50 protein-coding genes and 1 pseudogene are annotated in these 54374 nt (G+C 73.5%); 26 read left to right on the top strand and 25 right to left on the bottom strand.

The window, feature by feature from the left end; all coding sequences use genetic code 11:
• The first annotated feature begins 68 nt into the window (after positions 1 to 68).
• Genes FNH09_RS11055 through FNH09_RS11040 form a run of 4 tightly spaced genes read left to right on the top strand, consistent with a single transcriptional unit; the run spans position 69 to position 3485 of the window.
• Positions 69 to 1202, top strand: coding sequence for a Gfo/Idh/MocA family protein (locus FNH09_RS11055; RefSeq protein ID WP_162468407.1), 1134 nt, complete (start codon positions 69 to 71; stop codon positions 1200 to 1202).
• The gene (locus tag FNH09_RS11050; protein ID WP_152886605.1) at positions 1199 to 2128 is read left to right on the top strand and encodes a DUF6807 domain-containing protein; all 930 of its coding nucleotides are present in this window, start codon (positions 1199 to 1201) and stop codon (positions 2126 to 2128) included. The genes FNH09_RS11055 and FNH09_RS11050 overlap by 4 nt, the downstream gene beginning before the upstream one ends.
• On the top strand, positions 2122 to 2853 hold the full coding sequence (locus FNH09_RS11045) for a cupin domain-containing protein (RefSeq protein WP_162468405.1): 732 nt from the start codon (positions 2122 to 2124) through the stop codon (positions 2851 to 2853). The genes FNH09_RS11050 and FNH09_RS11045 overlap by 7 nt, the downstream gene beginning before the upstream one ends.
• Positions 2850 to 3485, top strand: coding sequence for a GNAT family N-acetyltransferase (locus FNH09_RS11040; RefSeq protein ID WP_162468404.1), 636 nt, complete (start codon positions 2850 to 2852; stop codon positions 3483 to 3485). The genes FNH09_RS11045 and FNH09_RS11040 overlap by 4 nt, the downstream gene beginning before the upstream one ends.
• A gap of 28 nt (positions 3486 to 3513) precedes the next feature.
• Here the strand turns inward: FNH09_RS11040 and FNH09_RS11035 are convergent, their stop codons facing one another.
• Positions 3514 to 4287: a TVP38/TMEM64 family protein gene (locus tag FNH09_RS11035; protein WP_152886602.1), complete on the bottom strand. Its 774-nt coding sequence runs from the start codon at positions 4285 to 4287 to the stop codon at positions 3514 to 3516.
• Between the two features lie 352 nt (positions 4288 to 4639).
• Between FNH09_RS11035 and tuf the strand changes: the two genes are divergently transcribed.
• The 3 genes from tuf (at position 4640) to FNH09_RS11020 (ending at position 7960) form a co-directional block, all read left to right on the top strand.
• Positions 4640 to 5809 (top strand): elongation factor Tu, encoded by a 1170-nt coding sequence (gene tuf, locus FNH09_RS11030; RefSeq protein ID WP_152886600.1) that lies wholly within the window; start codon positions 4640 to 4642, stop codon positions 5807 to 5809.
• 121 nt (positions 5810 to 5930) lie between these two features.
• On the top strand, positions 5931 to 6776 hold the full coding sequence (locus FNH09_RS11025) for a fused MFS/spermidine synthase (protein ID WP_162468403.1): 846 nt from the start codon (positions 5931 to 5933) through the stop codon (positions 6774 to 6776).
• Between the two features lie 236 nt (positions 6777 to 7012).
• Positions 7013 to 7960 carry an MIP/aquaporin family protein gene (locus tag FNH09_RS11020; protein WP_152886598.1) on the top strand — a complete coding sequence of 316 codons (948 nt, stop codon included), beginning with the start codon at positions 7013 to 7015 and terminating at the stop codon, positions 7958 to 7960.
• A 116-nt stretch (positions 7961 to 8076) separates the two neighbouring features.
• Here FNH09_RS11020 and FNH09_RS11015 read toward each other — a convergent pair whose 3' ends face one another.
• Complete coding sequence (locus FNH09_RS11015) at positions 8077 to 9111, bottom strand: DUF8017 domain-containing protein (protein ID WP_152886595.1); 1035 nt, start codon at positions 9109 to 9111, stop codon at positions 8077 to 8079.
• A gap of 134 nt (positions 9112 to 9245) precedes the next feature.
• Here FNH09_RS11015 and FNH09_RS11010 point away from each other — a divergent pair, with 134 nt between their 5' ends.
• Complete coding sequence (locus tag FNH09_RS11010) at positions 9246 to 9683, top strand: DUF4442 domain-containing protein (RefSeq protein WP_152886629.1); 438 nt, start codon at positions 9246 to 9248, stop codon at positions 9681 to 9683.
• Between the two features lie 93 nt (positions 9684 to 9776).
• A complete protein-coding gene (locus FNH09_RS11005; RefSeq protein ID WP_162468402.1) occupies positions 9777 to 10427 on the top strand; it encodes a VTT domain-containing protein in 651 nt (216 codons plus the stop codon).
• Positions 10428 to 10486: 59 nt separating this feature from the next.
• Here the strand turns inward: FNH09_RS11005 and FNH09_RS11000 are convergent, their stop codons facing one another.
• Positions 10487 to 11017, bottom strand: coding sequence for a gamma carbonic anhydrase family protein (locus FNH09_RS11000; RefSeq protein ID WP_152886593.1), 531 nt, complete (start codon positions 11015 to 11017; stop codon positions 10487 to 10489).
• A 75-nt stretch (positions 11018 to 11092) separates the two neighbouring features.
• On the opposite strand from FNH09_RS11000, the gene FNH09_RS10995 reads away from it, so the two are divergent.
• The gene (locus FNH09_RS10995) at positions 11093 to 11884 is read left to right on the top strand and encodes an acyltransferase (protein WP_152886591.1); all 792 of its coding nucleotides are present in this window, start codon (positions 11093 to 11095) and stop codon (positions 11882 to 11884) included.
• Between the two features lie 51 nt (positions 11885 to 11935).
• Here the strand turns inward: FNH09_RS10995 and FNH09_RS10990 are convergent, their stop codons facing one another.
• Positions 11936 to 12793, bottom strand: a complete 858-nt coding sequence (locus FNH09_RS10990; RefSeq protein WP_162468401.1) for an EamA family transporter — start codon at positions 12791 to 12793, stop codon at positions 11936 to 11938.
• A gap of 145 nt (positions 12794 to 12938) precedes the next feature.
• On the opposite strand from FNH09_RS10990, the gene FNH09_RS10985 reads away from it, so the two are divergent.
• Both FNH09_RS10985 and FNH09_RS10980 read left to right on the top strand, forming a co-directional pair.
• Entirely contained in the window at positions 12939 to 13511 is a 573-nt protein-coding gene (locus FNH09_RS10985) for a cupin domain-containing protein (RefSeq protein WP_162468400.1), read from the top strand.
• 43 nt (positions 13512 to 13554) lie between these two features.
• The gene (locus FNH09_RS10980; RefSeq protein ID WP_152886589.1) at positions 13555 to 14112 is read left to right on the top strand and encodes a YbaK/EbsC family protein; all 558 of its coding nucleotides are present in this window, start codon (positions 13555 to 13557) and stop codon (positions 14110 to 14112) included.
• Positions 14113 to 14114: 2 nt separating this feature from the next.
• Here FNH09_RS10980 and FNH09_RS10975 read toward each other — a convergent pair whose 3' ends face one another.
• Positions 14115 to 15287: a cation diffusion facilitator family transporter gene (locus FNH09_RS10975; protein WP_338017533.1), complete on the bottom strand. Its 1173-nt coding sequence runs from the start codon at positions 15285 to 15287 to the stop codon at positions 14115 to 14117.
• A 76-nt stretch (positions 15288 to 15363) separates the two neighbouring features.
• Here FNH09_RS10975 and FNH09_RS10970 point away from each other — a divergent pair, with 76 nt between their 5' ends.
• Positions 15364 to 15729 carry an ArsR/SmtB family transcription factor gene (locus FNH09_RS10970; protein ID WP_162468399.1) on the top strand — a complete coding sequence of 122 codons (366 nt, stop codon included), beginning with the start codon at positions 15364 to 15366 and terminating at the stop codon, positions 15727 to 15729.
• Between the two features lie 40 nt (positions 15730 to 15769).
• Here the strand turns inward: FNH09_RS10970 and FNH09_RS10965 are convergent, their stop codons facing one another.
• On the bottom strand, positions 15770 to 16177 hold the full coding sequence (locus FNH09_RS10965; RefSeq protein WP_162468398.1) for a CoA-binding protein: 408 nt from the start codon (positions 16175 to 16177) through the stop codon (positions 15770 to 15772).
• Between the two features lie 162 nt (positions 16178 to 16339).
• Between FNH09_RS10965 and FNH09_RS10960 the strand changes: the two genes are divergently transcribed.
• Positions 16340 to 17068 (top strand): hypothetical protein, encoded by a 729-nt coding sequence (locus FNH09_RS10960; RefSeq protein WP_338017532.1) that lies wholly within the window; start codon positions 16340 to 16342, stop codon positions 17066 to 17068.
• Entirely contained in the window at positions 17065 to 17610 is a 546-nt protein-coding gene (locus FNH09_RS10955; RefSeq protein WP_152886587.1) for a SixA phosphatase family protein, read from the top strand. Before FNH09_RS10960 ends, FNH09_RS10955 begins: the two co-directional genes overlap by 4 nt.
• A 21-nt stretch (positions 17611 to 17631) precedes the next feature.
• On the opposite strand, the gene FNH09_RS10950 is transcribed toward FNH09_RS10955, so the two are convergent.
• On the bottom strand, positions 17632 to 19638 hold the full coding sequence (locus FNH09_RS10950; protein ID WP_202919643.1) for an APC family permease: 2007 nt from the start codon (positions 19636 to 19638) through the stop codon (positions 17632 to 17634).
• Positions 19639 to 19763: 125 nt separating this feature from the next.
• On the opposite strand from FNH09_RS10950, the gene FNH09_RS10945 reads away from it, so the two are divergent.
• The 3 genes from FNH09_RS10945 (at position 19764) to FNH09_RS10935 (ending at position 24826) form a co-directional block, all read left to right on the top strand.
• A complete protein-coding gene (locus tag FNH09_RS10945) occupies positions 19764 to 20390 on the top strand; it encodes a YigZ family protein (RefSeq protein WP_152886584.1) in 627 nt (208 codons plus the stop codon).
• A gap of 273 nt (positions 20391 to 20663) precedes the next feature.
• Entirely contained in the window at positions 20664 to 21827 is a 1164-nt protein-coding gene (locus FNH09_RS10940) for an exonuclease SbcCD subunit D (protein ID WP_152886582.1), read from the top strand.
• The gene (locus FNH09_RS10935; protein ID WP_162468397.1) at positions 21824 to 24826 is read left to right on the top strand and encodes an AAA family ATPase; all 3003 of its coding nucleotides are present in this window, start codon (positions 21824 to 21826) and stop codon (positions 24824 to 24826) included. Before FNH09_RS10940 ends, FNH09_RS10935 begins: the two co-directional genes overlap by 4 nt.
• Positions 24827 to 24852: 26 nt before the next feature.
• Here FNH09_RS10935 and FNH09_RS10930 read toward each other — a convergent pair whose 3' ends face one another.
• Positions 24853 to 25299, bottom strand: coding sequence for an Lrp/AsnC family transcriptional regulator (locus FNH09_RS10930; RefSeq protein WP_152886580.1), 447 nt, complete (start codon positions 25297 to 25299; stop codon positions 24853 to 24855).
• A 144-nt stretch (positions 25300 to 25443) separates the two neighbouring features.
• Between FNH09_RS10930 and FNH09_RS10925 the strand changes: the two genes are divergently transcribed.
• Positions 25444 to 25929 carry a rhodanese-like domain-containing protein gene (locus FNH09_RS10925; protein WP_152886578.1) on the top strand — a complete coding sequence of 162 codons (486 nt, stop codon included), beginning with the start codon at positions 25444 to 25446 and terminating at the stop codon, positions 25927 to 25929.
• A gap of 237 nt (positions 25930 to 26166) precedes the next feature.
• On the top strand, positions 26167 to 27012 hold the full coding sequence (locus FNH09_RS10920) for an SDR family oxidoreductase (RefSeq protein WP_162468396.1): 846 nt from the start codon (positions 26167 to 26169) through the stop codon (positions 27010 to 27012).
• A 10-nt stretch (positions 27013 to 27022) separates the two neighbouring features.
• Here FNH09_RS10920 and FNH09_RS10915 read toward each other — a convergent pair whose 3' ends face one another.
• Together FNH09_RS10915 and FNH09_RS10910 are read right to left on the bottom strand one after the other, a co-directional pair.
• Entirely contained in the window at positions 27023 to 28714 is a 1692-nt protein-coding gene (locus FNH09_RS10915; protein ID WP_152886576.1) for a DUF885 domain-containing protein, read from the bottom strand.
• Between the two features lie 108 nt (positions 28715 to 28822).
• Positions 28823 to 29311, bottom strand: coding sequence for an Lrp/AsnC family transcriptional regulator (locus FNH09_RS10910; protein ID WP_152886574.1), 489 nt, complete (start codon positions 29309 to 29311; stop codon positions 28823 to 28825).
• 60 nt (positions 29312 to 29371) lie between these two features.
• Between FNH09_RS10910 and FNH09_RS10905 the strand changes: the two genes are divergently transcribed.
• Complete coding sequence (locus FNH09_RS10905; RefSeq protein WP_152886572.1) at positions 29372 to 30586, top strand: trans-sulfuration enzyme family protein; 1215 nt, start codon at positions 29372 to 29374, stop codon at positions 30584 to 30586.
• A 153-nt stretch (positions 30587 to 30739) separates the two neighbouring features.
• On the opposite strand, the gene FNH09_RS10900 is transcribed toward FNH09_RS10905, so the two are convergent.
• The 5 genes from FNH09_RS10900 to pdxR all read right to left on the bottom strand — a co-directional run bounded on the left by FNH09_RS10900 (position 30740) and on the right by pdxR (position 39826).
• Positions 30740 to 32173 (bottom strand): GNAT family N-acetyltransferase, encoded by a 1434-nt coding sequence (locus FNH09_RS10900; RefSeq protein ID WP_152886571.1) that lies wholly within the window; start codon positions 32171 to 32173, stop codon positions 30740 to 30742.
• Between the two features lie 188 nt (positions 32174 to 32361).
• Complete coding sequence (locus FNH09_RS10895) at positions 32362 to 35025, bottom strand: DUF7824 domain-containing protein (RefSeq protein ID WP_152886570.1); 2664 nt, start codon at positions 35023 to 35025, stop codon at positions 32362 to 32364.
• Positions 35022 to 36434 carry an SWIM zinc finger family protein gene (locus FNH09_RS10890; RefSeq protein ID WP_152886569.1) on the bottom strand — a complete coding sequence of 471 codons (1413 nt, stop codon included), beginning with the start codon at positions 36432 to 36434 and terminating at the stop codon, positions 35022 to 35024. Before FNH09_RS10890 ends, FNH09_RS10895 begins: the two co-directional genes overlap by 4 nt.
• A 214-nt stretch (positions 36435 to 36648) precedes the next feature.
• On the bottom strand, positions 36649 to 38235 hold the full coding sequence (locus FNH09_RS10885) for an alkaline phosphatase D family protein (RefSeq protein ID WP_152886568.1): 1587 nt from the start codon (positions 38233 to 38235) through the stop codon (positions 36649 to 36651).
• A gap of 142 nt (positions 38236 to 38377) precedes the next feature.
• On the bottom strand, positions 38378 to 39826 hold the full coding sequence (gene pdxR, locus FNH09_RS10880) for a MocR-like pyridoxine biosynthesis transcription factor PdxR (protein ID WP_152886567.1): 1449 nt from the start codon (positions 39824 to 39826) through the stop codon (positions 38378 to 38380).
• 47 nt (positions 39827 to 39873) lie between these two features.
• Between pdxR and FNH09_RS10875 the strand changes: the two are divergent.
• A pseudogene (locus tag FNH09_RS10875) lies at positions 39874 to 40662 on the top strand (EamA family transporter); the annotation flags it as partial.
• 123 nt (positions 40663 to 40785) lie between these two features.
• Here FNH09_RS10875 and FNH09_RS10870 read toward each other — a convergent pair.
• Entirely contained in the window at positions 40786 to 41616 is an 831-nt protein-coding gene (locus tag FNH09_RS10870; RefSeq protein ID WP_152886566.1) for an alpha/beta fold hydrolase, read from the bottom strand.
• A 415-nt stretch (positions 41617 to 42031) separates the two neighbouring features.
• Between FNH09_RS10870 and FNH09_RS10865 the strand changes: the two genes are divergently transcribed.
• On the top strand, positions 42032 to 42793 hold the full coding sequence (locus tag FNH09_RS10865; RefSeq protein ID WP_162468395.1) for a UTRA domain-containing protein: 762 nt from the start codon (positions 42032 to 42034) through the stop codon (positions 42791 to 42793).
• Between the two features lie 51 nt (positions 42794 to 42844).
• Here the strand turns inward: FNH09_RS10865 and FNH09_RS10860 are convergent, their stop codons facing one another.
• The 3 genes from FNH09_RS10860 to FNH09_RS10850 all read right to left on the bottom strand — a co-directional run bounded on the left by FNH09_RS10860 (position 42845) and on the right by FNH09_RS10850 (position 45949).
• Complete coding sequence (locus FNH09_RS10860) at positions 42845 to 44002, bottom strand: ROK family transcriptional regulator (protein ID WP_152886565.1); 1158 nt, start codon at positions 44000 to 44002, stop codon at positions 42845 to 42847.
• A 100-nt stretch (positions 44003 to 44102) separates the two neighbouring features.
• Positions 44103 to 44765: a response regulator gene (locus tag FNH09_RS10855; protein ID WP_152886563.1), complete on the bottom strand. Its 663-nt coding sequence runs from the start codon at positions 44763 to 44765 to the stop codon at positions 44103 to 44105.
• 14 nt (positions 44766 to 44779) lie between these two features.
• Positions 44780 to 45949 (bottom strand): sensor histidine kinase, encoded by a 1170-nt coding sequence (locus tag FNH09_RS10850; RefSeq protein WP_152886561.1) that lies wholly within the window; start codon positions 45947 to 45949, stop codon positions 44780 to 44782.
• 108 nt (positions 45950 to 46057) lie between these two features.
• On the opposite strand from FNH09_RS10850, the gene FNH09_RS10845 reads away from it, so the two are divergent.
• The 3 genes from FNH09_RS10845 to FNH09_RS10835 are packed head-to-tail and all read left to right on the top strand — an operon-like array spanning position 46058 to position 48204.
• Positions 46058 to 46978, top strand: a complete 921-nt coding sequence (locus tag FNH09_RS10845; RefSeq protein ID WP_152886559.1) for an ATP-binding cassette domain-containing protein — start codon at positions 46058 to 46060, stop codon at positions 46976 to 46978.
• A 2-nt stretch (positions 46979 to 46980) separates the two neighbouring features.
• Positions 46981 to 47703: an ABC transporter permease subunit gene (locus FNH09_RS10840; protein WP_152886557.1), complete on the top strand. Its 723-nt coding sequence runs from the start codon at positions 46981 to 46983 to the stop codon at positions 47701 to 47703.
• Between the two features lie 57 nt (positions 47704 to 47760).
• The gene (locus FNH09_RS10835; protein ID WP_152886555.1) at positions 47761 to 48204 is read left to right on the top strand and encodes a hypothetical protein; all 444 of its coding nucleotides are present in this window, start codon (positions 47761 to 47763) and stop codon (positions 48202 to 48204) included.
• An 82-nt stretch (positions 48205 to 48286) separates the two neighbouring features.
• Here the strand turns inward: FNH09_RS10835 and mug are convergent, their stop codons facing one another.
• The 6 genes from mug to FNH09_RS10805 all read right to left on the bottom strand — a co-directional run bounded on the left by mug (position 48287) and on the right by FNH09_RS10805 (position 54288).
• Entirely contained in the window at positions 48287 to 48832 is a 546-nt protein-coding gene (gene mug / locus FNH09_RS10830) for a G/U mismatch-specific DNA glycosylase (RefSeq protein WP_152886553.1), read from the bottom strand.
• On the bottom strand, positions 48829 to 50271 hold the full coding sequence (gene purB / locus FNH09_RS10825; protein WP_162468394.1) for an adenylosuccinate lyase: 1443 nt from the start codon (positions 50269 to 50271) through the stop codon (positions 48829 to 48831). The genes mug and purB overlap by 4 nt, the downstream gene beginning before the upstream one ends.
• 88 nt (positions 50272 to 50359) lie before the next feature.
• A complete protein-coding gene (locus tag FNH09_RS10820) occupies positions 50360 to 51148 on the bottom strand; it encodes an SGNH/GDSL hydrolase family protein (RefSeq protein ID WP_152886547.1) in 789 nt (262 codons plus the stop codon).
• Positions 51149 to 51253: 105 nt separating this feature from the next.
• Positions 51254 to 52267, bottom strand: a complete 1014-nt coding sequence (locus FNH09_RS10815; RefSeq protein ID WP_152886546.1) for a hemolysin family protein — start codon at positions 52265 to 52267, stop codon at positions 51254 to 51256.
• A gap of 67 nt (positions 52268 to 52334) precedes the next feature.
• The gene (locus FNH09_RS10810; protein ID WP_152886545.1) at positions 52335 to 53699 is read right to left on the bottom strand and encodes a hemolysin family protein; all 1365 of its coding nucleotides are present in this window, start codon (positions 53697 to 53699) and stop codon (positions 52335 to 52337) included.
• 163 nt (positions 53700 to 53862) lie between these two features.
• Complete coding sequence (locus FNH09_RS10805; RefSeq protein WP_152886544.1) at positions 53863 to 54288, bottom strand: GNAT family N-acetyltransferase; 426 nt, start codon at positions 54286 to 54288, stop codon at positions 53863 to 53865.
• Between the last annotated feature and the right edge of the window lie 86 nt (positions 54289 to 54374).

The following is a 54374-nucleotide window of genomic DNA, read 5'->3' as shown; positions in this document are numbered from 1 at the left end:
TGCCCACACCCGCCGCCCGTCCCGGGGCGTCGGCCCGTGACCGGTCCGCGCCGCTTGCCGGCCGCCGGGTGCGCGCCGCCGTCGTCGGCACCGGCGCGATCGCGCGCGGAAGCCATCTGCCCGCGCTCGCCCGGCTCGCCGAGGAGGGCCGGACGGAGGTCGTCGCCGCCGTCGACATCGACCCCGCCGCCGTGCACGAGTTCTGCGCCTCGGGCGGGATCCCGCACGCCTACACCGACCTGGACCGGATGCTCCGCGAGCAGCGGCCCGACCTGGTCACCGTCTGCACCCCGCCCACCCTGCACCGTGAGCAGACGGTGGCCGCGCTGCGCGCCGGGGCGTGGGTGTGGTGCGAGAAGCCGCCGGTGCCGACGCTCGCCGACTTCGACGCGGTCGAGGCCGCGGCGGGCGACGGTAGCGGTCCGTACGCCTCCATCGTCTTCCAGCACCGCTTCGGCTCCGGCTCCCGCCATGTCCGTCGGCTGCTCGCCGAGCGGGCCATGGGGCGGCCGCTCGTGGCGCACTGCCAGACCACCTGGTACCGCGACGCCGCCTACTACGCCGTGCCCTGGCGGGGCCGCTGGGACACCGAGGGCGGCGGCCCGGCGATGGGGCACGGGATCCACCAGATGGACCTGCTGCTCGATCTGCTCGGACCGTGGAGCGAAGTGCGGGCCATGGCCGGTCGGCTGGTGCACGACGTGGAGACGGAGGACGTCTCGACGGCCCTGGTCCGCTTCGAGAACGGGGCCCTGGCGACCGTCGTCAACAGCGTCCTCAGCCCCGACGAGGTCAGCCGCATCCGGATCGACTGCGAGCACGCCACCGTCGAACTCACCCACCTCTACGGGCACGGCAACGCGGACTGGCGCGTGACCCCGGCCGCGCACGTGCCGGACGACGAGGCCGCCGCCTGGCGTGACTTCGGCCCGGACGTGCCCAGTTCGCACCTGGAGCAGCTACGGGAACTGGTGGCGAGCATGCAGGCCGGGCAGCGGCCGCGCAGCAGCGGCGAGGAGGCGCGTACGAGCCTGGAGTTGATCAGCGCGCTGTACAAGTCGGCGTTCACCGACGTCACGGTACGGCGGGGCGAGATCGGGCCGGGCGACCCGTTCTACACGGCCCTGCACGGGGGTGTGCCCGGCTGGGCGCCCGCGGCCGCCGTCCCCGGGGTCCCCACGGGCGAGGAGGTGTCCGCATGACGGACGGACTGCGCGTCGTGCACACGCACGGTGAGCGCATCACGGTGACCGAGCCCACCACCGGCGTCGAACTGCTCGCCTACGTCTACCGGCCGGAAGCGGCCTGGGAGGCGCCCAAGCCGTACATCCACCCGCTGCGCACCCTGGCCGGCGACATCGTCACCGGCTACCGGCCGAACGACCACCGCTGGCACAAGGGCCTGTCGCTCACGGCCTCCCATCTGTCCGGGGCGAACCTGTGGGGCGGCAACACCTACGTGCACGGCCGGGGGTATCTCGAACTGCCCGACCGGGTCGGCTCGATGGCGCACGTCGCCTTCGACGAGGTCGCCGCGGACGGCGACCGCGCCGTCATCGCCGAACGGCTCACCTGGCACCCGTACGGCGGGGAGCTGTGGGCCGAGGAGCGGCGCCGTGTGGAGATCCACGACGTGGACCCGGCGGCCGGTTCCTGGGCGCTGACCTGGACGACCGCCGTCACCAACCGGCGTGAGGAGCCGCTGCTGTTCGGCAGCCCGACCACCGCGGGGCGCGAGATGGCCGGCTACACGGGTCTGTTCTGGCGCGGCCCGCGCGCCTTCCGTGACGGACTGGTCCTCGGACCCGACGGCGAGGGACCGGAGTTGATGGGCAGTCAGTCTCCCTGGCTCGCGCTGTGCGGCGAGCACGACGGCGCGGACGGCCACGCGACCCTGGTCTTCGCGCACGCTCCCGAGAACGACCACGCCGGAGCCCGGGGCACCCACCCCGCCCACTGGTTCGTGCGCAACGACCCCTTCGCCGCCGTCGCCCCGTCCTGGGCCTTCCACGACGAGCTCGCGCTCGCCCCCGGTGCCACGCTCGCCCGCCGCTACCGGGTCGTGGTGGGCGACGGGGCCTGGGCGCGGGAGGAGATCGCCAAATACCTGGAGGCGCACCCGTGGTGAGCCCGGCGGAGTTCGCCGGACCGCCGGGCGGGGTCGGTCTGTCGCGGCTGTCGGTGTACGACTGGCCGGCGGCCGACGGCGTGTGCGGCGGAACCCCCCATATGCACCTGGCCTGCTCGGAGGCGTACGTGGTCACCGGCGGCCGGGGCGCGGTGCAGACGCTCACCGTGTCCGGGTACGCGGTCACACCGCTCACGCCGGGCACCGTCGCCTGGTTCACGCCCGGCACGATCCACCGGCTGGTCAACGAGGACGACCTGCGCATCACCGTCCTGATGCAGAACGGCGGGCTGCCGGAGGCGGGCGACGCGGTGCTCACCCTGCCGCCGCCGTACCTGGCCGACCCGGGGACGTACGCCGCCGCCACGACGATCCCGGCCGACGCGCCCGAGGCCGAGCGGGAGCGGATCGCCCGTGCCCGCCGGGACCTCGCCCTGACGGGCTACCGGGCACTGCGGGACGCCGAAGGCCCCGAGGCGCTGGCCGCCTTCCACCGGGCCGCCTGCGCGCTGGTGCGCCCGCGGATCGCCGAGTGGCGCGAGCGCTGGCGGCGCGGCGCCGAGGCCGCCGCGAAGGCGACGGGGGAGCAGCTCGACCGGCTGGAACGGGGCGATCCCTCCCATCTCGGCGGGGCCGTCGTACGATCCGAACAGCCCTTGGAGAGTGGGAGGTTCGGAATGTGCGGACGGCTCGACGTGTACGGGTTCCGGGAGGCCCACGGGTGAACGGACCGACTGCGGGACGCGCCGGACCGCCTGCCCGCGAGGCCGCCGGACCGCCTGCGGGCCGGGCCGTCGCACCGCCCGGCGCGACGGTCCGGGACCGGACCGAGGACGACCTGGCGGACTGCGTACGGATCCTGGCCGAGGTCCACGTCGGCGACGGCTATCCCGTGAACTGGCCCGAACGGCCCGGGACATGGCTGACCCCGGCGTCCGCCCTCGGGGCCTGGGTGGCCGAGGTCGACGGCCGTCCGGCCGGCCATGTCGGTCTGTGCCGAGCCGCGGAGGGCGACCTCGCCCCCGTGGTGTGGAGCGAACGCACCGGTCGGTCCGTGGAGTCGGCCGCGGTCGTCGGCCGGCTCTTCGTCGCGCCCGGAGCACGGGCACGCGGCATCGGCGGCCTGCTCGTCGGCCGGGCCGTACGGGAGGCCCGGCGGCACGGGCTGCACCCGGTGCTCGACGTCGTGGCCTCCGACACCGCCGCGGCCGCCCTGTACGAGCGGCTGGGCTGGGAGCGGCTGGCCACGGTCGAGCAGCTGTGGGGGCCGGACCGGCGGGTGAGCGTGCACTGCTACGCGGCGCCCGCCACACCCTCCGGACGATCTGCGGGGCGGGCGGGCGCGCCGACGCCGTGATCCCGGACGCGATGTGACGGACGGGCCGTCAACTCGACCGCAGGTGGTGGCGCTTGCGCCAGGCCACCACCGCGCCCGCCAGCGCCGGTACGGTGATGGCGGCCATCGCGACGAGGAACGCGGGGGACGTCGGCGCCGAGGCGCGGGCCCCCGCGACGACGTACGCGGCGGTGTTCGGGATCGAGCCGAGCGCCGTCGCGAGCAGGAACGGCAGCCAGCCCATGCGGGACACGGACGCGCAGTAGTTCGCCGCCCAGAACGGCACTCCCGGGAACAACCGGGCCGCCATCATCGAGCGGAAGCCGTGCCGGCTGAGCTGGCCGTCCGCCGCCTTCAGCCAGCGGCCCCGCAGCAGCGGACGCAGCGCGTCCTGTCCGAGCGCCCGGCCCAGCCCGAAGGCGATCCCGGCGCCGAGCACGGTGCCCGCCAGTGTCGAGGCGGTGCCCAGCTGCGAGCCGAACAGCGCGCCCGCCGCCAGGTTCAGCAGCGGCCGGGGCACGAACGCCACCGTGCACAGCCCGTACGCCAGTGCGAACACCAGGGCCGCGGTGGCGCCCCCGGCGTGCGGTGGCCAGCCGTGGGCCAGCAGCTTCTGTGGCTCGAAGAGCAGCACGCTCGACGCGGCCGCGGCGAGCAGCACGACGAGCAGGGCGAACCGGGCCCAGGGAGAGAGCAGTGCTCTCGTGCAGCGCGTGGTGAAGCCGACGGGCGTGGGCAGGGGCAGGGCGAGGGCGAGCTCCGTGGCGGCGGCCCGGGGAGTGGCCGTGGCGGTGCCCCCAGAGCGGGTGGTGGCATCGAGCATTCGGTGACAGTAACCGACGGACGCGTGTGATCGCCGTACGGCCCTGGAGAAGACGCCGCCGCGCGCGAGGCGCCGGCCGGAAAACCATTCGACGCGCGGGGACGCGTCGGCGAGGATCGGCGTCATGTTCCGGTACGCCTTCCACCTCGCAGCATCCGCGGTCGCGGATGCGCCGAAGGCTGCCGTTCCCGTGTTCGTCGCAGCAGTAGACGGCGCCCGAAGCTGACCCTCTCCGGACATTCCGGCGGACCCCGCAGGGGGAGGGTCGGCCAGTCCCTCGGGGTCCCCGTCCCGCCGCGCCCACCGCGCCGGGACCTTCGCTCGGTTCACTGAGAGGCTTCCAGGTACCGCCATGCCCAAGACGGCATACGTGCGCACCAAACCGCATCTGAACATCGGCACGATGGGTCACGTCGACCACGGCAAGACCACCCTGACCGCCGCCATCACCAAGGTCCTCGCCGACCGCGGGACCGGCACCTTCGTCCCCTTCGACCGCATCGACCGGGCGCCGGAGGAGGCCGCCCGCGGCATCACCATCAACATCGCGCACGTCGAGTACGAGACCGACACCCGGCACTACGCGCACGTGGACATGCCGGGTCACGCCGACTACGTCAAGAACATGGTCACCGGGGCCGCGCAGCTCGACGGGGCGATCCTCGTCGTCTCCGCGCTCGACGGGATCATGCCGCAGACCGCCGAGCACGTGCTGCTCGCCCGTCAGGTGGGCGTCGACCATGTGGTCGTCGCGCTGACCATGGCCGACCGGGCCGACGAGGAGCTCGCCGACCTGGTCGAGCTGGAGGTTCGCGAACTGCTCACCGCGCAGGGCTACGGCGGCGACGCCGTTCCCGTCGTGCGGGTCTCCGGGCTCGGGGCGCTGGAGGGCGACCCGCGCTGGACCGCGTCGATCGAGGCGCTGCTCGACGCGGTGGACACGTATGTGCCCCTGCCGGAGCGGTACGTGGACGCGCCGTTCCTGCTGCCGGTGGAGAACGTGCTCACCATCACCGGCCGCGGGACGGTGGTCACCGGAGCCGTCGAGCGCGGCACGATCCACGTCGGTGACCGGGTCGAGGTGCTCGGCGCCGGTGTCGAGAGCGTCGTCACCGGCGTGGAGACCTTCGGCAAGCCCATGGCGGAGGCGCAGGCCGGCGACAACGTCGCGCTGCTGCTGCGCGGGGTGCCACGCGACGCCGTCCGGCGCGGGCACGTCGTCGCGGCGCCCGGCAGCGTCGTGCCCCGGCGCCGCTTCACGGCGCGGGTGTACGTGCTGTCGGGGCGTGAGGGCGGCCGCACCACCCCGGTGTCGACCGGCTACCGGCCGCAGTTCTACATCCGTACCGCGGACGTGGTCGGCGACGTCGACCTCGGCGAGGTCGCGGTCGCCCGCCCCGGTGACACGGTCACGATGACCGTCGAGCTGGGACGCGAGGTGCCGCTGGAGCCGGGGCTCGGCTTCGCCATCCGCGAGGGCGGCCGGACGGTCGGCGCGGGCAGCGTGACCGCCGTCGAGTGACGGCACGCCGCCCGGGCACGGGGACGCTCCCGGTCCCCGTGCCCGGGTCCGGGGTGCCTCCGTACAGGCAGGCGCCCCGGTGCGGGCCGGTCGGGACCGGTCGCGCGGGCACAATGGGACGGTGAACGAGCCCATACCCGTAAGCCGAGCCGTCGATCACGGGTTCGCCAAGCTGATGCCCGACGTCGACCGGGAACGGGCCTGGCTGCTGACCGTCGACGGGGCACCGCAGTCGTACGTCGACCTGGACGAGCCGACGCACCTGGAGTTCGAGTACGCGCGCAGGCTCGGGCACGTCCTGGACACCGTCACCCGGGCCGGGCGTCCGCTGGACGCGCTGCACCTCGGCGGAGGCGCGTTCACCCTGCCCCGCTACCTGGCCGCGACCAGGCCCGGATCCCGGCAGGATGTCGTCGAGGCCGACCGGGGCCTGTTGGACCTGGTCGCCGAGCATCTCCCGCTTCCGGACGACGCGGGCGTCACCCTGCACGCCGCCGACGCCCGCCGCTGGCTGGAGGCCGCCCCCGACGACTCGGCCGACGTCCTGGTCGCCGACGTCTTCGGCGGCTCCCGCGTCCCCGCGCACCTCACGTCCCTCGGCTACGCCCGCGAGGCCGGGCGGGTCCTGCGCGACGGCGGTGTCTACCTCGCCAACCTCGCCGACGCCGCCCCGTTCGCCTTCCTGCGCTCCCAACTCGCCACCTTCGCGGAGGTGTTCCCGGAACTCGTACTGATCGCCGAACCGGGCGTGCTGCGCGGCCGTCGCTTCGGGAACGCGGTGCTCGTCGCCGCGCGGCACCCGCTCGACACCGCCGCCCTGGCCCGCCGGACCGCCGCCGACGCCTTCCCGGCGCGCGTCGAGCACGGGGCGGCGCTGCGCGACTTCACGGGCGACGCGCGCCCGGTACGGGACGAGGACGCCGTACCGTCGCCCGTACCCCCCGACGGCGCTTTCGGTATCGGCTGAACAACGGGCGGAAGAACGAGATGCACAGAACGGCGCGATGCGCAAAAGGAGGTGCGTGAAACAGGGTTGGCGCTCTCCGGATTTCCCGTCGCATTCGGCGGTCCGACCGGGGTGCGGAAATGCCGCCGTCGCGCCCGGAAGTCCCCGCGACGGTAGTATGACCGGCATCGGAGGGAGGGGATCCAGCGCGCTGCGGCGCCTCGGGTGACGGTCTTGACGACGGTCTTGGAGGAACCATGGCTGCGGAGGTCTCGCCGCTCATCAAGCCCTCCCGGCTCAGACGTCGGGAAGGCCTGTGGGGCGAATGCCTGGCCGAGTTCCTGGGGACCCTGGTCCTCATCGCCTTCGGCTGCGGGGTGGTGGCCATGACGGTCGCGGCGCTGCCGGGATCGGGCCGTACGTCGGGGCCGACGACCTTCTTCTGGGGAGCCGGGGACTGGCTGCTGATCACCTGGGGCTGGGCGTTCGCGGTCGTCTTCGGGGTGTACGTGGCAGGCGGGGTGAGCGGGGCACACCTCAATCCGGCGGTGACGCTGGCGTTCGCGGTACGGCGCAGGTTCGCCTGGGTCAAGGTCGCGCCGTACATGCTGTCGCAACTGCTCGGCGCCTTCACCGGGGCCGCGCTCGTGTACGGGGTGTACCACGACGCGATCAACACCTTCGACGCCGCGATGAAGGGCCCGAAGACCAACGGGCACACGCTCGCGTCGTTCTCCATCTTCGGGACATTCCCGGCGCCGTATTTCCACGGCGGAATCTGGGGACCGCTGATCGACCAGATCGTGGGCACGGCGTTCCTGGTGATGCTGATCGTCGCCGTCGTCGATCTGCGCAATACCGCCGTGAAAGCGAATCTGGGTCCGCTGATCATCGGATTCGTCGTCGCGGCGATCGGCATGTCCTACGGTGCGAACGCCGGATATGCCATCAACCCGGCCCGTGACTTCGGCCCCCGCCTGTTCACCTGGGCCGCCGGGTGGGGGGATCTCGCGATGCCGGGGACATCGGCGGGGTCGTTCAGCAATTACTTCTGGATTCCGATCGTCGGCCCGCTGGTGGGCGGTGTGATCGGAGTGCTGGTGTACGACCTGTTCATCGGCGACGTCCTGCATATGCGCGCCCAGGAGGGCGCCGAACTGGAAATCGGTGTCACGCGCCCTCAGAAGGGCACGGACGAGGAGTAGCTTTCACGCGGCCCCGGACCCGGTCCGGCGGGTGAACCCCGGGCGCGGGCAGGCGCCGTGAGGTCACCCGTCGGCCGTACGCGTGGAACGCCGGGGCCGCCGCCGGGCCTTGCCGGTCAGCTGCGGGTCGGTTCCCCGTGCAGCCGGACCGTGCTGAGGATCTTCATGATGGTCGCCTTCGGGACCTCCTTGTCGACGCCCGTGGCCCCGTACAGGTTCCAGGAGACGAAGTCGTCGGCGGAGTTCTTGAACCCGAACGTGATCGCCTTGCCGTCGCTGGCGCACTTGCCCTTCTGGGGCGTGTGGGCGGACTGTGCCCAGGCGTAACTGCCCTTGACGCCCGAGGCGGTCGTGTAGGGCGTGGCCTTCTTGTCGAACGTGATCGACTTCTTGTCCGGCTGGGTGTAGCCGCCGTACACCCACCACGCCGGGGTGTTGACCGCCACCTCGTCGGTGCTCTTGGCTCCGCCGCCGCCCTTGGTGCCCACCACGGCCAGCGGGGTGTCCTCGGTCCGGCCGTCCTTGTCGTCGTCGGACGTGCACCACTTCGACTGGTACTCGGCCGTTCCGGACATGATGATGATCGGCTTGCCGTCGTCCGAGTTGTCCTCCTCGAAACCGATGCTCAGACCGGGGGACTGGACCTCCCAGTCGGCCGGCACGTCGAAGGCGATGCCCCACTTGGGGTTCACGACGACCTTCCAGCCCGCGACCGTCGGCTTCTCGGTCTCGTTGCCGCGCGGATTGTCGTCCGCGCCGGACGCCGTGGCACTCGGGTCGCTCGGCTTCGTGGACGCGGAAGCGCTGGGCTTCTTGTCCTTGCCGTAGACCTCGACCTCGTCCTTGTCCTTGCCCAGGACCAGGTACCCGGTGACGCCGGCCGCCACGACGACGGCCGTCGCCGCCAGGATCGCGACCAGCTTGGTCCGGTTGCCGCCACCGCCGCCGCCAGGCTGCGGCTGGGGCGCGCCGGCGGGTATGGGCGCGCCCCACTGAGGCTGCTGCTCATACGGGTTGGGCTGCTGATAGCCGGGCTGCTGATACGGATTCGGCGCCTGGTACCCCGGCTGCTGGTACGGGTTGTTCTGCCCCTGCGGGTTCTGTCCCTGCGGGTTCTGCTCGCCCCCGGGCGGCTGCTGTCCTGGCCACATGGCGAGCAACCCTAGTGCCGCCCGGGACACGAATCGGTCACCGCCCTTTGTCAGGCACGTACCGATGGAGGCGCCACGGATCTGGCCAGCGAAGACTACTCGTGGGTAACATCTGGTTCATGAGCGCAGACCAGATGTCGATCGGCGAGATGCTCGCCGCCACGGTGCCCATGGTTCGGACCCTGAACCTGGAGTACCTGGAGACCACCCCGGAGCGGGCCGTCCTCGCCCTCCCGGACCAGAGCGAGTACCGCAACCACGTCGGCGGGCCGCACGCCGGAGCGATGTTCACCCTCGGTGAGTCGGCCAGCGGCGCGATCGTCCTGGCGGCCTTCGGCGACCAGCTCGACCGTGCCGTGCCGCTGCCGGTCAACGCGGAGATCGCCTTCAAGAAGATCGCGCTCGGCCCGGTGCGGGCCACGGCCACGCTCGGCCGCCCGATCGCGGAGGTCGTCGCCGAGCTCGACGAGGGCAAGCGTCCCGAGTTCCCCGTCTCCGTCGCCATCCAGCGCGAGGACGGTGCCGTGACCACGGAGATGACGGTCCTGTGGACCCTGCGCCCCAACAGCTGAACACCGGCTTGTCCGGGTGACCCGGTAGGCTTCCCGGCGTGCGCGCCTTCGGCGCGCGCCGGGAGACACGGGACACAACGGGAGGAAGCCGCGGTGCACGTCCAGGAATGGCTCGACACGGTGCCCGCCGGTGCCGTCTACGCCGTGGTGGCCCTGGTCATCGGAGTGGAGAGCCTGGGCATCCCGCTGCCGGGGGAGATCGTCCTGGTGTCGGCCGCCCTGCTGTCCTCGCAGCACGGGGGAGTCAACCCCGTCGTGCTCGGCGCCTGCGCGGTCGCCGGTGCGGTGATCGGCGACTCCATCGGCTACGCCATCGGCCGCAAGGGCGGACGCCCCCTGCTGGCCTGGCTCGGCAACAAGTTCCCCCGGCACTTCGGCGAGGCGCACATCGCCACCGCCGAGCGGTCCTTCGAGAAGTGGGGCATGTGGGCCGTGTTCTTCGGCCGCTTCGTCGCCCTGCTGCGCATCTTCGCCGGCCCGCTCGCGGGCGTGCTGCGGATGCCGTACTGGAAGTTCCTCGTCGCCAACGTGCTCGGCGGGATCGCCTGGGCGGGCGGCACGACCGCGGTCGTCTACTACGTCGGTCTCGTCGCCGAGGACTGGCTCAAGCGGTTCTCGTACCTGGGGCTGGCGGCGGCCGTGCTCGTCGGACTGACGTCGATGCTGGTGATCAAGCGCCGCGCGAAGAAGACGGCGGCGCGGCAGACGGCGGACGAGCGTGAGGCTGTTCCGGCCGCCGAATAGACGGCCGCAACGACCTCTGTGATCACCTGAGTGCTGTCAGGGCAGGTTGGCTGCGCGGCTCAGCCCTCGTGCGCCTCGCGGTGGGCCTTGGCGAGTTCCGCGTACATCGTGCCGTTCAGGGTGATCCCCTGCCGCTCCTCCTCGGTCAGCTCCCGCCGGACCTTCGCCGGGACGCCCGCGACCAGGGAGCCCGGTGGCACCTGCATGCCCTGCGGCACCAGCGCCTGCGCCGCGACCAGCGAGCCGGCGCCGATCACCGCGCCGTTCAGCACCGTCGCGCCCATGCCGATCAGACAGTCGTCGCCGACCGTCGCCCCGTGCACGACGGCGTTGTGCCCGACGGAGACCCGCTCGCCCACCGTCACGGGGAAGCCGGGGTCGGCGTGCAGGGTGCAGTTGTCCTGGATGTTGCTGCTCGCGCCGACCGAGATCCGCTCCACGTCGCCGCGCAGCACCGCCCCGTACCAGATGCTCGCCCCGGCCTCCAGTGTCACGTCGCCGATCACCGTGGAGGTGGGCGCCGTGAAGGCCGCCGCGTCCACCCTCGGTTCCCTGCCGCCGATGCCCGTGATCAGCGCCCTGTGCGTCATCGCCGTCTCCTCGTGTCCGTCGTACACCGGCACCGTACGCCACCGGTGGGGTGAAGATCACAGGGCGCCGACGCCATGGGCGCGGCACCCGCCGACTACGGTGAGCGGGTGCCGAAGCGCAAGAACACGTTCTCATCCTGGTGGCGCGACCTCGCCCAGCGGGCCGTCCACGCGGGCTGGGCCCAGGTGCAGCGCGCGGGCTCCGTCAGCGCCGAACATCCGGGGCGTTTCCGCTTCGGCTCGATCGGCCCGGCCACCCGGCTCGCCTTCCCGCTCGGCACCGTGTTCGGCGAGCCGTGGATCCATCTCGGCTCCCACTGCATCGTCGGCGAACAGGTCACCCTCACCGCGGGCCTGATGCCCGACCTCGATCTGGGCCCGGACCCGATCCTGCGCATAGGCGACGGGGTCGTGCTCGGCCGCGGCAGCCATGTCATCGCCGACACGACGGTCACCATCGGCAGCGACTGCTACTTCGGGCCGTACGTCTACGTCACCTCCACCAACCACTCCTACGACGATCCGCACGAGCCCATCGGCAAGCAGTGGCCGCGGATGGAGCCGGTGGAGATCGGGCCGGGCTGCTGGATAGGCACGGGGGCGGTGATCCTGCCGGGTGCCCGGATCGGACGCAATGTCGTGGTGGCCGCGGGCGCGGTCGTACGGGGGACCGTGCCCGACCACGCCGTGGTGGCCGGGGCGCCCGCCCGGGTCGTACGGCGCTGGACGCCGGCCGAGGGCTGGCAGCCGCCGCTGCGCACCCCCGCGCCGGTGCCGGTCCCGGACGGGGTCACCTCCGACCAGTTGGCGGCACTGGCGGGCCTCGACGAGGAGACCGTGGCGAAACTGGCCCGGCTGGAGCCCTGACCCTCCTCGGGGGGCGGGGTGCCACGCGACCGCCGGGACCGGCCCGTCGGCTCAGCCGGTCGCCAGCAGCAGCGTGCCCACCAGGGCCAGACCCGCGCCCGCCGCCTGGACGGCGCGCAGCCGTTCGCTGAGAAAACCGCGCGCGGCCAGCGCCGTCACCACCGGGTAGAGCGAGGCGAGCACGGCGGCGACCGTGATCGGCCCGTGCTGGGCGGCCACGGAGTACGTGCCGTTGGCCGCGACGTCGGCGAGGCCGACGAAGGCGAGCGCCGGGAGCGAGGCCCAGGGGAAGCCGCCCGCCGGAAGGGCCGGGGCGCCGCGGCGCGTGGCGGCGTACAGCGCGGCGCCGCCCACGGTCACGTTCGTCAGGCGCTGCACGAACAGGGCCAGGAACAGGCCGGTGACCGTGGTCGACGCCTCGGCGATCAGCGCGAAGACCGTGCCGAAGCCGAGCGCGGCGACCAGGGTCAGCAGGATGGCTTGGCGCTGCACGCCGGCGCCCCTGAGCTGCGGGCCGCCCGCGAGCACGACACCCGTGACGGCGACGGCGATCCCCGCGGCCTGCGTCAGTCCGGGGCGCTCGCCGAGGAAGAGGCCCACGCCGACGGGGACGGCGACGCTCAGGGTGGCCAGCGGGGAGACGACCCCCATCGGGCCCAGGGCGAGTGCCTTGTAGAAGGAGAGCAGCGCGACCGGGCCGACCAGACCGGCGGCGAACGCGAACCACAGCCGCGGTCCGGCCTCGCTCCACCCTCCGGTGGCCACCACGATCGCGCCGAGCACGACCGCGGCGATCCCCTGGGAGACCACGACGACGCTCAGCGCCGGGATCCGCCGGGTCAGCACCCCGCCGCCGAAGTCGGCCAAGCCCCACAGCAGGCTGGTGGCCAGGGCGAAGAGTGCTGTCACGGGGTGCCTCGCAGTACAGTTCGGTGAACGATCGGGTGCACCACACAGTAGTTCAATGTGGTGAACTCTGTCATTCAAAATACTGAACCCCGAGTGCTCTCCGCATATCCACGGATGTCCGGTCGCACCAGATATTGGACGGAATGTGTCGGACCTCGACCTGCTGACCCAGTCCCTGGCGCGCAACGTCAAGCGCTGGCGCACCGAGCGCGGCTTCACCCTGGACGCGCTCGCCGCGCGGGCCGGCGTCAGCCGCGGCATGCTCATCCAGATCGAGCAGGCCCGCACCAACCCCAGCATCGGCACGGTCGTCAAGATCGGCGACGCCCTCGGCATCAGCATCACCACCCTGCTCGACTACGAACAGGGCCCGAAGGTGCGCGTCGTCCCCGCCGAGCAGGCCGTGCGGCTGTGGCACACGGACGCGGGCAGCTACAACCGGCTGCTCGCGGGCACCGAGGCCCCGGGCCCGCTGGAGATGTGGGACTGGCGGCTGATGCCCGGGGACGACAGCCTCTCCGACCCGCACCCCGTCGGCACGGTCGAGCTCGTCCATGTCCTGGCGGGGGAGCTGACCCTCACCGTCGACGGCGTGGACCACGTCGTCCCGACCGGCGCGAGCGCGTCCTTCGAGGCCGACACCCCGCACACGTACGGCAACCGGGGCGACGTCCCGATGGAGATGGTGATGGCGGTCTCCGTCCCGCCCGTGCGCTGAGACGCCCCCGGGGCAGCCGCCGGACGGCTGTTACCGTGCGGCCATGCGCGCACCCATCGGAGACTTCGACCACGCCACCCCCGCCCCCGACTGCCTCGACGAGCTCACCGACCCGGTCGCCGACGCCGTACGCCGCTGGAGCGGCACCGTCCCCGCCGACGAGATCCTCTACGTCGAGACCGACCCGCAGTGGGCCGACACCGCCGTCTTCGTCGAGCACTACGGCCGGGACCTGCTGGAGCGGTCCGCGAACTGCGTCGTCGTCGCCGGCAAGCGCGGCAGCGGGACCACCCTGGCCGCGTGCGTGGTCCTGTCCACGACCCGCGTCGACGTCAACGGCGTGGTGCGAAGGCAACTCGGTGCGCGCAAGGCCTCGTTCGCGCCCATGGACACGGCGACGGGGGAGACCGGCATGGAGTACGGCGGGATCACCCCGATCGGACTGCCCGGCGACTGGCCGGTGCTGGTGGACTCCGCCGTCGTCGATCTGCCGTACGTCCTGGTCGGCAGCGGCCGCAGGCGCGGCAAACTGCTGGTGCCCGGCAAGGCGTTCGCGCAACTGCCCGGTGCCGTCGTGCTGGAGGGTCTGGGCGTGGCCTGAGGTCACACCCGCGCGTGGTGGGCCAGTGCCAGATGGGGGTCGGCCTGGCCCGCGACCGGCGCCGGATCGGCGTGCACCAGGGCCGCGGTGAGCCGGGGAACGGCGTGCAGCAGGGCGTGCTCGGCGTCCACGGCGATCGCGTGCGCCTGCCGTACGGTCGCCTCGCCGTCCACCACCACGGCCACCTCGGCGCGCAGCCGGTGCCCGATCCAGCGCAGCCGCAGCTCGCCGACCCCGTGCACCCCCTCGACCGCCGACAGCGCCCGCTCGGCCCGGTCCACCAGCGCCGGGTCCACGGCGTCCATGACCCGCCGCAGCACCTCGCGCGCCGCGTCCCGCAGCATCAGCGCGATCGCGGCCGTGATCGCCAGGCCGACCACCGGGTCGGCCGCCTGCCAGCCGAGCGCCGAGCCGCCGGCGCCGGCCAGTACCGCCAGCGAGGTGAACCCGTCGGTCCGGGCGTGCAGTCCGTCGGCGACCAGCGCGGCCGAACCGATCGAGCGGCCGACCCGGATCCGGTACCGGGCCACCCACTCGTTGCCCGCGAAACCGACCAGGGCGGCCACGGCGACCGCCGGGACGTGCTCGACGGGCCGCGGGGACAGCAGCCGCTCGAACGCCGTCCACCCCGCGAACGCCGCCGACGCGCCGATCGTCAGCACGATCGCCAGACCCGCCAGGTCCTCCGCGCGGCCGTAGCCGTAGGTGAAGCGGCGATTCGCCGCCCGCCGGCCCAGCAGGAAGGCGATGCCGAGCGGTACGGCGGTCAGCGCGTCCGCGGTGTTGTGCACCGTGTCGCCGAGCAGCGCCACCGACCCGGACAGGACCACGACGACCGCCTGCACCGCCGCCGTCGCCCCGAGCACGGCCAGCGACACCCACAGCGCGCGCAGCCCCCGGGCCGAGGCCTCCAGGGCGGGATCGAGCCGGTCGGCGCTCTCGTGGGAGTGCGGGGTGAGGAGATGGGCGAGGCGGTGCCGCAGCCGGCCTGCGGCGCGGGCCCCCTCGTGGCTGGGGGAGTGTGCTCGGTGGTGGGAGTGCCCGTGTTCATGACGGGCCGCCCCCTGGTCCTGACGCCGGGCAGGGCCGGGCCCGTGCCCGTCGTCATGCACATGACCACGACCGTGGCCGTGCGCGTGGTCCTGCTCGTGTCCCTTGTCGTGCCGGTCGCTCACGGCGATCCCCTTCCGGTGCGCCGGGCGCAGGTGCGCGGGAGTGGACGCGACTCGCCCTCGACGCCATTATGTGCGCATGAGCGCACACATGCACCTGTCGCCTGCGCATCAGCATCACGGGCATCCGCGTACCCCCGGCGAGGAGCATTTCGCCCTCGCCGCCGAGATCCTCGCCCTGCTCGGCGACCGCACCCGCCTCACCCTGCTGCACGCCCTGGCGGCGGGCGAGGCGGACGTCACCACGCTCACGGAGACGTGCGGCGCGGCGCGGCCCGCCGTCAGCCAGCATCTGGCGCGGCTGCGCCTCGCCGGACTGGTGAGCACCCGCAAGGAGGGCCGCCGGGTCGTCTACGCGCTCCGCGACGGCCATCTGCGCCGACTGCTGGACGAGGCGCTCGACGTGGCCGACCACCGGCTCCGCGACCAGCCCGTGCACGACTGACCCGCGGCCGACGCCTCGGTCGTACCGGAGGGAGCGGCGCTCAGCCCAGCCTCGGGATCTCGATCGCCGGGCAGCGGTCCATCACCATCTCCAGGCCCGCGGCCCGGGTACGGTCGTACGCCTCCTCGTCCACGACGCCGAGCTGGAACCAGACCGCCCGCGCCCCCTTGGCGACCGCCTCGTCGGCGACCGCCCCGGCGAGGTGGCCGTTGACGAACACGTCGACCACGTCCACGTCGAAGGGGATGTCCGCGAGGGACGCGTAGCCGCGCTCGCCGTGCACGGTCTCCGCCTTGGGGTGCACGGGGACGACACGCTTGCCGAAGCGCTGGAGCACCTCGGCGACGCCGTACGCGGCGCGGTCGCGGTTGGACGACAGGCCCACCACGGCCCAGGTGTCACCGAGCCCGGTGAGTATCTTGCGGATCGTTGCCTCGTCGCCGTACACCGGCGGCCTCCTCGACACAGACGGGAAAAGAGCTCTCCCGGGGACAACAGCACGGTACGCGGTGGGATTCCGGCGGTCCCGACCCGCCCGCCGTACCGGTTCGATGTCCTGATTCCGCGCAGCCTGTCTGCGCGACGGCCTCCACCCGCCTACGCTCACCTCGTGCTCCGCATCATCGACGCCCGTATTGGCGAACTCGTCGACGCCGCCCCGGTCCGCCGGGGCCTGACCCGGGTCGAGGCGCATGTGCCCGGGTTCGACATCACCGCCCTGCGCCTGCTGCTCGTCACCGACCTTCTCGTGCGCGCCCTCGAACTCGGCGGCACGCCGGTGTGGGCGCTGCTGACCGCACCGCGGGAGGCGGCCGAGCTGCGCGCGGGCGCCGCGGCTCTCGGGATCCGGCCCTTCGAGGACGCGCGGGAGATCGGGACCGGACTGGGCGAGGCCCAGGTCCTGCACGTGGTGGGCACGGGCGGCACCGTCCCCGACGGCGTCCGGGTCGAGGTCGCGCCCGTCCTCCCCGATGGGGCGGGTGTCCCGCAGGGCACCGACCCGACCGTGTTGCGGCTGGCGCTCCTCGGCCACCCGCGCGGCGCGCCCCTCCACCTCGAACCGACTGTCCTGACGGACGCCGAGCACACCCTCGGGCGCTGGCGCCGCGCGGTCGCCGGCTGGGCGACCCGCCCCTCCCGGCCGGTCCCCGACGAGGTGCGGGTACGGCTGCGCACCGCCTGGGAGGACGACCTGGACGTGCCCGAGGTGCTGAATGTGCTGCGCTGGGTGGAGGAGGCCGGGCCGGACCTGCCGGAGGGCGCCCGCTTCGAGACGTACGCCTACGCCGACCGGCTGCTGGGCCTGGAGCTCACCCGCGACCTGGGAACCCTGGTATGACCGCGCGCGCCGGAGCGGGACCGCTGCGCCGTCTGGTCGTGCTGCGGCACGCCAAGTCCGCCTGGCCGGAGGGCGTGCCCGACCACCGGCGGCCGCTCGCGCCGCGCGGCCGCCGGGACGCCCCGGCCGCGGGCCGGGCCCTCGCCGAGACCGACTTCCTGCCCGACCTCGCCCTGTGCTCCACCGCCCTGCGGGCCCGGCAGACCTGGGACCTGGCCGCCGCCGAATGGGGCACCCCGCCGCCGGTGCGCTACGACCCGCGGCTGTACGGGGCCGGTGCGCCGGAACTGCTGGACGTGGTGCGCGAGACACCGCCCGAGATCGAGACGCTGCTGCTGGTCGGCCACAATCCCGGCCTGGAGGAACTCGTCCTCGCCCTGGCCGACGACGGCCTCGACGGAGCGCTGGAGGAGGTCCGGGCGAAGTTCCCGACCTCCGCGATCGCGGTCCTCGCCTGGTACGGGAGCACCTGGCGGGCGCTCGCCCCGGGCTCGGCCCTGCTGACGTCGATGACGGTGCCGAGGGGCCGGCGGCTGAGCTAGGGCTTCTCCGGCGAACCGGCCTCAGCCCACATGGACGTACGGTCTGCGCGGCGGGGACTGTTCCGCGCGGCGCAGCACCTCCCGGGTGACCGGCGCGACCTCGCCGTCGCCGAAGACCAGGAACCGGATCAGATGGCTGACCGGGTTGCCCTCCGTCCAGCTGAAGTAGGCGTGCGGCACCTCGCCGGTGCGGTCGCGCAGGGCCAGCAGCACCGCGGCGATGGTGTTGGGCACCGTCGGGCCCTGCGCCCGCAGCCGCCGTACGCCGTGCAGCTCGTCGCCGCGCACGGTGACGTCGGCGCTGAAGTCCGAGGAGTCCCGCACGAACACCTCCAGGAACAGCACAGGACCGCCCTTCGGGATGGGGGTGTGCCCGCGTTGCTCGTGCTCCCTGGCCCGGTACTCCCGCCGGGTGTGCTCCACCGGTTCGTTCGCGATCAGCCGCAGCGGGCCCGCCCGGGCCGCCCCGTCGACGATCCGCCGCGCGCGCTCGTCGAGGACGACCTCGGCGACGCGCAGTTCGAAGGCACGGTGCACCCGCGAGACGAACGAGGTCACCAGGATGGCCACGATGAAGATCGCCGCGATCTTGATGCCGTCCGGTCGTTCGATGACGTTCGCCACCAGCGTGTACGCGAACACGGAGGTGATCGCGCCGAACCCGAGCGCGGCACGGCGCCGGCCACGCCGGTGCACGGCGACCGTGGAGGCGAACGACGCCGACAGCATCAGCACCAGCACACCGGTCGCGTACGCGCCGCTCTGCCGGTCCACGCTCGCGTCGAACCACAGGGTGATGAGCACCGCCGCCGTCATGAAGACGAGCACCAGCGGACGCACCGCCCGCGTCCACTCGGGTGCCATGCCGTAGCGGGGCAGATAGCGCGGTACGAGGTTCAGCAGCCCGGCCAGCGCGGAGGCGCCCGCGAACCACAGGATCGTGATCGTGGAGATGTCGTACACCGTGCCGAACACCTGGCCGAGATGCTGGTGGGCGAGATAGGCCAGCGCGCGGCCGTTGGCCTCGCCGCCGCTCCTGAACTCCGACTGCGGGATGAGGATCGTCGTGGCGAGGCTGGACAGCAGCAGGAAGCAGCTCATGACGAGCGCGGCCGTGGTGAGCAGCCTGCGGGTGCCGTGGATACGGCCCGCCGGGTTCTCGTAGGTGTCCGTCGGAGCGCCCCTGACCTGTGGCATCACGGCCACGCCGGTCTCGAAGCCGGACATGCCGAGCGCCAGCTTCGGGAAGACCAGCAGCGCCACGCCGATCATCATCAGGGGCGAGGAGTGCTGCGCGCTCAGTGCGTCGATCCAGTCGTCGACGCGCACCGGGCCGGTGAACACCGCCCACGCGGCGGCGGCGAGCACCACCAGATTCAGGGTCAGATACGTCGCCACCAGTGTCACCGCGATGCCGATCGCCTCCCTGAAGCCCTTCAGGAAGACCCCGCCCAGCAGACCCACAAGGACGAGGGTGATCCACAGGTTCTCGCCCCGCAGCCACGGCGGCGCGAACGGGTTCTCCACCACGTGCGCGGCGGCGTCCGCCGCCGACAGGGTGATCGTGATGATGAAGTCGGTCGCCGCGAAGCCCAGCAGCACCAGCACGAAGATCTTCCCCGACCACCACGACAGCAGCCGCTCCAGCATGGCGATCGACCCCTCGCCGTGCGGGCTCTCGCGCGCCACCCGGCGGTAGACCGGCAGCGCGCCGAACAGGGTCAGCGCGATCAGCACCATGGTCGCGAGCGGGGACAGCAGCCCGGCGGCGAGCGCCGCGATGCCCGGCTGGTAGCCGAGCGTGGAGAAGTAGTCGACACCGGTCAGGCACATCACCCGCCACCACCGGTGGCCCTCCTGCCCGGCCCGCGCCTTCGCGTGCGGGCCGGGGTGCCGCGCGGTCTGCTCGCTCAGGCCCTCCAGCAGCCAGGCCCGCCAGCGGGAGGTGCGCGCGGGGCGGCCCGACGGGGTGGCGCCCGACGGGGCGGCCCCGGCGCTGCCGGTGCTCCCCACGTGCGTGCCGGTCATGCCGGTGTCTCCCGTCTTGCGGACCTCCCCACATCGTCGCCCGCACCCGCGACGCGGGCGACCGCACGGGCGGCCGCACGAGCAGCCGTGCGGGCGGCCTCCCGGGCTCCGTCTAGGCTGGCCGGATGCAGGACCAGTACCGCACCGTCGCCCACCCGGGTGTGCACGAGACCGAGGTCAACCGTTCCCGCTTCCTGTGCGCGCTCGCCCCGGCGGCCACCGAGCAGGAGGCGCAGGACTTCGTCGCCGCCGTCCGCAAGGAGCACGCCGACGCCACGCACAACTGCTGGGCCTACGTCATCGGAGCCGACGCGTCCGTCCAGAAGGCCAGCGACGACGGCGAGCCGGGCGGCACGGCCGGGGTCCCCATGCTCCAGATGCTGCTGCGCCGCGACATGCGGTACGTCGTCGCCGTCGTCACCCGCTACTACGGCGGCGTCAAGCTCGGCGCGGGCGGACTGATCCGGGCGTACGGCGGCGCCGTCGGCGAGGCCCTGGACACCCTCGGCACCCTGACCCGGCGGCGCTTCCGGGTGGCCACGGTGACCGTCGACCACCAGCGCGCGGGCAAGGTCCAGAACGACCTGCGCTCGACCGGGCGGGAGGTGCGGGACGTGCGGTACGGGGAGGCGGTCACCATCGAGATCGGGCTGCCGGACGCGGACGTGCCGGCCTTCCGGGGATGGCTCGCGGACGTGACGGCCGGCACCGCGGGGTTCGAACTGGGCGGCGAGGCGTACGGGGACGCCTGACGCTCCGACTGGTGCAGGACGTATCTCGTTGCTCACCTCGGCGGCGGCCATCCGTCACGCCAATGTGGATATATCGGACAATTGACTGTTGTGCGGGTGTGACGGGCCGGGATCCGTGGGGGATCGGTTGCCGAAAGGCGTTAGCGTGGTGGACGCCGTCCGGCGGGTCCATGCCGGCTCGGCCCGAGTGCGCGCCGGTGCCTTCCGCCGCGCGCCCGCGAGTACCGGTCCGGAAGGCGCAGGTGGGGGAGACGTGCGGGGCGGAGCGGTTTCTTGAGGTTGCTGCACACGTCCGACTGGCATCTGGGCCGGTCGTTCCACCGGGTCGGCATGCTCGACGCCCAGGCCGACTTCATCGGTCACCTCGTCACGACCGTGCGTGAGCACGCCGTGGACGCCGTGGTCGTGTCGGGAGACGTCTACGACCGGGCGGTGCCACCGCTCGGCGCGGTCGAGCTGTTCGACGACGCCCTGCACCGGCTCGCCGAACTCGGCGTGCCGACCGTGATGATCTCCGGCAACCACGACTCCGCCCGCCGGCTGGGGGTCGGCGCCGGGCTGATCGACCGCGCCGGCATCCATCTGCGCACCGAGCCCGCGGCCTGCGGCACACCGGTGGTGCTGGCCGACGCGCACGGCGACGTCGCCTTCTACGGCCTGCCGTATCTCGAACCCGCCCTGGTCAAGGACGAGTTCGCGGTGCCGAAGCCGGGGCACGAGGCCGTGCTCGCCGCCGCCATGGAGCGGGTCCGCGCCGACCTCGCCGGCCGGGCGGGCGGCACCCGTTCCGTCGTCCTGGCCCACGCCTTCGTCACCGGGGGAGAGGCCAGCGACAGCGAGCGGGACATCACCGTCGGCGGAGTGGCCGCCGTACCCGCCGGAGTCTTCGACGGCGTGGACTACGTGGCCCTGGGGCATCTGCACGGCTGCCAGACGATCACCGAGCGCGTGCGCTACTCCGGCTCCCCGCTCGCGTACTCCTTCTCCGAGGCGGAGCACCGCAAGAGCATGTGGCTCGTCGACCTGGACGCCGACGGCACGGTCACCGCCGAACGCGTCGACTGCCCGGTCCCCCGCGCGCTGGCCCGCGTCCGCGGCCCGCTGGAGCGGCTCCTCGCCGACCCCGCGCTCGCCCGGCACGAGGAGGCGTGGGTCGAGGCGACGCTCACCGACCCGGTCCGCCCGGCCGACCCCATGGCCCGGCTCACCGAGCGCTTCCCGCACACCCTCAGCCTCGTGTTCGACCCCGAGCGAGCCCCGGACGACCCCGGCCTGTCGTACGCCGCACGGCTCGCCGACCGCAGCGACCAGCAGATCGCGGAGGACTTCGTGGCGCATGTGCGCGGCGCAGGGCCCGACGAACGGGAACGGGACGTCCTGCGGGACGCGTTCGACGCGGTGCGCGCCGACGACGCCGTTCGGGAGGTGGCCCGGTGAGGCTCCACCGCCTGGACGTCACCGCCTTCGGGCCGTTCGGCGCGGCGCAGACGGTCGACTTCGACGCGCTGTCCGCCGCAGGACTCTTCCTGCTGCACGGCCCGACCGGCGCGGGCAAGACCTCCGTCCTCGACGCGGTCTGCTACGCCCTCTACGGCGCCGTCCCCGGCGCCCGCCAGGGCGCCCAGGGACTGACGCTGCGCAGCGACCACGCCGCGGCGGCCGTCCGTACCGAGGTGCGCCTGGAACTGACCGTGGCCGGACGCCGGTTGGAGATCACCCGGCAGCCGCCCTGGGAGCGGCCCAAGCTGCGCGGCTCGGGCACCACGGTCGACAAGGCGCAGACCTGGCTGCGCGAGTACGACGCCGCCGCCGGCGCCTGGAAGGACCGCAGCCGCTCGCACCAGGAGATCGGCGAGGAGATCACCCAGCTGCTCGGCATGAGCCGCGAGCAGTTCTGCCAGGTCGTCCTGCTGCCGCAGGGCGACTTCGCGCGGTTCCTGCGCGCCGACGCCGAGGCCCGCGGCAAGCTGCTCGGCCGCCTCTTCGACACGCGCCGCTTCGCCGAGGTCGAGAAGCGGCTGGCCGACCGCAGGAAGGCCACCGAGGCCCAGGTGCGCGAGGGCGACGCCGCGTTGCTCGCGGACGCCCACCGGATGCAGCAGGAGGCGGCCGGCGCCCTGGAGCTGCCCGAACTGGCCCCCGGACAGCCGGGGTTGGCCGACGCCGTGCTGAGCGCCGCCGCCGTCGCCCGCAGCACCGCCCGCGAGGAACTGACCGTCGCCCACTGCCGCCTCACCGCCGCCGAGACCGCGCAGCGCGCCGCCGAGCGCGCCCTGTCCGACGTACGCGAAGTGGCCCGGTTGCAGCAGCGGTTCGCCCAGGCGCGGCAGCGGGCCGCGCTCCTGGCGGAGCGGGCCGACACGCACCGGGCGGAGCAGACCCGCATGGAGCGCGGCCGCAAGGCCGAGGCGGTCGCACCGGCGCTGGAGCTGCGGGAGGCCGTCGACACCGAGCACAGCCGGGCGACGGCCGCCGAGACGCGTGCGCGCGCCCAGCTGCCCGACACCTTCGCGGACGCGGGCGCGGCCGGACTCGCGGCCGCCGCACGCCGGGCCGCCGAGGAGCTCGGCCGACTGGAGTCGGCCCGCCGCGCGGAGCACCGCCTGGGCGAACTCGCCGCCGAGCGCACCGGCCTGGACCGCCAGGAACGCGCCGACGACGACGTCCTCGCCGAGGCCGAGAGCTGGCTGGGCGTCTGGGAGACGGCCCGGACCGGCCTCCAGGCCCGGATCGCCGCGGCCCAGGCGGCCGCCGGCCTCGCCGAGCAGCTCGCCGTGCGACGCGAGCCCGCGCAGGCACGCCTGGCGGCCGCCCGGACCCGCGACCGGCTCACCGTGGAGGTCGAAGCGGCGCGCCTACGGGCCTTCGACGCGGACAAGGACGCGACGCGGGCCCGTGCCGACTGGCTGGACCTCAAGGAACAGCGGCTCAACGGCATCGCCGCCGAACTGGCCGCGGGCCTGCGGGACGGCGAGCCCTGCGCCGTCTGCGGCGCCACCGCGCACCCCGCGCCCGCCCGCAAGGTCGCCGGACACGTCGGACGCGAGGCGGAGGAACGCGCCCTCGCCGCCTACCGTGGCGCACAGGAACGCCACGCGGAGGAGGAACGGCGGCTGGCCGCCGTACGCGAGGCGCGGGCCGCCGCCACCGCCGAGGCCGGCGACACCCCGACCGAGGAACTGGTCGAGCAAGCCGACGAGTTGGAGCGGCAGTACGTCGAGGCCCGCCGCGACGCCTCCGGACTGCACCCCGCGAACGAGGAGTTGAGGCAGGCCGAGCAGGAACGCGAACGGCGCAGCGCGCTGCGCCAGGACGCGGCCGTCCGGGCCGCCGCCCGGGTCGGCCACCGCGACCGGCTGGAGCGCGAAAAGTCCACGCTGGAAGCGGAGTTGGCGCAGGCCAGCGGCGAGGCGGGCAGCGTCGCCGCGCGCAGCGCCCAGCTGGAGCGGCAGGTCGGCCTGCTCACCGACGCGGCCGACGCCGTCCGCACCGCCGAGGACACCGCGCGCCGACTCAAGGACGCCGACGCGCGCCTGGCCGACGCCGCCTTCCGCGCCGGGTTCGACACCCCGCAGGCCGCGGCCGCCGCCCTGCTCGACGACACCGCCCACCGCGAGCTGCAACGGCGCCTGGACGCCTGGCAGTCGGAGGAGTCCGCGGTACGCTCCGTGCTCGCCGAGGCCGACACCGCGGCCGCCGCCCAGCAGCCGCCCGCCGACGGCGACGCCGCCGAACGGGCCGCCGCTCTGGCCGGCCGCCGACTGCGGGAGGCCGCCTCCGCACGCGACGCGGCCGCCCGGCGCTGCGCCGAACTAGACCGGCTCTCCACCCGGGCGGCCACCGGGGTACGGCGCCTGGCCCCGCTGCGCGAGGAGTACGACCGGGTCGCCCGCCTGGCCGGCCTCGCCGCGGGCACCTCGGCCGACAACGAGCGCCGGATGCGCCTGGAGTCGTATGTGCTGGCGGCCCGCCTGGAACAGGTCGCCGCCGCGGCGAGCGCCCGGCTGGAGCGCATGTCGTCCGGCCGCTACACCCTCGTCCACTCCGACGACCGGGCCGGCCGCGGCCGCAGCGGGCTCGGGCTGCACGTCGTCGACGCCTGGACCGGGCGGGAGCGGGACACGGCGACCCTGTCGGGCGGCGAGACGTTCTTCGCCTCGCTCTCCCTGGCGCTCGGCCTCGCCGACGTCGTCACCGACGAGGCCGGCGGGGTCCGCCTGGACACCCTCTTCATCGACGAGGGCTTCGGCAGCCTCGACGACCAGACCCTCGACGAGGTCCTCGACGTCCTCGACTCACTGCGGGAGCGGGACCGCAGTGTCGGCATCGTCAGCCATGTCGGCGATCTGCGGCGGCGCGTCCACGCGCAACTGGAGGTCGTCAAGGGCCGCTCGGGCTCGACGGTGCGGCAGCGGGACGCGGGGGGCGCCGGCTGACCCCGGGGTCCCGGGACCCGGCCGGGTCACCGGCCGAGCGGGCGCCGGGGCAGGGGCGAGGAGTAGACGACGCTGGTGGTGACCGAACCGAGCGTGCCGATCTTGCCCGACACCTCCTCCAGGTGACGCATCGAGCGGGCCGCGACCTTGATGACGAAGCAGTCGTCGCCCGTCACATGGTGCGCCTCCAGGATCTCCGGCGTCACGGCGACGAGGTCGTGGAAGGGCTTGTAGTGGCCGTTCGGGTAGCGCAGGCGGACGAACGCGAGGATCGGCAGGCCGAGCCGCTCGGGATCGACGACCGCCGCGTACCCCTGGATGACCCCCGCCTCCTCCAGGCGGCGCACCCGTTCGGTGACGGCGCTCGCGGACATCGAGACGGCACGGGCGAGTTCGGCGAAGCTGGCGCGGCCCTCGCGCTGGAGGGCGTCGAGGATCCGCCAGTCGGTGGCGTCCGGGGAATACGCGGTCATGACCGAGAAATAGCAGGGGAATCCCCGGCCGATCAAGTGGACGGCCGGGGATCGCCGCTTCAGCTCGGCGATCATCGCCCGTAGATTTCTGGGCATGGAGATCCGCCGCACCGCCGACGCGGCGGCCCGAGGGAAGGCCGCACCATGACCGCCACCGCCGCTACCGCCACCAACCCCGTCCTGCGTGTCGCCCCGGCGGCCCCGGCCGAGGCCGCCGCCTACTTCCGCGCGAGCCTCGTCTTCCACGCCGACGTCTCCGATGTCGCCGCCGCGCTGGCGGCCGAGGGCGACCCCGGCTTCGTCGTCCTGGACTCCCGCTCCACCGAGTCCTGGGACCAGGGCCACATCCCCGGCGCGGTCCACCTGCCGACCGCCCTCATCGCCGAGCAGGCCGCACGGCTCCTCGACAGGTCGGTTCCGGTCGTGACGTACTGCTGGGGCCCCGGCTGCAACGGTGCCACCCGGGCCGCCCTCGCCCTCGCCGAACTCGGCTACCAGGTCAAGGAGATGCTGGGCGGCTTCGAGTACTGGGTGCGGGAGGGCTTCGCCTACGAGACCTGGGAGGGCCCCGCGCGCCGCGACGCGGACGCGCTGACGGCACCGGTGGACGCGCAGGACTGCGGCTGCTGACGTGGTAGCCGCGTGACCGGCGGCTGTGTGGGCCGGCGACTGCGTGGACCTGCGTCCGCGTGACCCGGCGTCCGCGTGACCCGGCGTCCGCGTGACCCGGCGTTCACGTGACGTGGCGTTCACGTGACGTGGCGTCCGCGTGACCCGACGGGACGACGTTTTCCGGTGGGCCGACGGCCGCGGGGAGGTGCGATATTCGTGTGCGCCGCTCCCGCGGGGCCACCATCATGGTCGTCCGTGACCCGAACCCCGCACCCCGCGCCCGAGGACCTGCGTCGTGACCCGCTGCCCCTGCGCGGCCGCACCGCCCTGGTCACCGGGGCCAGCCGCCTGGCCGGCATCGGGCACGCGGTGGCCCGGCGGCTCGCCGCGTACGGGGCGAGCGTCTACCTGCACCACCACGTCCCGCACGACGCCGCCATGCCCTGGGGCGCCGACCGGCCCGATGAGGTGACCGCCTCCGTACGCGCCGCACTCGGCGACCCGCGGGCCCGGGTCGTCGCGGGGCCGGGCGATCTGGCCGACCCGGCCGCGCCCGCCGCGCTGGTCGCAACCGCCGCCGAGGCGCTCGGCGGACGGCTCGACATCCTCGTGGCCAACCACGCCCTCAGCGGATCCGACGGCACCCTCGACACGGTCGACGCGGCGATGCTCGACGCCCACTGGGCGGTCGACGCCCGCTCCGTGCTGCTCCTCGTCCAGGCGTACGCCCGGCTGCGCGCCGCCCTGCCGCCGCGCGCCGCGGGCGGACGCGTGGTGATGATGACGTCCGGCCAGGACCACGCGGGCGGGATGCCCGACGAGATCGCGTACGCCCTCCAGAAGGGCGCGCTGGCCTCCGTCACCCGCTCCCTGTCGACCACGCTCGCCGAGCACGGCGTCACCGTCAACACCGTCAACCCGGGCCCCGTGGACACCGGTTACGCGAGCGGCGACGACCATGCGGCCGTCGCCGCCCGCTTCCCGGCCGGCCGGTGGGGGCTGCCCGACGACCCGGCCCGCCTCATCGCGTGGCTGGCCACGGACGAGGCGGAGTGGGTCACCGGTCAGGTCATCGATTCGGAGGGCGGATTCCGCAGGTGAACCCCGCGGATCAGAGCCGTGACAGCTCGTCCACCAGGTCGTCGAGGCCCAGCGAGCCCTGCGACAGCGCGGCCATGTGCCAGGCCTTGAGGTCGAAGGCGTCGCCGTGCCGCTCGCGCGCCTTCTCCCGGCCCAGCAGCCAGGCCCGCTCGCCGAGCTTGTAGCCGATCGCCTGGCCGGGGATCGTCAGATAGCGGGTCAGCTCGCTCTCCACGAAGTCCGCAGGCCGGCTGCTGTGCGCGCCGAAGAACTCCTCGGCCAGCTCCGGGGTCCAGCGCTCGCCCGGGTGGAACGGGGAGTCCGCCGGGATCTCCAGCTCCAGGTGCATGCCGATGTCGACGATGACGCGCACGGCCCGCATCATCTGCGCGTCGAGATAGCCGAGCCGCTGTTCGGCGTCGGTGAGGAAGCCCAGCTCGTCCATCAGGCGTTCCGCGTACAGCGCCCAGCCCTCGGCGTTGGCGCTCACCCCGCCGAGCGTCGCCTGGTAGCGGGAGAGGTCCGCCGCGACGTGCGCCCACTGCGCGAGCTGGAGGTGGTGGCCGGGGACGCCCTCGTGGTACCAGGTGGAGACGAGGTCGTAGACCGGGAAACGGGTCTGGCCCATCGTCGGCAGCCAGGTACGGCCCGGACGTGAGAAATCCTCCGTCGGCGCGGTGTAGTACGGAGCCGCCGCCCCGCCCGGAGGCGCGATGCAGGACTCCACCTTCCGCACCCGTTCTGCGAGTTCGAAGTGCGTGCCGTCCAGGGCGTCGATCGCCTGGTCCATCAGGCCCTGGAGCCAGTCGCGGACCTCGTCCACACCCTCGATGTGCTTGCCGTGCTCGTCGAGGTGGGCGAGCGCCACCCACGGCGTCGCGGCACCCGGCAGGATCCGCTCGGCCTCCTGCTGCATCTCGCCGCGCAGCCGGTGGTACTCGGCCCAGCCGTACGCGTACGCCTCGTCCAGATCCAGGTCCGTGCCGTTGAAGTAGCGCGACCAGCGGGCGTAGCGCTCGCGGCCCACCGTGTTCGGCGCGCCCTCGATCGTGGGCGCGTACACATCACGCATCCAGTCCCGCAGCTCCACGACGGCCGCCGTCGCCCCGCGCGCCGCCTCGTCCAGCTCCGCACGCAGCGCCTGCGGGCCGTCCGCCGCGAACTCCTCGAACCAGCCGCGGCCGCTGCCGTCCGGGTCCGACCACTCGGTGAGCTGGCCGATGAACGTGGCCGTCGGTCGCGGCGCCGCGTACAGCTTGCGCTCCAGGCCCACCGCGAGGGACTCGCGGTATCCGCTCAGCGCGGTCGGCACCGCGCGCAGCCGTTCGGCGATCGCCGCCCAGTCCGCCTCGGTCTGGGCCGGCATGATGGTGAAGACCTCGCGCACCGAATGCGGCGCGGTGTGCAGGTTGCCGACCGCGCGCAGATGCTCGTCGGCCTCGTGCACGGCGAGCTCCGCGGTCAGCCGCTCGCGCAGCAGTCGTCCGCAGCGGCGCTCGATGTCACGGTCGGCGCCAGGTTGCCGCTCGGCCTCGTCGAGCCGGGCGAGCGTCGTGCGGGCCAGCGCGGCGAGCGCGTCCTGTCCCGCGGGCGAGGTGTCGGGCAGGCGGCTCGAACTCTCCTGAACGCCGAGATAGGTGCCTGTGATCGGGTCGAGGGCGATCAGGTCGTCGACATAGGCGTCGGCGACCTGGCGGGGCAGCGGGCTCTTCGTCTCTGACATGCGGACATCCTCGTACGGATACCGGTGCCGCGTCAGCCCGGTTTACCGGGCAAGGTACGGCGCGGGCCGGGTTCGGCCGAACCCGGTCGGTCCCAGGACGAGCACGGACTAGGGCGAGCCCGGTCGGGCGGGCGGCAGCAGGGGGCCGCACTCCCACTGCTGGAAGATCAACCGGGTCTCGACCCTGGCCACCTCGCGCTGCGAGGTGAACTCGTCCAGCACCAGGCGCTGGAGGTCGGCCATGTCCGCGACCGCGACATGGACGAGATAGTCGTCGGGACCGGTGAGATGGAAGACCGTGCGTGCCTCCGGCAGCGCGCGTATCCGCTCCACGAACGGTCCCACCAGCTCCCGCCGGTGCGGCCTGACCTGCACCGACAGCAGTGCCTCAAGCCCGCGCCCCAGCTTCGCCGGGTCGACCCGCAGCTGATGGCCGAGGATCACCCCCGAGCGGCGCAGCCGCGTCACGCGGTCCAGACACGTCGACGGTGCGACCCCGACCTGCGCGGCGAGATCACGGAACGTGGTCCGGGCGTCGTTCTGCAACAGCCGCAGCAGATGAAGGTCCACCGGATCCAGTACGACAGATTCGGCCATGACCCGAACGTAGCACGGTGTTCGAATCGATTGACCCGGCCGGTGTTCACCCTTCCGTCCATGGACTCAGCGAGCACGTTCGCGCCGTACGACGACGTACGCATTCCTTCGAGAGCACTGGCCACCGAGGCCGTGCACGCGGGCCGGGACGACCTCGCCCGCCAGGGACTCCACGCCCCGCCCATCGACCTGTCCACCACCTACCCCTCCTACGACAGCAGGGGTGAGGCCGCCCGCATCGACGCGTTCGCGCAGACCGGCGCCGAGCCGGACGGTCCGCCGGTCTACGCCCGCCTCGGCAATCCCACGGTCGCCCGTTTCGAGACGGCCCTGGCGCGGCTGGAGGGCACCGAGAGCGCGGTCGCGTTCGCCAGCGGCATGGCCGCGCTCAGCGCCGTGCTACTGGTCCGCGGCTCGATGGGCCTGCGGCACGTGGTGGCCGTGCGTCCGCTGTACGGGTGCAGCGATCATCTGCTGACCGCCGGACTGCTCGGCTCGGAGGTGACCTGGACCGACCCGGCCGGCATCGCCGACGCCCTGCGCCCCGACACGGGCCTGGTCATGGTCGAGACCCCGGCGAACCCGACCCTCGCCGAGGTGGACCTGCGGGCCGTCGCCCACTCCTGCGGCTCGGTGCCGCTGCTCGCCGACAACACCTTCGCCACCCCCGTCCTGCAACGCCCGGCCGAGCAGGGTGCGCGGCTGGTGCTGCACAGCGCCACCAAGTACCTCGGCGGCCACGGGGACGTGATGGCCGGCGTGGTGGCCTGCGACGAGGAGTTCGCCGGGCGGCTGCGCCAGGTGCGGTTCGCCACCGGCGGGGTGCTGCACCCGCTGGCCGGCTATCTGCTGCTGCGCGGCCTGTCGACGCTGCCGGTGCGGGTACGGGCCGCGTCCGAGAACGCGGCCGAACTCGCCCGCCGTCTCACCGCCGACCCGCGCGTCGCCCGCGTCCACTACCCGCGGATCGGTGGCGCGATGATCGCCTTCGAGGTCCACGGCGACCCGCACGAGGTCATCGCCGGCGTCCGGCTGATCACTCCCGCCGTGAGCCTCGGCAGTGTCGACACGCTGATCCAGCACCCCGCCTCCATCAGCCACCGGATCGTGGACGCGGCGGACCGGCAGGGGGCCGGCGTGGGCGACCGGCTGCTGCGGCTCTCGGTGGGCCTGGAGGACGTCGAGGACCTGTGGGCCGACCTGGACGGGGCACTGGGCGGGACGGCCACGGCCGACCGGACCGAGGCGGCGGACCGGCGGCCGTCGGCCGTCTGAACCGCGCGGTCCGGTTCGGGCGGCTCGAACCGGGCGGCTCGAACCGCGTCGCCCGAACCGGACCGCCGAACGCGGCGAGCCGGCCCGGCGGAGGAGCACTCCGCCGGGCCGGCTCTGCGGCGTCTGGGCCGCCCGGACGCGCGGGGATCGAGCTCAGTCGCGGACGATCCGCTCGCCGCGCCACTCCTGGTGCTGCTCGTAGGGGCGCCGTGCCGCGGCCGTCGCGGTGTCCAGCCGGGCCGTGATCACCAGCGTGCCCTCCTCGATCTGGTAGTCGAGGGGCAGTCCCAGGCCGCGCATCGCGGCGACCATGCCGGTGTTGGAGGCCTGGGTCACGGCGTACACGCTCTCGCAGTGCGCCTCCGCGGCCATCGCGACCAGACGGCCGAGGAGTTCGGCCCCGATACCGCGCCGCTGCCACTCGTCCTCGACGAGCAGCGCGACCTCCGTCTCGTCCCCGTCCCACAGCAGGTGGCCGAGGCCGACGATGCGCCCGGACGCCGTCTGCACCGCGAGGGTCCGTCCGAAGCGTGGGCTGAGCAGGTGGTTCAGATAGCGGTCCGCGTCCTTGACCGGCCCGTGGTAGCGCATCGAGAGGGTGCGCGGCGAGCACCGCTCGTGCATCTCCCTCGCGGCCTTCAGGTCTCCGGTGTCGGCCCGGCGCACGGTGATGTCGTTGCCCTCGGGCAGCGTCAGTACGTCCTGGCCGATCGGCACGCGCGGGCCCAGCCGGGCGTCCAGTTCCACCAGGGCCCGCGCCCGCGCGAACTCGGTCGGCGTGAACGGCAGATACGGCCGCTCCACGGTGATCACCCCGCCTTCCGGTGCCCGCAGCCGCATCACGGTGTCCTCCAGCACTCCCTCGACGGGCACGATCTCCGACCCGCGCTCTTGGCCGAGCGGCCGGGCGGGCAGCGAGCGGATGGTGCACCGGCCCAGCAACTGGCGCAGCGCGAGGGGGAGTTCCGCCGCGTCCAGTGCGGTGCGGGTGGCCAGTCCGAGCACCCGGGTCGGGGCGTCCACCAGGTCGTGCGCGTCGGCCCGCTCGATCCAGGTGGCGGTGCCGCCCGCCTGCGCCACCGCGCGGGTGATCTCGGCCGCGGGCAGCTCGCCGGGGGCCCGGAGCAGGAACTCGTCGACCGTCCCCTCGCCCAGCGGATGCGTCTGGAGGCTCAGGATGTCCACCCGCAGTCCGGCCAGCGCGGTGCACAGCGCCGCGAGTGACCCCGGTGCGTCCTTGACCGTCGTCCGCATGCGCCACAGGGTGCTCGCCGCGCCCTGGGCCGGAACGGTCGCGTGGGACGGGTCGAACGGCCCGGCCTGCTCGGCGGAGCGCGGCCGGGTCCCGGTATCGGTCTCCGGGGGTGCGTGACCGTGGCGGCGTGCCCACCAGACGTGGAAGCCCGCCGTGGCGGCGAGCGCCGCCGCCGAGATCACCAGCAGGGCCGGGCCGTCCGGGCCGTGCCCGATCAGGTTCGCCACGGCGTCCGCCACCGCCACGGCCGTGAAGACGCCGGCGAGTTCCACCACATCCCTGCGCCAGTGGTGCACGGGGCGACCGTGCTTCGCTCGCGTCACATCAGACATGTCTCGATTCATGCAGCCACTGTGAAGGATGTGTGTTGCGTGATCACGAACGCTTTGTGACTGAGTGGTAAAGACAGAATCTGTACCTTTTACTGCTTTTTTGGTTACTGCCTTGCGCCACCAGACCGCCTGCCCATCGAACCAGTTCACCCCGTTCGGCGCCCGCCGGGCCCGACCCACCGACTACGTCAGGCGGCCACCCCCTCCGTCAACGCACTGCGCAGTCGCCGGGCCTGTGTCACCAGCCGGGAGGAGCCGCGCCGGGCCGCCGCCTGCGCCAGATGCGGCAGATCCCCGCGCGCACCGGACCGCTCGGCGCACTCCGAGGCCACCGTCAGCAGCTCCCCGAGCCCACGCCCTGCCGTCCCGGCGGTCGGCAGATCGGCGAGCAGGGGCGGCAGCGCCCGGCCGAGCAGGCCCCAGATGGTGGCGTTGGCCCCGGTGGCCGCCGCCGTCCGCAGCGAGTCGGCCAGCCGCTGCGGCTTTACGGCCGCACCGCGCACCAACTCCGCGAGGTCCGCGCCCAGCCTGGCCGCGTCCAGTTCGCCACGGGCCGCCAGCACCAGGAGCGCGTCCACGGCGGCGAGCCGGTCCTCCGCGTGGCGGGCGCCGAGCCCGTAGGCCAGGCACAGGTGCACCGCCTCGCCCGCCTCCCCGCCCGACTCCGCGAGCAGCGGCAGGAAGCCGACGCCGCGGGTGTCGTCCACCGAGACCCGGGACAGGTCCAGCAGCACCCGCACCGCCACCAGCTCGCGCCGCTCCGGGAGCAGCGCCAGCCAGTGCGGGCGCAGCTCGTCGCTCCAGTGCTGGCAGTACCGCCGTCCGTCGAAGACGCCCACCGGGCGGCCCAGCGGCGTGAACTCCGCCGGGAAGTCCTCCTGCAATTCGAGGAGTTCCGCGGACTCGATCAGGACCCGGGGGCCCGAGGTGCGTCTGCGCCGCGACGGCAGCGAGGGCGCCTCGGAGACGAGCCAGGCGGCGAGCCGTGTTCCCTCGGGAGTGCCGAGCGCCGCCGCCCGGGCGGCGGCCGCCGCGGCTGCCACCCGGTCGGCGCGACGCACCCGAAGCAGCGCCTGCGCGAAGTCGGCCGCTGCGGGCCTGGCCCCCAGCCGCTGGTAGGCGTCGAGGCGCTCCACCAGCTCGTCCGGCTCCAGCAGGCCGGTACTCCAGGTGGGCGTCGACAGCAGGAACGGCAGCGGGTCGGTCCGTATCCGGTACGCCACCTCCCACACCCGGGCCTCGAAGGCACGGGCGAGTGCGCTGTGCGGGCAGCTCCGCTCCCTCGCGCCCTGCACGACGGCCCGGTGCAGCCGGGCGGTCGTGCAGTGTCCCGCCAGCGTCGCCAGGACGAGGTCGAGGGCGTCCTCGGCGTCATGGAGCGAGTGGAAGGACGCCCCGTAGTAATGCTCGGCCGGCTGGTGGTACTCGTGATCGGGGTGGGCGTCGTTCCACCACCGGCGTGCCGTCACCGGGGCGAGCGCCTCCAGCAGGCCCTCGCGGTCGCTGTGCACATGCCGTACCAGGCCGTCGAGTGCCCGCTCGAACGCCGCGACGTCCCCGGACGACGCCAGCACGGCACCCAGTTCCTCCGCGAGTTCGACGGCCGAACCGGGAGCGGGAGCGAGCCGCAGCGGCACGGGCACCGGCGGCAGCACATCCGGGCTCGCCGCGGCATCCCCGGCCCCGGGCGCGGCGCCCAGCGACCCCACCGCCCGGGTGCGCAGGATCGGGATCAACGCCGCCGCCGCGTCGGCGACTTCGGCGCGCACCTCGGCCGAGGTGACCTTCCCCAGGTGCCGCTCCGCGAGCTTCAGCGCCCGCTCCTGCACATCCGGGTCGTCGTACCCGAAGGCCTGTGCCACCACGGGCAGCAGCTCACCGGCCGTCGACGCGTCCCGGGCGAGCACCTTCCCGAGCAGCACCAACTGCGCCCGTACGAGCTTCTTCTCGGTACGGAACAGCACGGCGGCCGACATCTCCGACAGCCGACGGGGGGACAGCTCGCCCTCGGCGGCCAGCGCGCCCAGCACCGACTGGGCGTGCGCGGCCACCACGGACACCGCGTCCGAGGCCAGCGCCAGCCAGTCGGCCGTCCGCTCCCGCTGCTCGTCGCCGGTGAGCGCCAGGGTCTTGAGCAACCGCAGGAACACCCGGTGGTCGGCGGCGGTACCGCCGCGCAGGAGCCGTGCCACGCACGCGTCGACGGTCGCCGTCCGGTCGAGGGCGCCCTCGACGGTCAGCCGGGCGATCGCGTCGGTCCAGCTGTTCGGCCCCTCCGCGGCCCCCCACTGCATACGACTGCCGATGTCGTCCGTCTCGAACAGCGCCGCCACCAGCCGCACCAGGTGCGGATCCCGGCGCAACTGCTCCAGCACCGTGTCCCCGCGGTAACAGGTGGAGCCGATGCGTTCCACCCAGCCCCGTACATAGGCGTCGGTGGTCGGGACCGGGTGACCCGAGAGCCGGACCAGTCCCGCCATCAGCTCGTGCGACACACGCGAGGCGGCCGGGCGCTCGGCCAGCCGGCGGGTCACCTCGGCGAGCCAGGCGGGGTCACGGTCGCCCAGGACGTGCAGCAGCAGGTCCGACCTGGACGACGACGACCACTGGAGGTCCGCGGCCGCGATCCAGCTCGCCACTCCCGCCGCCCCGGTCTGGCAGGCGGCGCCGGCCAGATGCAGGGCGGGGTAGGCGCGTACCGCGTCCGACTCCCAGCGGCGTGGCCGCAGCTCCTTGCGGAGCTGCTTCAACTCGGGGAAGGCCGCCCGCCGTTCGGCGTCCGTCATCCCGTCCAGCAGACGCACCACCTCGTCCGTCCGGCCCGTCCGCACCGCGTCCGTCAGCCCACTCATCGCGCACCCCCGTCGATTCCGGTCCCGATCAGCTCCGCGACGGTGCCCCGCCGCGCCATCCGCACCGCGAGCGCGTGCTTGCACGGCCCGCGCCCGCCCCGGTACTTGGCCCACCACAGACAGCTGCACGTCAGCACCCCGGCCTCGTCGCGCACCCGGTGTATGTGCCCGTCCTCGGCCGTCACCGTCCCGGTCGCGCCGTCCAGGGCGACCGCACCCGCCGCCACCAGGGCCCGGGCGGACCGCAGCCTCGGGTTGTGGCGCTCCACCCGCGACGCGTCGTAGGGCAGTTCACGGTGGAAGTAGGCCGCCTCCGCCGTGTCGTACCCGACACGGCCCGAGGTGCCCAGCCGGACCAGCGCCGCCCGGACCCGCTCCACCGTCAGACCCGAGGCGGCCGCGAGGTCGGCGACGTCGACACGGGGTTCCCAGGCCAGCAGCACCGACAGGAGTTCGGCGTCCGCCGCCGCCTCGTCCGTGGCCAGGGCCTCCAGGACCCCGCCCTCGCCGGAGAACCCGCGCGAGACGTCCGGCGACAGGGTCAAGGTCAGCCGCATGCCCGGCAGGACCACCTCCCAGGCACTCGCCATGGCGGCGACCGTGCCGCCCGCGGCGACCGCCGGACCGTACACCCGCAGGGCCGTCGCGTGCCGCAGCACCCGCTGGAGTGCGACCAGCCGATCCGGGCCGGGCAGACACACCGCGCCGGACACCGCCCGGGTCGTCGGCCGCAGCCCGCGGCCGGCGGGCACCACCCACAGCGGGCCGCCCGAGCCGCCGCGGCCCGAGCCCCGGGGCAGCGCGCGCAGGAACCGCACCGCCTCGGCGGCCGGCAGTTCGGCCCGCAGATCGAAACCGGCCGCCACCACCTGGGCCTCGGCGAAGCCGCGCAGCCAGCGGTCGGGCAGCGGCACCTTCTTCTCCACGACCGGGCCGTCCAGCGTGGTCACGGCGAGTTCCTCGGGGCCGACCCGCAGATGCAGCGGATCGTCCCCGCCGAGCCGCGACAGCGCGTCGCGCAGCGGGTTGTTGACGTCGACGTTCGTCGTGCCGTGTCCCACCGCACCGCCGTCCAGGCCGCCTTCGAGGACGTCCAGCCGCGCGTACACCCCGCCGCAACCGGAGAAGGATTCGAATCGCAGCCGGTCGCCGTTGCCCGTCACCACCGGGTCCAGCGACGCGGGCAGCTGCCGCTGGTAGTAGCGCGCGACCGCCACGTCCGCCACCGCCAGCAGCCCCGCAGCGGCGATCTGGGGAGCCGTCAGGAACCCGGCGAAGAACCGCGGATGGGCCTCCGCGCCCACGGGCGTCAGGCCTGCGGACGTCTCCAGCGCCAGGCGTCGGCCGCCCGCGGCGGATTCCAGCACGGAGGGTCGTCGATAGGCCACGGCCTGCAAAGATCGCGTCATGGGAAAACCGTAGAGCCGGCCACTGACAATCGGCCTGACCTGCGAAAACGCCGTTCCGTGAGGCTGGTTGGGGCACGTGGTGACGCCACCTGACCCAACACCCCGGCGCAGCACGCAGCACGCAGCACGCAGCACGCAGCACGCAGAACGCCGTCGGCGGCGGACGGCGCGCAGGACGCGCACCCTCCGCCGCCGCCAAGCCCGGGGCCCGGAGCTACTGCCCGACCCGCCCCGGCTGGAGGACCTGGGTGAACAGCACGGTGCCGTCCTGCTCGCGCAGTCGCACCGTCAGCTCACCGCTGCCGCCGTCGATGTCGACCTCGCCGAAGAACTGGTAGCCGCCCGCGGGCGAGACGTTGGACGCCGTCGGCGCCTTCACGAACACCCGCTCGGGACCGAAGGTGCCGTCCAGCGCGCTGGCCGGGAAGGCACCGGCGTTCAGCGGGCCCGAGACGAACTCCCAGAACGGCTCGAAGTCGGTGAACGCCGCCCGCGACGGCTGGTAGTGCTGGGCCGAGGTGTGGTGCACGTCGGCCGTCAGCCACACGGTGCCGGTGATCCGCCGGTGCTTGATGTACCGCAGCAGTTCGGCCATCTGGAGCTCACGGCCGAGCGGCGCGCCCGGGTCGCCCTGCGCCACCGCCTCGAAGTTCGCCCGGCCCTCGGTGGCGTCGGGCACGACCAGCCCGATCGGCATGTCCGCGGCGATGACCTTCCACACCGCACGCGAACGCGACAGCTCCCGCTTGAGCCATTCCAACTGCTCGCGGCCGAGGATGCCCTGCGGGTCCACGGTCTGGTCGTCGGGCGAGTTGGCGTTGCGGTAGGTCCGCATGTCCAGCACGAACACGTCGAGCAGCGGGCCGTGGCGCATGACCCGGTGGACCCGGCCCTGCGCCGCGCCCGGCCGCAGCGTCGAGATCGGGAAGTACTCGCTGAACGCCCGCCGGGCGCGGGCCGCCAGCGCGTCGACGCTCTTCACGGTGTAGCGGGTGTCGGAGTCCGCGATCACCTCGCCCGGGTACCAGTTGTTGCGCACCTCGTGGTCGTCCCACTGGATGACCGACGGCACCTGGGCGTTGAACCGCCGCAGGTTCTCGTCGAGGAGGTTGTAGCGGAAGTTGCCGCGGAACTCGGCCAGGGTCTCGGCGACCTTGGCCTTCTCCTCGGTGGTGACGTTGCGCCAGGTGCTGCCGTCGGGCAGCGCCTGGGTCGCCGCGATCGGACCGTCGGCGTAGATGTTGTCGCCGCTGCACACGAAGAAGTCCGGATCGAGCGCGGCCATGGCGTCGTAGATCCGGTAGCCGCCGAGGTCGGGGTTGATGCCCCAGCCCTGCCCCGCCAGGTCCCCGGACCACAGGAAGCGCACCCCGTGCCGTCGGCCGGCCGGCACGGTGCGGAAGGTGCCGGTGACCGGCTCGCCGGTGCGGCGCGGATCGTCCGGGTCGGCGAGCAGCACCCGGTAGTGGATCTGCTCGCCCGCGGGCAGCCCGTGCAGCCGGGTGGTGCCGGTGAGGTCGGTGTCGGGGCCCAGCAGCGGACCGTGCCAGGTGCGCGGGTTGCGGAACGACTCCGTGGCGGAGGTCTGGACGGTCATCCGGGCCGGGCGGTCGGAACGCACCCACACCAGTCCCGAGTCGGACGTCACGTCGCCGCTCTGCACGCCCCAGTCCGCCCGGGGGCGCCCGGACCGGGCGAACGCGGGTGCGGCACCGAGGCCGAGGGGCACGGTCAGGGCCGCCGACGCGGCCAGCGAGCCGCGCAGCACGCTGCGACGGTCGGGGAACGGACGGTGTGACATGGATGCGCCTCCAGTGACGGGAACCGGCCGGTGTGCAGTGCCACCCCACACCTACTGGTACGCCGCAGCGCACACGCAAACCAGGAGTGAACAACGGGCCGCGCCACCGGGACGCGCGAACCGGCCGCCGACGCGGCCCGGTTCACCCGGCGACCGCCGACGCCATCCGGTGAATGCCGGCGCGGATCCGGGCGGGCGGCAGATGCGCGTACCCGAGGACCAGCCGCACCTCCCCGGACGCGTCGTCGGCCACGCCCCCGGCACGCGCGTGCGTGCAGTGCCTCAGCGGGCGTACGGCGACACCGGCGGCGGCCACGCGCGCGAGAAACCGTTCCTCGGGCCCGTACCGCCGCGGCAGCGCGGCGACGGCGTGCAGCCCGGCCGCGATCCCGGTCACCGACGAACCGGGGAAGGCCTCCTGGAGAGCGGTCACCAGGGTGTCGCGGCGCTCGCGGTAGACCCGCTGGCAGCGGCGCAGCTGACGGTCGTAGTCGCCGCGCTCCAGGAATCGTGCGAAAGCGGCCTGGTCGAGGGCGGGGTGGCCGAGATCAAGGGTCCGCTTGCGCTCCACCACCTCGTCGGCCAGCGCGTCCGGCACCAGCAGCCAGCCCAGGCGCAGGCCCGGCGCGAGGGACTTGCTGACCGAACCCGCGTACAGGACGCGTTCGGGGTCCAGTCCCTGGAGCGCGCCGACGGGGGCGCGGTCGTAGCGGAAGTCGCCGTCGTAGTCGTCCTCCAGGACGAAGCCGTCCACCGCGCGTGCCCAGTCGAGGAGTTGCGCGCGGCGCCGTGCGGAGTAGGCGATCCCGGTGGGGTACTGGTGGGCGGGCGTCGTCACCACGGCCCGCACGCCGGAGGCCGTCAACGGCCCGAGGGCGAGCCCCTCGTCGTCCAGTGGAAGCGGTACGACGTCGACGCCGGCCGAGGTGTACAGACCGGTGTGCTGGGGACTGCCGGGGTCCTCCACGCCGACGGCGGGCAGCCCGCGCGCGTGCAGGACGGATCCGAGGAGTGACGTCGCCTGGGCCACCCCGGAGACGACCACGATCCGCTCCGGGTCGGCGACGACGCCCCGGCGGCGCGTGAGCAGTTCGGCCAGGGCGCCGCGCAGTCGGGGCAGCCCGCGCGGGTCGGGGTAGCCGAGGTGGTGGTGGGGCAGTTCGGCGAGCACACCGCGCAGCGCGGCGGTCCAGGCGGCGCGCGGGAACAGCGACAGGTCGGGGGTGCCGGGCACGAAGTCGGCGCCGTCGCCGGGAGAGCGCGGAGCGAGGTCACGCGCGCGTGCGGGCGCGGACCGCACGGCACCGCCCACCCAGGTCCCGGCGCCCCGGCCGCTGCGCAGATAGCCCTCGGCGGTCAACTGCTCGTAGGCGTCCGTGACCAGGCCGCGCGAGACGCCGAGGTCCGCGGCGAGCTCGCGGCTGGACGGCAGCCGGGTGCCGGGTGCCAGACGTCCGCAGCGGACCGCCTCACGCAGCGCGGCCTGGAGGGAGCGGCCACGCGCGCGTGCCGGTGCGGAGACGGCCGGTAGGAGCAGTTCCCAGGCGGGCGAGGCCGTGGAACCGGCCGGATTGGTCCCCGAAGACGTCATGGAAGTGGACCTTAAACGGGGCCGCGGCGAAACCTAGCGTCACCGTCATGAACGCCACCCTCACGCGCGGCAGTCTCCTGGCCGCGCTCGCCTGCGTCCTCGTCGGTGCGTCCTTCACCGCCAACAGCGTCCTCGGCGACTTCCCGTACGCGGGCGGTCAGTTCCTGCGCTACGGCCTCGCCTGTCTGCTCCTGCTCCCGCTCGTCCGCGCGGAGGCGGCCGCCCGGCTGCGGGCGCTCACCCCGCGCCGGTGGGCCCGCCTCGCCCTGCTCGCGGCCGTCGGCATGGTCGGCTTCAACCTGGCGGTCCTCGCCGCCGAACGCTCCGCGGAACCCGCCGTCCCGGGTGTGCTCGTGGGCTGCGCGCCGGTGGTCGTGGCCGTAGTCGTCCCCCTCCTGGAGGGCCGCTGTCCCCGGCGGGCCGTCCTGTACGGGGCGTCCCTCGTCGCCGTCGGCGCCTGCACCGTCCAGGGCTGGGGGCGCACGGACGCGGCGGGCATCGCCTTCTCCGGGTGCGCGTTGGTCGGCGAGGTCGGCTTCGCGGTCCTCGCGGTGCCCGTGCTCGCGGCCCTGGGGCCCAGGCTGCTGTCGGCCACGGTGTGCGGCCTCGCGGCCGTCGAATCCGCCGCGGCGGGCCTGCTGCTGGACGGCGGGGCGTGGCTGAGGCGGCCCGACACCGACGAGGCCGCCGCGCTGCTGTGGCAGGCGGTGATCGTCACGGTCGTCGGCTTCGTGTGCTGGTACATGGGCATGCAGCGGATCGGCGCGGAGCGCGCCACGCTGTTCTCCGGGCTCATCCCCGTCGCGGCCGCCTGCACCGCCCCGCTCGTCGGCACGGGATCCTACGGCGCCGCCCAGGCCGTGGGCAGCGTCCTGGTCGGCGCCGGGGTCGCCCTGGGCTCGGCGGCGTCGGCCGCACGCGCGCGAGGATCGGCGGCGTCGGCCACGCGCGTGCCGGGGTCAGCGGCTTCCGTCGAGGATGACCCGGGCGACCAGGGCCGGGTCGTCGTTCATCGGGCAGTGGCCGCAGCCGGGCAGTCGCACCAGTCGGGCCCGGGGGATGATCTGCTTGGCGCGCACCCCCTGGCGGCGTACGAGCAGCAGATCCCTGGTGCCCCAGGCCACGGTGACCGGGATCCCGGGGATGTCGTCGATGAACCGGATGTCCGCTCCGGCCCGCAGGGTCGCGTCGAAGCCCGTGGCGTGCGCCAGGGCGAGCGTCTCGGCGACCACGGCGTCGGGTGAACGGCGCGCGGGGCGGGCGTAGATCGTGCTCGTCAGCGCCGCACGGCCGGCCGCCGTGCGCGCCAGGCGCTCGACGAGCGGCAGCGGCATCCGGCGGGCGATCCGCCGCATCGCGAGCAGGACGCCGAAGGCGTAGCGCCGTTCGGCCTGCGACCAGAACCCGGCGGGGGACAGGGCCGTGACGGACCGTACGAGCTTCTCGCGTCCGAGGTCGAGGGCGAGCAGGCCGCCCAGGGAATTGCCCGCCACATGGGGTCGGTCCAGCTCCAGTGCCTCGCAGAAGGCGCCGAACACGGCGCTCGTCGTCGGCAGGTCGTAGGCCAGGCCGTCGGGCAGGCCCGGGGACGCGCCGAAGCCGGGCAGGTCCACGGCGATGACGTCGCGTTCGGTGGCGAGGATGTCCACCACGGGGTCCCAGGCCTGTCGGTGGTGTCCTATGCCGTGCAGCAGGAGCAGGGGTTCGCCGCGTCCCACGCGCGCGTAGGAGACGGTCACGTTCTGCGGGCCCCGGGGGGACGGGACCGGGAAGGAGACGGTGGCGGACATGGGGGTGCTCCTCGGCTGGACTCGCTGACGGACGCCGTAGACAGCTTGTCAGCAATTACTACCGACGGGTAGCCCTTCGTCGCCGCGCGTGTACCGGCCCGTCGGGACCTCAGCGGGCCCTGCGCGCCCGCGGGTTGGGGTCCGGGTGCCCGATCTCCGGAACGGGACCGACCGGGCGCCCGCCCGGCTCGGGCGCCGCCCCTGACCCCGGGGTTTCGTCGGGATGTCGCGAATGCGGCCCTGTACGAACGGCTTGTGAACGCTCCACGGCGACCGGCCCAAATCGGGTCGGAAGGATCGAGGATTGGTATTGACCAAGGGTTGAGCCCGCCTTATCGTCGCAGAGAAGTGCAACAACCTTTAATAAACAAGGGCGCTTAAACGCCGCCGGATCACGGCGATTGCGGAGGACAGGGTGGGGACCACGCAGCTGGAATCGGTGGCGGAACCGAAGTACTGGCACCTGAGGACCGTGCTCACCGAGGCACTGGACTCCGAGTTCGCCGTGGGCGAGATCCTGCCCAACGAGCGAGACCTCGCCGCCCGCTTCGGCGTCGCCCGCGCCACCCTCCGTCAGGCCCTGGAGCAGTTGGAGCTGGAGGGCCGCCTCCAGCGCCGTCGCGGCGTCGGCACGACCGTCGCCCCGCCCCGGGTCGGGGTGGCCGTCGGCACCGAACATCACGCCTGGCCGGGATCGGCCGAGGACGCCTGGCAGCCCGTCGACTCCGTACTGGCCGTGCCGCCCGCGGCCGTCGCCGAGGTCCTGGGCACCGGCCCGGACGAAGCCGTGCACACGGTACGCCGGTCCCGGACGAGCCAGGGCCAGCCCGTCGCCGCCGAACTCCTGCACATCCCGCGGTCCTCGGTCCCCGACCTGTCCGCCATAGACGCCCCGTCCGGCGCGGCACGCGCCCGTGCCGTGCTGCGCGAGGTGCAGCGGCTGGAGCTGGAGGGCCGGGAGAACTCCGTCGAGCTCGGCTCGGCCCGCGCCGACGACGCCAAGGAGCTGGACCGACTGCCCGGCGCCCCCGTCCTCGTCGTCACCACCCGCTTCCTCAGCGGAGGCAGGGTCGCCGCGCTCTCCGTGGCCACCTACCGCGCGGACACCTGCCGGCTCACCTTCGGCGCCTCGGGCGGCGTGGAGATCCACCACGGACCGCAGCAGCGCGCCTCCTGACCGACGTCCCGTCCGCGCCCCGGAACACCACCGGGGCGCGTGCCGGTCGCCTCAGTACCGCGCGGTCGCCGTGCCCTCCACCGCGAACAACTGCTTCTCCACATGGTCCAGGGCCAGCCGCAGCGCCCCCGTCGCCACGGCCGCCTCACCGAGCAGGGACAGGGTCACCTTCGGCGGCCGCAGACAGTAGCGGGCCAGCTCGCGCCGCAGCGGCTCCAGCACCCCGTCCAGACCGGCCGCCCAGCCCCCGATGACCACCAGTTCCGGGTCCAGCGCGAGAGCGAGCGCCGCGACGTCGTGGACGAGCCGCTGGATGAAACGGTCGACGGCCGCCAGCGCCCGCTGGTCACCCTGACGCGCCTGCGCGAAGACCTGCGCGACCGCCTGCTCGTCCAACGGGTGCAACGGCTCGTCCGTGGTCGACAGCAGCGTCTCCGGAGTGACCTCCCGGCCCAGCAGATGCAGCGCGCCGATCTCGCCGGCCGCCCCGCCGAACCCGCGGTGCAGCCGCCCGCCGATCAGCGAACCGGCCCCCGGGCTCAGCCCGGCCAGCACGAACACGATGTCGTCCGAGTCCCTGGCGGAGCCCTTCCAGTGCTCGGCGACGGCCGCCGCGTTCGCGTCGTTCTCGACCAGCACCGGACACTTGAAGGAACGACTCAACCGTTCGCCCAGGCGCAGCCCGGTCCATTCGGGCAGCGCGGTGCCCAGCCGTACGGTGCCGTCCGCCTCGACGATCCCGGGCGTCGCCACGCCCACCGCGCGCAGCGAGTTCCGGGGTACCCCGGCCCGCCGCAACAGCTCGGCGACCGCCGTGCGCAGCCGCTCCAGGCGGTCGTCGGCGGAAGCCGTCTCCTCGACCTCCTTGGCCTGGGCCCCGATGATCCGGCCGTCCAGGTCGGCCAGCAGCGCGGCGACCCGGTGCGGGCCGATCTCCAGCCCCAGCAGATGGCCGGCCTCCGCACGGAACCGGAACCGGCGCGCGGGCCGTCCCTGGCGCCGCGTCGCCCCGTCCTCGGCGGCCGTCTCCACGACCAGACCGCCCACGATGAGGTCCTCCACGACGCCCTCGACCGTGGGCCGGGACAACCCCGTCACCCGGGTGATCTCGGTCAGCGTCGCGCAGTCCGTGGCACGCAGCGCGTGCAGCACCACCGCGGAGTTGATCCTCCGCAACAGTGAGGGATCCCCGCCGGTCAGCCGTCCCAACGTCCGTCCTCCCAGCTCGTGCGCATGTTGGCCGGATCGTACTCGGCGCGGAGGAGCCCGGCGAGCGCCGGGGACCCGGTCCCGCCCCGGGCGGACCGTTTCAGCTCGGTGTCACGAACCCCGACTCGAACGCCGTGATCACCGCCTGGGTGCGGTCCCGGGCCCCCAGCTTGGCCAGTACGGCGCTGACGTGCGACTTCACCGTCTCGGTACCGACCGTCAGCCGGACGGCGATCTCCCCGTTGGACAGACCCCGGGTCATCAGGCGCAGCACCTCCGCCTCCCGCTCCGTCAGCCGGGCCCGTTCGAGCACCGCCCGGGCCTGCGCGTTCCCGGGCCGGTCGCCGTACTCGGCGGCCAACTTCCGTACCGTCGCCGGGAAGAGCAGCGACTCGCCCTCGGCGACCAGCCGCACCGCGTGCACGATCTCGGCCGGCCGGGCCCGCTTGAGCAGGAAACCGTCGGCACCCGCGCGCAGCGCGTCGTACACGTACTCGTCGTTCTCGAACGTGGTCACCACGATGATCTTCGGCGGCTGCTCGACCGTCCGCAGCACCGCTCGGGTGGCCTCGATGCCGTCCATCAGAGGCATGCGCACGTCCATGGCGACGACATCGGGCCGCAACTGCCGCACCAGCGGAATCACCGACGCACCGTCCGCCGCCTCCCCGACCACCGTGATGTCGGGCTGCGTCTCCAACACGGCCCGCAGACCGGCGCGTACGAGGGGTTCGTCGTCGACGAGGAGCACGGTGACCGGCATCGGGCCAGCGTAGATCAGCGCAGCGGCAGCTCCGCGCGCACCTGCCAGTCCCCCTCGTACGGACCCGTGTGCGCGTGCCCGCCGAGCAGGGCAGCACGCTCGCGTATCCCGCGCAGCCCGCTGCCGCGTCCGGGGCCCGACGCACCGCCCTCCAGCGGATTGCGCACCTCCAGGGCCAGCGCTCCGTCGGCGACCTCGACGCGCACCCGGACCGCAACGGCCCCCGCGTGCCGCAGCACATTGGTCAGCGACTCCTGGAGGATGCGGTAGCCCTCGCGGGAGACCGGGCCGGGCACGGTGTCGAGCGGACCGGTCATGTCGATCTCGACCTTCGCGCCCGAGGCGCGCGCGGACTCCAACAGCCGGTCGGCGTCCGCGAGCGTGGGCCGCCCGCTCACCGGCCGCTCCGACTCGCGCAGCACGCCGAGGACCCGCTCCAGGTCCTCCAGGGCGGCCCGGCCGGTCTCCTCGATGGCGGCCAGGGCCCGGTCGGTGAACGCCGGGTCCCCCGCGGCACGGGCGGCCCCCGCCTGGACCACCGCCACGGTCAGGGCGTGACCTATCGAGTCGTGCAGCTCCCGTGCGATCCGGTTGCGTTCCAGGAGTTGCTCCGTGCGTTCCTCCAGGGCGGCGAGACGTTCGGCGGGTGAAGGGCCCAACAGCCGGGGTGCCAGCGCGGTGACGATGCGGCCGGGGACGACCACCGTCACCGCCATCGCGACCAGCACCGGCGGCACGAGCAGCAGATGCCACGGGGACCGGCCGTCGAGGACGGGCAGTCCGCCGTCCCCCACGCCCCGGTCGAAGACCGACAGCACCAGGTCCACGGCGGTGAACAGGAGCCGCGCGACGGACACGGCGGTCACACAGCCCAGCAGCAGCCGCGCCTCCAGCCACACCACGAGCCGCCCCCGGTCGCCCCACGAGACGGACGGAGCCACGACGATGCCGGTGCTCCCGCTGTCGTGCCCGTGACCGGTCAGCAGCAGTCTGGCCTGGAGCCCCTCCACGGTGCGCATCGCGGGCACCAGCCCGACGGGGACGAGGAGCGCGCCCGCCGCCACCCAGGTCCACCACGCCTCCTCGACGAACAACCACAGGCTCGGCCACACGATCGCGATGAGCAGATGCAGCAACCGTGTGTACGTCACCGCCCGTCCGAACGGGCGCAGCAGGCGGGCCATGCCGACATCGTGTCAGCCCCCACCGACAACCGGCCTCCCCCGGGCGGGGGAGACGCTCTCCCCTCACGGGGGAGGCACCGGCCCCGGTGCGACGGCCAGGCTGCTGCCATGACCAGCATCGACGTACAGGACCTCACCAAGGAGTTCGGGGCCCGGCGCGCCGTGGACCGGCTCACCTTCCGCGTGCTGCCCGGCCGGGTCACCGGCTTCCTCGGACCCAACGGGGCGGGCAAGTCCACCACCATGCGGCTCGCACTCGGCCTCGACCGGCCGACCTCCGGAACCGCCACGATCGGGGGCCGCCCCTATGCCACGCTCACCGACCCCCTGCGCCGGGTGGGTGCGTTGCTCGACGCCGGGGCCGCGCACGGCTCCCGCACCGGTCGCGACCATCTGCGCGCCCTCGCCGCGAGCAACCGCATCCCGGTCTGCCGGGTCGACGAGATGCTGGAGGAGACCGGTCTCACGACGGTGGCACGGCGCCGGGTGAAGACGTACTCACTGGGCATGCGCCAACGGCTGGGGATCGCCGCCGCACTGCTCGGCGATCCGGAAGTGGTCCTGCTGGACGAGCCGTCCAACGGTCTCGACCCGGAAGGCATCATCTGGATCCGCGGGCTGCTGCGCCGACTCGCGGCGCAGGGCCGTACCGTCTTCGTCTCCAGTCATCTCATGACCGAGACCGCCTCGTTCGCCGACCACCTCGTCGTCCTCGGGCGTGGCCGGCTCCTTGCCGACACCCCGGTGCGGGACTTCATCCACGCGCGCGTGCAGCCCCGTGTGCGCATCCGCACCTCGGACACCGACGCGCTCGAGAAGGCGCTCGCCGCGCACGGTCACGACGCCGTCGAGCACGCGGACGGCCGCTGGAGCGTGGAGCACGCGCACGTGGAGGACATCGGCCGCCTGCTGTCCGCCGCCGGGGTACCGATCCTCGAACTGGTCGCGGAGGAGGGCACGCTGGAACAGGCCTACCTCGATCTGACGGCGTCCGAAGCCGAGTTCACCACATCGACCCAGGAGGTCTGACCATGTCGTTCGCACCCGCGCTCCGCTCGGAGTGGATGAAGATCCGGACAGTGCGGTCACTTGTCGGCAGTCTCTGCGCGGTCGTCCTCGCCACCGTCGTGTTCTCCGCGCTCGCCGCACTCGATCCCGGGGGTTCCGACTTCGATCCCCTGTTCACGGTCTTCTTCGGTGTGGTCTTCGGGCAGATCGCGGCGATCGCCTTCGGTACCACGGCCGTCGCCGCCGAGTTCCGGGGCGGAGCGCTGCGGCTGTCGCTGTCGGCGGTACCGCGCAGAGGCCACTGGTTCGCGGCCAAGGCGACGGCGGTCGGACTGCCGGCGTTCGCCGTCGGGCTGGTCACCGGCTTCGCGTCCCTTTCGGTGGGCCGGGCGGTCCTGGGCTCGAAGGCCGACGGGCCGGGCTGGACCGAGTGGATCCGCGGCGCGGTCGGCTGTGGTGTCTACCTGGCGCTGATGGCGTTGTTCGCGGCGGGACTCACGGCCCTGCTGCGCAGCGGCGTGGCGGCGCTCGGCATTCTGATCCCGTTCCTGCTCATCGTCTCCTTCGTCGTCGGGAACGTGTCCGGCGGTGTCGCCGACTTCCTGCCCGACAAGGCCGGCCAGGTGGCCCTGCACCGGGCCTGGGACGGCAGCCTCGGACCGTGGACCGGCCTCGCGGTGACCGCCCTGTGGGCGGCGGCCGCCCTGCTCGCCGGGGCCTGGCGGCTGTGCCGCAGGGACGCCTGAACCCGCGACAGGACTGATACCCCGCCAATTGTCAGTGGTCGCCGTTTTACTGGACCCATGGACATCGCACGGTGCCTCACCACGATCGACCTGCTGTGCACCCGGGACCTCCACCCGGAGCACGGCGGGACGGACGCCGGCACGAGCGGCCCCGGCTACCTCGTAGCCGTGTTGCAGACCAGCGGCGAATTCTGGGAGGACGACGGCACGGAACGCGACGAGACAGCCGCGCAGTACGAACACGACAGGGACGGCCTGGCGGAGCGGCTGACCGCACGCTGGGGAGCACCACAGATATTCAGCCTGGTGAGCCTCTTCGACCGGATCATGGCCGACGAGGACATACCCGAGCCCTGGGCCCTGCTCAGCAACCACGTGCCGGACCTGCATCTGTGGCAGCTGCCGGAGACGGAACGCTGGCTGGCGCTCGGCGTGTCCCAGTGGGACAAGGAACTGCCGTTCCAGCTCATCGCCGTGATCACGGACGTGGACCCGCCCTGACGGACGGGCCCGGCCCACATCGGGTGCGCAGAACGTGCCGCCCGGTGTGCCGGACGGCGCGCCCGGCGGTGTGCCACCCGCGTCAGGCCTGTGCGGCCTCACGCAGCAGCGCGAACTCCTCCGCCATGGTCGCCGTCGTCCAGTGCGCGTTCAGCCCGCTGGGATTCGGCAGCACCCACACACGCGTGTCGCCGATCATCCGCTCCTGGGGCCCCACCTGCGCCTTGCGCTCGTCGAACGCGGCACGGTACGCCGTGACGCCCACGACCGCCAGCCAACGCGGCCGCAGCCGCGTCACCTTCGCGGCCAGCAGGGTCCCGCCCTCGCGGTACTCCCCGGCGCTCAGCTCGTCGGCCCGCGCGGTGGCCCGCGCCACGACGTTCGTGATGCCGAGCCCGTACGCGGGCAGCTCCCCCTGCTCGGCGGGCTTCATGAGTCTCGGGGTGAACCCGGACAGGTGCAGCACCGGCCAGAAGCGGTTGCCGGGGCGGGCGAAGTGGTGGCCCGTGGCCGCGGTCATCAGCCCGGGATTGATCCCGCAGAACAGCACCCGGAGACCGTCCGCGACCACGTCCGGGACGACGCGGTCGCGGGCGGCCTCCAGTTCCGCCTGGGTGAAGCGGGTCAGAGGATCGCTCCGGGGGTGTAGCCGGCCGCCTCCGGGCGCTGCTTCACGATCTCCTCGACCCGGCCCACGACGACGCCCACCTGGGCCGCCGCCGCACCGGTGAAGGACAGCTTGTCCGCCATCAGCGCGTCGAGCTGCGCGCGGTCGAGCGGCAGGCGCTCGTCGGCGGCGAGCTTGTCGAGGAGCTCATTGCGCTCGGCACCCTGCTCACGCATCGCCAGCGCCGAGGCGACCGCGTTCTCCTTGATGGCCTCGTGCGCGACCTCGCGGCCCACGCCCGCGCGCACGGCACCCATCAGCACCTTGGTGGTGGCGAGGAACGGCAGGTAGCGGTCCAGCTCCCGGGCGACGACCGCCGGGAACGCGCCGAACTCGTCCAGCACGGTCAGGAACGTCTCCAGCAGGCCGTCCAGCGCGAAGAACGCGTCCGGCAGCGCGACCCGGCGCACCACCGAGCAGGACACGTCGCCCTCGTTCCACTGGTCGCCCGCCAGCTCGCCGGTCATCGAGGCGTAACCGCGCAGGATCACGGTCAGGCCGTTGACGCGCTCGCAGGAGCGGGTGTTCATCTTGTGCGGCATCGCCGACGAGCCGACCTGCCCCGGCTTGAAGCCCTCGGTCACCAGCTCGTGCCCGGCCATCAGCCGGATCGTCTTCGCCAGCGACGAAGGCGCGGACGCCAGCTGCACCAGCGCGGTGACGACCTCGTAGTCCAGCGAGCGCGGGTAGACCTGGCCGACCGAGGTGAACGCCTGCGAGAAGCCGAGGTGCCCGGCGATCCGGTCCTCCAGTTCGGCGAGCTTCGCCGCGTCGCCGCCGAGCAGGTCCAGCATGTCCTGGGCCGTGCCGACCGGACCCTTGATGCCGCGCAGCGGGTAGCGGCCGAGCAGCTCCTCGACCCGGGCGTAGGCGACGAGCAGCTCGTCCGCGGCGGTCGCGAAGCGCTTGCCGAGGGTGGTGGCCTGGGCGGCCACGTTGTGCGAGCGCCCGGCCATGACCAGCTCGCCGTACTCGGCCGCCAGCCGGCCCAGCCGGGCCAGGACGGCCACCGTGCGGTCGCGCACCAGCTCCAGCGAGAGCCGGATCTGCAACTGCTCGACGTTCTCGGTGAGGTCGCGGGAGGTCATGCCCTTGTGGACGTGCTCATGCCCGGCGAGGTCGTTGAACTCCTCGATACGGGCCTTGACGTCATGCCGGGTGACCTTCTCGCGCTCGGCGATCGAGGCGAGGTCGACCGTGTCGAGCACGCGCTCGTAGTCGGCGATCGCGGCGTCCGGCACCTCGATCCCGAGGTCCCTCTGGGCCCGCAGCACGGCGAGCCAGAGCTGACGCTCCAGCTTCACCTTCTGCTCGGGAGACCAGAGCGTGGCGAGCTCGGTGGAGGCGTAGCGTCCGGCGAGGACGTTCGGGATGCGGGGCTTGGCGGGCGCAGAAGTCACGTGTACGGATTCTACTGGCGATTTGTGCAGGCCAGCGCCATGGACATGTTCGTAGGAACGTACGAGAGCGGTGCGGGGGCGGAAGGCGCTACGCGACCGGGCCCTCGTAGGGCAGCAGGTCGGGGCGCTTCGGGGGGAGGCCGTCGCCGGAGGAGCGGCCCGTCAGGCGGCGGCCTATCCACGGCAGCAGGTACTCCCGGGTGAAGCGCACGTCCGCCACGCGCCGGTCGATCCAGCCCGGCGGGGCGGTGGCCGGCATCGGCGTCTGCCACTCCGCGTCCTCGGCCGGGTGGCCGAGCCGCTGCCAGACCGCCTCCGCGACCCGGCGGTGGCCCTCCGCCGTCAGATGCAGCCGGTCCACGTCCCACAGTCGCGGGTCGCCGAGGGAAGGCGCCCCGTACAGGTCGACGACCAGCGCGCCGTGCTTCGCCGCGAGCCCGTCGATGCACTCGAACAGCTCCTCCATGCGCGGCCGGAACCGGTCCAGGACCGGCCCCTGCCGTCCCGGGCTGCGCATCAGCACGAGCTGCTTGCACGACGGGGCGAGCCGCTCGACGGCCTCGGTCAGCAGGCCTTGGACCCGGCCCATGTCGCACTTGGGGCGCAGGGTGTCGTTGAGGCCGCCGACCAGGGTGATCACATCGGCGCCCATCGAGGCGGCGACCGGCACCTGCTCGTCGACGATCTGGCCGATCAGCTTGCCGCGCACCGCGAGGTTGGCGTACCGGAAGTCGGGCGTCCGGGCGGCCATCCGGGCCGCGAGGAGGTCGGCCCAGCCGCGGTATGAGCCGTCGGACATGCGGTCCGACATGCCCTCGGTGAAGGAGTCACCGACGGCGACGAGGCTGGTGTACAGGGGAGTGGGGTTCGTCTGCATGGCGTCAGAGATGGTATCCCGGTTCCATACCCGCCGGTCGGTCGGCCTCGTCACAGGCTCTCCACACCCCCCCCGCCGCCTCCGCACGGAGGCGGCGGGGCCCCCTCAGGTCAGCTGGCCGAACAGTTCCCGCAGGACGTCCTCCATGGTCACCAGGCCCGCCAGCCGCCCGTCGTCGCCCAGTACGACCGCCAGGTGGGTGCGGCTGCTGCGCATCGCGGTGAGCACGTCGTCCAGCGGGGTGTCCTCCCGTACCCGGGCGATGGGGCGCATGTCCCGCAGCCGGAACGGCAGATCCCGGGGCGCGGCGTCCAGCGCGTCCTTCACATGCAGGTAGCCGACGATCCGGCGACCCTCGTCGGCCACCGGGAAACGGGAGAACCCCGAGTCTGCCGCGAGCAGCTCCAGGCCCTCCGGGGTGACACCCACGCGCGCGTAGACGACGCTCTCCAGCGGCAGGGCGACATCACGCACGGGCCTGCGGCCCAGTTCAAGGGCGTCGTGCAGGCGCTCCTGCGCGCGGACGTCGATGAGTCCCGCCTCGCCCGCGTCCTTCACGATCTGGGCGAGTTCGGCGTCCGAGAACGTCGCCGCGACCTCGTCCTTCGTCTCGATCCGCAGCAGTTTCAGCAGACCGTTCGCGAAGGCGTTGATCGCGAAGATCACCGGGCGCAGCGCGCGCGACAGCGTCACCAGCGGGGGGCCGAGCAGCATCGCGCTGCGCACCGGTTCCGCGAGCGCGATGTTCTTGGGCACCATCTCGCCCAGGAGCATGTGCAGATACGTCGCCAGGGTCAGGGCGATCACGAAGGACACCGCGTGGCCCGCTCCGGACGGGACGCCCAGCGCGTGGAACACCGGCTCCAGCAGGTGGGCGATCGCGGGCTCGGCGACCACACCGAGCACCAGGGTGCACAGGGTGATGCCGAGCTGTGCGGCCGCCATCAGGACGGACACGTGCTCCAGACCCCACAGCACGTTCCTGGCCCGGCGGTCGCCCTGTTCGGCGTACGGCTCGATCTGGCTGCGGCGCACGGAGATCAGCGCGAACTCCGCGCCCACGAAGAAGGCGTTCACGACGAGGGTCGCGAGGCCGATCAGCAGCTGTGCCGCGATCATCGGTCGGCTCCCTTCGACGGTGCTGCGGCGCTCATCGGTCCGTCGCCCTTGGACGGTGCGGCGGCGCTCATCGCTCCTTCTCCTTCTCGTCGGCCGCTGCGGCGGCGTCGGCGGCGTCGGCTGCGTCGTCGAGGGGGGCGTGCAGCAGCACGCGTGCGGCCCTGTGCCCGGAGGCGTCCACCACGTCCATGCGCCAGCCGGCGACGTCCACCCGGTCGCCGACCTGCGGAATGTGCCCGAGTTCCGCCGCGACGAGACCGGCCAGTGTCTCGTACGGTCCCTCCGGCGAGCGCAGGCCGACCCGCGCGAGCTGGTCGGTGCGGGCGGCGCCGTCCGCCGAGTACACGGCGCGGCCGTCCGCGTCGGTGCCGGCCGGCGCGAGGTCGGGGGTCTCGTGCGGGTCGTGTTCGTCACGGACCTCGCCGACGACCTCCTCGACGATGTCCTCCAGGGTCGCGACGCCCGCCGTACCGCCGTATTCGTCGATCACCACGGCCATGGTGCGTTTGCCGCCCAGCCGGTCCAGGAGCCGGTTCACGGTCAGGGACTCCGGTACGAGCAGCGGCTCGCGCATGATCCTGGAGACGGCCGTCCGGTGCCGGTGGTCCGCGGCGACCTTCAGTACGTCCTTGATGTGCGCGATGCCGACCACCGCGTCCAGGCTGTCCCGGTACACCGGGAAGCGGGACAGGCCCGTCGCCCGGGTGGCGTTCGCGACGTCCTCGCAGGTCGCCTGGGCGTCGAGGGCGATGACCTGCACGCGCGGTGTCATCACGTTCTCGGCGGTCAGGTCGGCCAGGTTCAGGGTGCGTACGAACAGTTCGGCGGTATCGGCCTCCAGGGCGCCCTGCCGGGCGGAGTGCCGGGCGAGGGCCACGAGTTCCTGCGGACTGCGGGCGGAGGCAAGCTCCTCGGCGGGTTCGATGCCGAAGCGGCGGACGACGCGGTTGGCCATGTCGTTCAGGTGGGCGATGAAGGGGCGGAAGGCGGCGCTGAACCAGCGCTGCGGGGTGCCCACGCGCTTGGCCACGGCCAGCGGGGAGGAGATGGCCCAGTTCTTGGGGACCAGCTCGCCGACGACCATCAGGACCACCGTGGACAGGGCGGTGCCCAGGACCAGGGCGGCCGACCTCGCGGTGGCGGCGGGGATGCCGAGGGACTTCAGCGGGCCCGCGATCAGCTTGGCGATCGACGGCTCGGCGAGCATGCCGACCACCAGGTTGGTGACCGTGATGCCGAGCTGGGCCCCGGACAGCTGGAAGGTCAGGTTCCGTACGGCTTTCAGGGCGCCCGCGGCGCCGCGCTCGCCGCGCTCCGCGGCGCGCGCCAGTTCGTTGCGGTCGACCGTGGTGAGCGAGAACTCGGCGGCCACGAAGACGCCACAGACGACGGAGAGCAGGATCGCCAGCAGCAGGAGGAGCACTTCGGTCATCGGGTCACCTCCGTCCCATGATCCGGCAGGGAGGAGGGATGTGCGCGACGGCGGGTACTGGGAGGCTCGCCCATGGGAGGACGCTCACACCTTTCGGTAGAGGAACGGGAACGCCCTCAATAGTAAAGGAAAGGCAAAGGGTCCTCCCTGGGCGGGGACGCGGTCAGTCGTCGAGCGGCTTCACCCAGCGCCGCCACTGTTCCTCGGGCGTGTACCCGGCCGCCCGCCAGGCATGGTGGGCGGTCTCGTTGCGGGTCAGCACCATCGCGTCGAGACGCCGGCCGCCGAGCCGTGCGAAGCGCTCCTCGGCGGCGGCCAGCAGCGCCGAACCGATGCCCTGACGTCGACGCTCCGGATCCACCGCGAGCCGGTACAGATGGCAGCGCCAGCCGTCGAAGCCCGCGATGACCGTGCCGACCAGCAGGCCGTCCCGTTCGGCCAGGATCAGCGCCTCCGGGTCGCGGGCGACCAGCCGCTGCACCCCGTCCCGGTCGTCGGAGATGCTCGTGCCCTCGGCGGCCGTCTTCCAGAAGGCCAGCACGGTGTCCAGGTCGTCGGGCGTCGCGGCCCGTATCCGTAGATCGATCATGGGGCCATCGCAGCACGGACGATGGGGCGGAGCGGGGAATTCCATCATCCGGACAGCCCCCGGACGGTGACGGCGGCGCCTCCGCC

Source organism: Streptomyces adustus (assembly GCF_009377175.1).
Classification (GTDB): Bacteria; Actinomycetota; Actinomycetes; order Streptomycetales; family Streptomycetaceae; genus Streptomyces; species Streptomyces adustus.
Note: the sequence above shows the minus strand (reverse complement) of the source record. Positions and strands in the feature narration are given on the sequence as shown.

What these genes read in the sequence shown, in the direction of transcription:
- FNH09_RS11015 (WP_152886595.1), bottom strand. Translation starts at nt 9,111, where the DNA reads ATGTGGCCAGGACAGCAGCCGCCCGGGGGCGAGCAGAACCCGCAGGGA.
- FNH09_RS11035 (WP_152886602.1), bottom strand. Translation starts at nt 4,287, where the DNA reads ATGCTCGATGCCACCACCCGCTCTGGGGGCACCGCCACGGCCACTCCC.
- FNH09_RS10805 (WP_152886544.1), bottom strand. Translation starts at nt 54,288, where the DNA reads ATGATCGATCTACGGATACGGGCCGCGACGCCCGACGACCTGGACACC.
- FNH09_RS10905 (WP_152886572.1), top strand. Translation starts at nt 29,372, where the DNA reads ATGGACTCAGCGAGCACGTTCGCGCCGTACGACGACGTACGCATTCCT.
- FNH09_RS10820 (WP_152886547.1), bottom strand. Translation starts at nt 51,148, where the DNA reads ATGCAGACGAACCCCACTCCCCTGTACACCAGCCTCGTCGCCGTCGGT.
- FNH09_RS10885 (WP_152886568.1), bottom strand. Translation starts at nt 38,235, where the DNA reads ATGTCACACCGTCCGTTCCCCGACCGTCGCAGCGTGCTGCGCGGCTCG.
- tuf (WP_152886600.1), top strand. Translation starts at nt 4,640, where the DNA reads ATGCCCAAGACGGCATACGTGCGCACCAAACCGCATCTGAACATCGGC.
- FNH09_RS10955 (WP_152886587.1), top strand. Translation starts at nt 17,065, where the DNA reads ATGACCGCGCGCGCCGGAGCGGGACCGCTGCGCCGTCTGGTCGTGCTG.
- FNH09_RS11000 (WP_152886593.1), bottom strand. Translation starts at nt 11,017, where the DNA reads ATGACGCACAGGGCGCTGATCACGGGCATCGGCGGCAGGGAACCGAGG.
- FNH09_RS10895 (WP_152886570.1), bottom strand. Translation starts at nt 35,025, where the DNA reads ATGAGTGGGCTGACGGACGCGGTGCGGACGGGCCGGACGGACGAGGTG.
- FNH09_RS10850 (WP_152886561.1), bottom strand. Translation starts at nt 45,949, where the DNA reads ATGGCCCGCCTGCTGCGCCCGTTCGGACGGGCGGTGACGTACACACGG.
- FNH09_RS10810 (WP_152886545.1), bottom strand. Translation starts at nt 53,699, where the DNA reads ATGACCGAAGTGCTCCTCCTGCTGCTGGCGATCCTGCTCTCCGTCGTC.
- FNH09_RS10870 (WP_152886566.1), bottom strand. Translation starts at nt 41,616, where the DNA reads ATGTCCGCCACCGTCTCCTTCCCGGTCCCGTCCCCCCGGGGCCCGCAG.
- FNH09_RS11010 (WP_152886629.1), top strand. Translation starts at nt 9,246, where the DNA reads ATGTCGATCGGCGAGATGCTCGCCGCCACGGTGCCCATGGTTCGGACC.
- FNH09_RS10970 (WP_162468399.1), top strand. Translation starts at nt 15,364, where the DNA reads ATGAGCGCACACATGCACCTGTCGCCTGCGCATCAGCATCACGGGCAT.
- pdxR (WP_152886567.1), bottom strand. Translation starts at nt 39,826, where the DNA reads ATGACGTCTTCGGGGACCAATCCGGCCGGTTCCACGGCCTCGCCCGCC.
- FNH09_RS10815 (WP_152886546.1), bottom strand. Translation starts at nt 52,267, where the DNA reads ATGATCGCGGCACAGCTGCTGATCGGCCTCGCGACCCTCGTCGTGAAC.
- FNH09_RS10950 (WP_202919643.1), bottom strand. Translation starts at nt 19,638, where the DNA reads ATGACCGGCACGCACGTGGGGAGCACCGGCAGCGCCGGGGCCGCCCCG.
- FNH09_RS10995 (WP_152886591.1), top strand. Translation starts at nt 11,093, where the DNA reads ATGGGCGCGGCACCCGCCGACTACGGTGAGCGGGTGCCGAAGCGCAAG.
- FNH09_RS10845 (WP_152886559.1), top strand. Translation starts at nt 46,058, where the DNA reads ATGACCAGCATCGACGTACAGGACCTCACCAAGGAGTTCGGGGCCCGG.
- FNH09_RS10890 (WP_152886569.1), bottom strand. Translation starts at nt 36,434, where the DNA reads ATGACGCGATCTTTGCAGGCCGTGGCCTATCGACGACCCTCCGTGCTG.
- FNH09_RS10945 (WP_152886584.1), top strand. Translation starts at nt 19,764, where the DNA reads ATGCAGGACCAGTACCGCACCGTCGCCCACCCGGGTGTGCACGAGACC.
- FNH09_RS10910 (WP_152886574.1), bottom strand. Translation starts at nt 29,311, where the DNA reads ATGGCCGAATCTGTCGTACTGGATCCGGTGGACCTTCATCTGCTGCGG.
- FNH09_RS10925 (WP_152886578.1), top strand. Translation starts at nt 25,444, where the DNA reads ATGACCGCCACCGCCGCTACCGCCACCAACCCCGTCCTGCGTGTCGCC.
- FNH09_RS10980 (WP_152886589.1), top strand. Translation starts at nt 13,555, where the DNA reads ATGCGCGCACCCATCGGAGACTTCGACCACGCCACCCCCGCCCCCGAC.
- FNH09_RS10835 (WP_152886555.1), top strand. Translation starts at nt 47,761, where the DNA reads ATGGACATCGCACGGTGCCTCACCACGATCGACCTGCTGTGCACCCGG.
- FNH09_RS10840 (WP_152886557.1), top strand. Translation starts at nt 46,981, where the DNA reads ATGTCGTTCGCACCCGCGCTCCGCTCGGAGTGGATGAAGATCCGGACA.
- FNH09_RS11050 (WP_152886605.1), top strand. Translation starts at nt 1,199, where the DNA reads ATGACGGACGGACTGCGCGTCGTGCACACGCACGGTGAGCGCATCACG.
- FNH09_RS10900 (WP_152886571.1), bottom strand. Translation starts at nt 32,173, where the DNA reads ATGTCTGATGTGACGCGAGCGAAGCACGGTCGCCCCGTGCACCACTGG.
- FNH09_RS10930 (WP_152886580.1), bottom strand. Translation starts at nt 25,299, where the DNA reads ATGACCGCGTATTCCCCGGACGCCACCGACTGGCGGATCCTCGACGCC.
- FNH09_RS10915 (WP_152886576.1), bottom strand. Translation starts at nt 28,714, where the DNA reads ATGTCAGAGACGAAGAGCCCGCTGCCCCGCCAGGTCGCCGACGCCTAT.
- FNH09_RS10855 (WP_152886563.1), bottom strand. Translation starts at nt 44,765, where the DNA reads ATGCCGGTCACCGTGCTCCTCGTCGACGACGAACCCCTCGTACGCGCC.
- FNH09_RS11020 (WP_152886598.1), top strand. Translation starts at nt 7,013, where the DNA reads ATGGCTGCGGAGGTCTCGCCGCTCATCAAGCCCTCCCGGCTCAGACGT.